This window comes from Citrobacter sp. Cpo065, from assembly GCF_030332805.1.
Taxonomy (GTDB): domain Bacteria; phylum Pseudomonadota; class Gammaproteobacteria; order Enterobacterales; family Enterobacteriaceae; genus Citrobacter; species Citrobacter portucalensis.
Genome location: NZ_JAOWHC010000029.1, coordinates 173015 through 230685, shown reverse-complemented (window position 1 = coordinate 230685; position 57671 = coordinate 173015). Strand labels below are relative to the sequence as shown.

At 53.2% G+C, this 57671-nt stretch carries 54 protein-coding genes and 1 tRNA gene (2 of these 55 running past the window's edge); 33 read left to right on the top strand and 22 right to left on the bottom strand.

All coding sequences use genetic code 11. The features are described 5' to 3' along the window. A protein-coding gene (torR, locus tag OGY68_RS07130; protein WP_020996565.1) for a two-component system response regulator TorR crosses the window boundary here: on the top strand, positions 1 to 579 show its 3' portion. 114 nt of this gene lie to the left of the window's left edge; only the last 579 of its 693 coding nucleotides appear in the window; its start codon lies off the left edge, out of view; it ends in the stop codon at positions 577 to 579. Here the strand turns inward: torR and torT are convergent. Then, entirely contained in the window at positions 552 to 1583 is a 1032-nt protein-coding gene (torT, locus tag OGY68_RS07125; protein WP_057068622.1) for a TMAO reductase system periplasmic protein TorT, read from the bottom strand. The two genes, torR and torT, sit on opposite strands and share 28 nt — an antisense overlap. Before the next feature lie 82 nt (positions 1584 to 1665). Between torT and torS the strand changes: the two genes are divergently transcribed. Then, on the top strand, positions 1666 to 4431 hold the full coding sequence (torS, locus tag OGY68_RS07120) for a TMAO reductase system sensor histidine kinase/response regulator TorS (RefSeq protein WP_071941337.1): 2766 nt from the start codon (positions 1666 to 1668) through the stop codon (positions 4429 to 4431). 37 nt (positions 4432 to 4468) lie between these two features. Here torS and OGY68_RS07115 read toward each other — a convergent pair. After that, a tRNA-Arg gene (locus OGY68_RS07115) sits at positions 4469 to 4545 on the bottom strand. A gap of 39 nt (positions 4546 to 4584) precedes the next feature. After that, complete coding sequence (locus OGY68_RS07110; RefSeq protein WP_003831122.1) at positions 4585 to 4764, bottom strand: hypothetical protein; 180 nt, start codon at positions 4762 to 4764, stop codon at positions 4585 to 4587. 34 nt (positions 4765 to 4798) lie between these two features. Between OGY68_RS07110 and fimW the strand changes: the two genes are divergently transcribed. The 3 genes from fimW (at position 4799) to fimZ (ending at position 7720) form a co-directional block, all read left to right on the top strand. Beyond that, complete coding sequence (gene fimW / locus OGY68_RS07105) at positions 4799 to 5392, top strand: fimbria biosynthesis transcriptional regulator FimW (RefSeq protein WP_008784010.1); 594 nt, start codon at positions 4799 to 4801, stop codon at positions 5390 to 5392. 386 nt (positions 5393 to 5778) lie between these two features. Then, positions 5779 to 6501, top strand: a complete 723-nt coding sequence (gene fimY, locus OGY68_RS07100) for a fimbria biosynthesis regulator FimY (RefSeq protein WP_032942589.1) — start codon at positions 5779 to 5781, stop codon at positions 6499 to 6501. A 586-nt stretch (positions 6502 to 7087) separates the two neighbouring features. After that, entirely contained in the window at positions 7088 to 7720 is a 633-nt protein-coding gene (fimZ, locus tag OGY68_RS07095) for a fimbria biosynthesis transcriptional regulator FimZ (RefSeq protein ID WP_003831119.1), read from the top strand. A gap of 49 nt (positions 7721 to 7769) precedes the next feature. Here fimZ and sfmF read toward each other — a convergent pair whose 3' ends face one another. The 6 genes from sfmF to fimA form a co-directional block, all read right to left on the bottom strand. Further along, a complete protein-coding gene (gene sfmF / locus OGY68_RS07090; RefSeq protein ID WP_187392937.1) occupies positions 7770 to 8264 on the bottom strand; it encodes a fimbria assembly protein in 495 nt (164 codons plus the stop codon). Between the two features lie 34 nt (positions 8265 to 8298). Next, a complete protein-coding gene (fimH, locus tag OGY68_RS07085) occupies positions 8299 to 9306 on the bottom strand; it encodes a type 1 fimbria D-mannose specific adhesin FimH (RefSeq protein ID WP_048214757.1) in 1008 nt (335 codons plus the stop codon). Positions 9307 to 9310: 4 nt separating this feature from the next. After that, positions 9311 to 11932, bottom strand: coding sequence for a fimbrial biogenesis usher protein (locus tag OGY68_RS07080; protein WP_057067808.1), 2622 nt, complete (start codon positions 11930 to 11932; stop codon positions 9311 to 9313). Between the two features lie 7 nt (positions 11933 to 11939). Continuing rightward, positions 11940 to 12632 carry a type 1 fimbria chaperone FimC gene (fimC, locus tag OGY68_RS07075; protein ID WP_008784004.1) on the bottom strand — a complete coding sequence of 231 codons (693 nt, stop codon included), beginning with the start codon at positions 12630 to 12632 and terminating at the stop codon, positions 11940 to 11942. 41 nt (positions 12633 to 12673) lie between these two features. Then, positions 12674 to 13207 (bottom strand): type 1 fimbrial protein subunit FimI, encoded by a 534-nt coding sequence (gene fimI, locus OGY68_RS07070; RefSeq protein WP_057067806.1) that lies wholly within the window; start codon positions 13205 to 13207, stop codon positions 12674 to 12676. Between the two features lie 77 nt (positions 13208 to 13284). After that, a complete protein-coding gene (fimA, locus tag OGY68_RS07065) occupies positions 13285 to 13839 on the bottom strand; it encodes a type 1 fimbrial major subunit FimA (RefSeq protein WP_032934356.1) in 555 nt (184 codons plus the stop codon). Positions 13840 to 14414: 575 nt separating this feature from the next. Here fimA and folD point away from each other — a divergent pair. The 3 genes from folD (at position 14415) to OGY68_RS07050 (ending at position 16145) form a co-directional block, all read left to right on the top strand. Beyond that, complete coding sequence (gene folD / locus OGY68_RS07060) at positions 14415 to 15281, top strand: bifunctional methylenetetrahydrofolate dehydrogenase/methenyltetrahydrofolate cyclohydrolase FolD (RefSeq protein WP_003831112.1); 867 nt, start codon at positions 14415 to 14417, stop codon at positions 15279 to 15281. A 1-nt stretch (position 15282) separates the two neighbouring features. Further along, on the top strand, positions 15283 to 15495 hold the full coding sequence (gene ybcJ, locus OGY68_RS07055; RefSeq protein WP_003831111.1) for a ribosome-associated protein YbcJ: 213 nt from the start codon (positions 15283 to 15285) through the stop codon (positions 15493 to 15495). 125 nt (positions 15496 to 15620) lie between these two features. Continuing rightward, positions 15621 to 16145, top strand: coding sequence for a metal-dependent hydrolase (locus OGY68_RS07050; RefSeq protein ID WP_057067804.1), 525 nt, complete (start codon positions 15621 to 15623; stop codon positions 16143 to 16145). A 77-nt stretch (positions 16146 to 16222) separates the two neighbouring features. On the opposite strand, the gene cysS is transcribed toward OGY68_RS07050, so the two are convergent. Continuing rightward, positions 16223 to 17608 (bottom strand): cysteine--tRNA ligase, encoded by a 1386-nt coding sequence (cysS, locus tag OGY68_RS07045; RefSeq protein WP_003831109.1) that lies wholly within the window; start codon positions 17606 to 17608, stop codon positions 16223 to 16225. Positions 17609 to 17781: 173 nt separating this feature from the next. On the opposite strand from cysS, the gene ppiB reads away from it, so the two are divergent. From ppiB to mnmH, 5 genes are all read left to right on the top strand, one after another. Further along, complete coding sequence (ppiB, locus tag OGY68_RS07040; protein ID WP_003021875.1) at positions 17782 to 18276, top strand: peptidylprolyl isomerase B; 495 nt, start codon at positions 17782 to 17784, stop codon at positions 18274 to 18276. A gap of 2 nt (positions 18277 to 18278) precedes the next feature. After that, positions 18279 to 19001 (top strand): UDP-2,3-diacylglucosamine diphosphatase, encoded by a 723-nt coding sequence (gene lpxH, locus OGY68_RS07035; protein ID WP_057067799.1) that lies wholly within the window; start codon positions 18279 to 18281, stop codon positions 18999 to 19001. A gap of 238 nt (positions 19002 to 19239) precedes the next feature. After that, entirely contained in the window at positions 19240 to 19749 is a 510-nt protein-coding gene (gene purE, locus OGY68_RS07030; protein ID WP_008784000.1) for a 5-(carboxyamino)imidazole ribonucleotide mutase, read from the top strand. After that, a complete protein-coding gene (purK, locus tag OGY68_RS07025) occupies positions 19746 to 20813 on the top strand; it encodes a 5-(carboxyamino)imidazole ribonucleotide synthase (protein ID WP_008783999.1) in 1068 nt (355 codons plus the stop codon). The genes purE and purK overlap by 4 nt, the downstream gene beginning before the upstream one ends. Positions 20814 to 20909: 96 nt before the next feature. Beyond that, positions 20910 to 21995: a tRNA 2-selenouridine(34) synthase MnmH gene (gene mnmH, locus OGY68_RS07020; protein WP_057067797.1), complete on the top strand. Its 1086-nt coding sequence runs from the start codon at positions 20910 to 20912 to the stop codon at positions 21993 to 21995. On the opposite strand, the gene OGY68_RS07015 is transcribed toward mnmH, so the two are convergent. The 6 genes from OGY68_RS07015 to ybbA form a co-directional block, all read right to left on the bottom strand. Next, a complete protein-coding gene (locus OGY68_RS07015; protein ID WP_003831085.1) occupies positions 21996 to 22655 on the bottom strand; it encodes a methionine ABC transporter permease in 660 nt (219 codons plus the stop codon). Next, positions 22648 to 23664 carry a virulence-associated ABC transporter ATP-binding protein SfbB gene (gene sfbB / locus OGY68_RS07010; RefSeq protein ID WP_286616909.1) on the bottom strand — a complete coding sequence of 339 codons (1017 nt, stop codon included), beginning with the start codon at positions 23662 to 23664 and terminating at the stop codon, positions 22648 to 22650. Before sfbB ends, OGY68_RS07015 begins: the two co-directional genes overlap by 8 nt. A gap of 63 nt (positions 23665 to 23727) precedes the next feature. Continuing rightward, complete coding sequence (locus tag OGY68_RS07005) at positions 23728 to 24558, bottom strand: MetQ/NlpA family ABC transporter substrate-binding protein (protein WP_057067793.1); 831 nt, start codon at positions 24556 to 24558, stop codon at positions 23728 to 23730. A 261-nt stretch (positions 24559 to 24819) separates the two neighbouring features. Further along, entirely contained in the window at positions 24820 to 25953 is a 1134-nt protein-coding gene (locus tag OGY68_RS07000) for a porin (RefSeq protein WP_048214766.1), read from the bottom strand. Positions 25954 to 26139: 186 nt separating this feature from the next. Next, positions 26140 to 28554 carry a putative ABC transporter permease subunit YbbP gene (gene ybbP, locus OGY68_RS06995; RefSeq protein WP_057067792.1) on the bottom strand — a complete coding sequence of 805 codons (2415 nt, stop codon included), beginning with the start codon at positions 28552 to 28554 and terminating at the stop codon, positions 26140 to 26142. Next, positions 28551 to 29237, bottom strand: coding sequence for a putative ABC transporter ATP-binding protein YbbA (gene ybbA, locus OGY68_RS06990; protein ID WP_008783992.1), 687 nt, complete (start codon positions 29235 to 29237; stop codon positions 28551 to 28553). The genes ybbP and ybbA overlap by 4 nt, the downstream gene beginning before the upstream one ends. On the opposite strand from ybbA, the gene tesA reads away from it, so the two are divergent. From tesA to OGY68_RS06975, 3 genes are all read left to right on the top strand, one after another. Beyond that, positions 29208 to 29822 carry a multifunctional acyl-CoA thioesterase I/protease I/lysophospholipase L1 gene (gene tesA, locus OGY68_RS06985; RefSeq protein ID WP_043015448.1) on the top strand — a complete coding sequence of 205 codons (615 nt, stop codon included), beginning with the start codon at positions 29208 to 29210 and terminating at the stop codon, positions 29820 to 29822. The genes ybbA and tesA overlap by 30 nt on opposite strands. A 163-nt stretch (positions 29823 to 29985) precedes the next feature. Further along, entirely contained in the window at positions 29986 to 30756 is a 771-nt protein-coding gene (locus OGY68_RS06980; RefSeq protein WP_044699402.1) for an SDR family oxidoreductase, read from the top strand. Positions 30757 to 30814: 58 nt separating this feature from the next. After that, positions 30815 to 31669 (top strand): co-chaperone YbbN, encoded by an 855-nt coding sequence (locus tag OGY68_RS06975; RefSeq protein WP_032942575.1) that lies wholly within the window; start codon positions 30815 to 30817, stop codon positions 31667 to 31669. A gap of 105 nt (positions 31670 to 31774) precedes the next feature. Here OGY68_RS06975 and fetB read toward each other — a convergent pair whose 3' ends face one another. Together fetB and fetA are read right to left on the bottom strand one after the other, a co-directional pair. Continuing rightward, on the bottom strand, positions 31775 to 32554 hold the full coding sequence (gene fetB, locus OGY68_RS06970; RefSeq protein WP_008783989.1) for an iron efflux ABC transporter permease subunit FetB: 780 nt from the start codon (positions 32552 to 32554) through the stop codon (positions 31775 to 31777). Beyond that, a complete protein-coding gene (gene fetA, locus OGY68_RS06965; RefSeq protein ID WP_057067790.1) occupies positions 32541 to 33218 on the bottom strand; it encodes an iron efflux ABC transporter ATP-binding subunit FetA in 678 nt (225 codons plus the stop codon). Before fetA ends, fetB begins: the two co-directional genes overlap by 14 nt. 133 nt (positions 33219 to 33351) lie before the next feature. Here fetA and OGY68_RS06960 point away from each other — a divergent pair, with 133 nt between their 5' ends. Genes OGY68_RS06960 through OGY68_RS06945 form a run of 4 tightly spaced genes read left to right on the top strand, consistent with a single transcriptional unit; the run spans position 33352 to position 37574 of the window. Next, positions 33352 to 34269, top strand: a complete 918-nt coding sequence (locus OGY68_RS06960) for an SPFH domain-containing protein (RefSeq protein ID WP_003831073.1) — start codon at positions 33352 to 33354, stop codon at positions 34267 to 34269. Beyond that, entirely contained in the window at positions 34266 to 34724 is a 459-nt protein-coding gene (locus tag OGY68_RS06955) for an NfeD family protein (protein ID WP_032942572.1), read from the top strand. The genes OGY68_RS06960 and OGY68_RS06955 overlap by 4 nt, the downstream gene beginning before the upstream one ends. Before the next feature lie 19 nt (positions 34725 to 34743). Continuing rightward, a complete protein-coding gene (locus OGY68_RS06950) occupies positions 34744 to 36888 on the top strand; it encodes a PA5441 family protein (RefSeq protein ID WP_057067788.1) in 2145 nt (714 codons plus the stop codon). Next, on the top strand, positions 36858 to 37574 hold the full coding sequence (locus OGY68_RS06945) for a DUF3142 domain-containing protein (protein ID WP_057067786.1): 717 nt from the start codon (positions 36858 to 36860) through the stop codon (positions 37572 to 37574). The genes OGY68_RS06950 and OGY68_RS06945 overlap by 31 nt, the downstream gene beginning before the upstream one ends. Here OGY68_RS06945 and cueR read toward each other — a convergent pair. After that, positions 37571 to 37981 carry a Cu(I)-responsive transcriptional regulator gene (gene cueR, locus OGY68_RS06940; protein ID WP_008783984.1) on the bottom strand — a complete coding sequence of 137 codons (411 nt, stop codon included), beginning with the start codon at positions 37979 to 37981 and terminating at the stop codon, positions 37571 to 37573. The genes OGY68_RS06945 and cueR overlap by 4 nt on opposite strands. 290 nt (positions 37982 to 38271) lie before the next feature. Between cueR and OGY68_RS06935 the strand changes: the two genes are divergently transcribed. From OGY68_RS06935 to ybaK, 10 genes are all read left to right on the top strand, one after another. Then, entirely contained in the window at positions 38272 to 40416 is a 2145-nt protein-coding gene (locus OGY68_RS06935; protein ID WP_057067784.1) for a TonB-dependent receptor plug domain-containing protein, read from the top strand. A 2-nt stretch (positions 40417 to 40418) separates the two neighbouring features. Continuing rightward, positions 40419 to 41243, top strand: coding sequence for a heme/hemin ABC transporter substrate-binding protein (locus OGY68_RS06930; protein WP_057067782.1), 825 nt, complete (start codon positions 40419 to 40421; stop codon positions 41241 to 41243). Positions 41244 to 41261: 18 nt separating this feature from the next. Beyond that, positions 41262 to 42599 carry a heme anaerobic degradation radical SAM methyltransferase ChuW/HutW gene (gene hutW, locus OGY68_RS06925; RefSeq protein WP_218659498.1) on the top strand — a complete coding sequence of 446 codons (1338 nt, stop codon included), beginning with the start codon at positions 41262 to 41264 and terminating at the stop codon, positions 42597 to 42599. A gap of 12 nt (positions 42600 to 42611) precedes the next feature. After that, positions 42612 to 43106: a heme utilization cystosolic carrier protein HutX gene (hutX, locus tag OGY68_RS06920; protein WP_032942563.1), complete on the top strand. Its 495-nt coding sequence runs from the start codon at positions 42612 to 42614 to the stop codon at positions 43104 to 43106. Next, positions 43106 to 43729, top strand: a complete 624-nt coding sequence (gene chuY, locus OGY68_RS06915) for an anaerobilin reductase (protein WP_057067778.1) — start codon at positions 43106 to 43108, stop codon at positions 43727 to 43729. The genes hutX and chuY overlap by 1 nt, the downstream gene beginning before the upstream one ends. A 51-nt stretch (positions 43730 to 43780) precedes the next feature. Further along, on the top strand, positions 43781 to 44773 hold the full coding sequence (locus OGY68_RS06910; RefSeq protein ID WP_048235958.1) for a FecCD family ABC transporter permease: 993 nt from the start codon (positions 43781 to 43783) through the stop codon (positions 44771 to 44773). Next, positions 44770 to 45540: a heme ABC transporter ATP-binding protein gene (locus tag OGY68_RS06905; RefSeq protein WP_032942558.1), complete on the top strand. Its 771-nt coding sequence runs from the start codon at positions 44770 to 44772 to the stop codon at positions 45538 to 45540. Before OGY68_RS06910 ends, OGY68_RS06905 begins: the two co-directional genes overlap by 4 nt. A 147-nt stretch (positions 45541 to 45687) precedes the next feature. Then, on the top strand, positions 45688 to 48189 hold the full coding sequence (gene copA, locus OGY68_RS06900; protein ID WP_057067776.1) for a copper-exporting P-type ATPase CopA: 2502 nt from the start codon (positions 45688 to 45690) through the stop codon (positions 48187 to 48189). 153 nt (positions 48190 to 48342) lie between these two features. Beyond that, on the top strand, positions 48343 to 49137 hold the full coding sequence (locus OGY68_RS06895) for a TraB/GumN family protein (protein WP_003831057.1): 795 nt from the start codon (positions 48343 to 48345) through the stop codon (positions 49135 to 49137). A 201-nt stretch (positions 49138 to 49338) separates the two neighbouring features. Continuing rightward, positions 49339 to 49818 carry a Cys-tRNA(Pro)/Cys-tRNA(Cys) deacylase YbaK gene (gene ybaK / locus OGY68_RS06890; protein ID WP_003831056.1) on the top strand — a complete coding sequence of 160 codons (480 nt, stop codon included), beginning with the start codon at positions 49339 to 49341 and terminating at the stop codon, positions 49816 to 49818. A 107-nt stretch (positions 49819 to 49925) separates the two neighbouring features. On the opposite strand, the gene ushA is transcribed toward ybaK, so the two are convergent. Continuing rightward, positions 49926 to 51578 (bottom strand): bifunctional UDP-sugar hydrolase/5'-nucleotidase UshA, encoded by a 1653-nt coding sequence (gene ushA, locus OGY68_RS06885; RefSeq protein ID WP_057067773.1) that lies wholly within the window; start codon positions 51576 to 51578, stop codon positions 49926 to 49928. A 174-nt stretch (positions 51579 to 51752) separates the two neighbouring features. Between ushA and fsr the strand changes: the two genes are divergently transcribed. Together fsr and ybaL are read left to right on the top strand one after the other, a co-directional pair. Further along, on the top strand, positions 51753 to 52973 hold the full coding sequence (gene fsr / locus OGY68_RS06880; RefSeq protein WP_003021788.1) for a fosmidomycin MFS transporter: 1221 nt from the start codon (positions 51753 to 51755) through the stop codon (positions 52971 to 52973). 225 nt (positions 52974 to 53198) lie between these two features. Continuing rightward, on the top strand, positions 53199 to 54878 hold the full coding sequence (ybaL, locus tag OGY68_RS06875; protein WP_003021783.1) for a YbaL family putative K(+) efflux transporter: 1680 nt from the start codon (positions 53199 to 53201) through the stop codon (positions 54876 to 54878). A gap of 45 nt (positions 54879 to 54923) precedes the next feature. Here the strand turns inward: ybaL and gsk are convergent, their stop codons facing one another. Next, complete coding sequence (gsk, locus tag OGY68_RS06870) at positions 54924 to 56228, bottom strand: inosine/guanosine kinase (RefSeq protein ID WP_003021781.1); 1305 nt, start codon at positions 56226 to 56228, stop codon at positions 54924 to 54926. 152 nt (positions 56229 to 56380) lie between these two features. Here gsk and aes point away from each other — a divergent pair, with 152 nt between their 5' ends. Further along, positions 56381 to 57340 carry an acetyl esterase gene (gene aes / locus OGY68_RS06865; RefSeq protein WP_003831053.1) on the top strand — a complete coding sequence of 320 codons (960 nt, stop codon included), beginning with the start codon at positions 56381 to 56383 and terminating at the stop codon, positions 57338 to 57340. Here aes and hemH read toward each other — a convergent pair. Beyond that, a protein-coding gene (hemH, locus tag OGY68_RS06860; protein ID WP_003831052.1) for a ferrochelatase crosses the window boundary here: on the bottom strand, positions 57337 to 57671 show its 3' portion. Its footprint extends 628 nt past the window's final position; only the last 335 of its 963 coding nucleotides appear in the window; its start codon lies off the right edge, out of view; the stop codon is at positions 57337 to 57339. The two genes, aes and hemH, sit on opposite strands and share 4 nt — an antisense overlap.

Sequence of the window (57671 nt, the reverse complement as noted above, 5' to 3'; positions counted from 1 at the left end):
CGTGAAATCATGTCACAACATCCTGTCGATCTCATTCTGTTGGATATCAACCTCCCGGACGAAAATGGCTTAATGCTGACCCGCGCCCTGCGCGAACGCTCAACGGTGGGGATCATTCTGGTGACAGGTCGTAGCGATCAAATTGACCGGATCGTTGGCCTGGAAATGGGCGCTGATGATTATGTCACCAAGCCGCTGGAGCTACGTGAACTGGTGGTTCGGGTTAAAAATTTGCTCTGGCGTATCGATCTTGCCCGCCAGGCACAGCCGGAGACCAAAGATAACTGCTATCAGTTTGCCGGATACTGTCTGAATGTCTCCCGGCATACCCTGGAGCTGGGCGATGAGACGATCAAACTCACCCGCGCCGAGTATGAAATGCTCGTCGCCTTTGTCACCAATCCGGGGGAAATTCTCAGCCGCGAACGTTTACTGCGTATGCTTTCGGCACGACGGGTAGACAATCCAGACTTACGCACCGTAGATGTACTGATCCGCCGTTTGCGCCACAAGCTACGGGCTGATTTACTGGTGACACAGCACGGCGAAGGTTATTTTTTAGCGGCCGACGTGTACTGATACAGATAAACCGGACGGAACCCGCCAGGAGACAGCGAGCGTTGAACATGCTGGCTGTCGGCATTTTTAGGGGTGAGCACCAGGATCGGCGGACTGATATTTTCCGGTACCGGTTGCCCTTGTAGCACCCTGATCGCCTGTTGAATCGCCAGTTCACCTTGCCAGACCATCTGATCGCTGGCAGCCATAATGATTCTTTCGCGTTTAAGTCCGCGATACACCTGATGCGACAGGTAAAAAGAGACCACGGTTAGCGGCGTCCCCGGATTCCGCTTCTCTCCCATCGCCGCTTCCGCAGCAATTGCCGTACCGGCAACCACATCGACATCCGGGTGACGCTCAAGCATCTCCTGCAACAGGTTGCGCTGAACTTCAATATCATTATCCCCCAACGCCACATCCACGATGTTCACCTGACTACCGGCAATCGCCTGACGGAATCCTGCCACCATTTCGCGGCTGCCTCCGGCGTCATCAGGTCCTGGCAATAGCAGAACCTTTAACGGTTTTCCGCCGCTCCACTTGACCAGATAGCGGCCCGGCTGATACCCCATCTGGAACCACGGAACACCGACCCGTGCTTTCACCGTCGGATCGTCTATCGCATTCACTACCTCAATGACCGGCAACGCGCCTACCTGCGCGGAAAGATCCGGGAAAGTCGTCGTGCTGCTACCCAGCAATATGGCATCTGCTCCCCATTGCTGGCACTGGGCGATTTGTGTTTTTTGCGTGGAGAACTGACGATACCCTCCCGCCTCTAACACCTTCAGACTTACTCCGTATTTTCTCGCCGCCTCAAGCATGCCGTAATTCACGGAAAGCCAATAGGAGTCTTTCAGGCTGGGATACAGCGCGCAAAGTTTCCAGACTTTGTTTGCAGTAACGTCCGATTGCACCTCCGGGACTGCCTGCTGCGTATCCTGCCAGCGCAGCAATGCGGACCCGGCCGCATAACTCAAACCGGGAAAAAGCGTGATTAACAGGAAAACCAATACGCGCATGATAGCCTCAACATTGATAAGGCTTTATCCTAGTTGCTTTCCTCTTTTGGACTCAACCTTTTTAATCTGTGGCGACCAGACAGTGAATTTATCTCTGACCAAACGACTGTGGATAGGCTTTGCGCTGATGGCGGCACTGACTCTCATCAGTACGCTGACAGGCTGGTATAACCTGCGTTTTGTCAGCCAGGTTGAGCAGGCCAATACCCAGGCGCTAATTCCAACCATGGATATGGCACGCCAGCTCAGCGAAGCCAGCGCCTGGGAACTGTTTTCCGCACAAAATCTGACCACCGCAGACAATGAAAATATGTGGCTGGCTCAGGGGAGAATGCTAACCGCCCAGAGTCTGAAAATAACCACATTACTCAAAACCCTTCGTGAACAGGGCTTTGATACTTCTGCCATTGAACAGCAGGAGAAAGAAATCGCCCGGTCGTTAAGCCATCAGGGGGAGATGGTTGGCGAACGCCTGAAATTACGTGCTCAACAGCAACAACTCAGCCAGCAAATTATTGAGGCCACCGCTGACGTTGCCGAAATGGCACGCGGTCAGGCCAGTAATGCCGCCACGTCGGCGGGAGCGACACAGGCCAGCATTTATGATTTGATTGAGAGCCATCAGGGGCAGGCCGCTGAACACGCGCTGGACAGGCTCATCGATATCGATCTGGAATATTATAACCAGATGAATGAACTGCGCCTGAGTGCGCTACGCGTGCAGCAAATGGTGATGAATCTGGGGAATAACCAGGCGCAGAATAACCTGGCTGCGCTGGAAAACCAGTTGAATGCCGCCGTCAGAGTACTTCAGCGCCGACAAATACGTATTGAAGATCCCGTGGTGCGCACTCAGGTGGCCAACACCGTCAATACGATTAGCCGTTATGTTGAGCTGCTGTCCCTGTATCGCCAGGATAATGACATCACGACCCAATTGCAGATCTTATCGCAGAATAATATCGAGCAATTTACCCGTTTCAGTAGCGAAGTCAGCCAGTTGGTGGAAATCATCGGCCAGCGTAATCAAAGCGGACTGGCACATCTCAAACAGGCCAGCCAGCGCGGGCAACACTTGCTGCTGCTGTTAGGTGGCGTGTCATTATGTTTGCTGATTCTTATACTTTGGCGTGTGGTTTATCGCTCAGTCACTCGACCACTGGCACAGCAAACCCAGGCGTTACAGCGTCTGCTTGAGGGGGATATTGACTCCCCATTCCCGGAAACCGCAGGCGTTCGTGAACTGGATACCATCGGGCGGTTGATGGATGCCTTTCGCGGCAGTGTTCACGCCCTCAATAGCCATCGCGAACATCTGGCTGCACAGGTTAAAGCTCGCACCGCCGAGCTGCGTTCTATGGTATCTGAACACCGACAAGCCCGTGCAGAAGCTGAAAAAGCTAACCAGGCAAAATCGGCGTTTCTTGCCGCCATGAGCCATGAAATACGCACCCCGCTGTATGGTATCCTCGGCACTGCGCAGTTACTCTCAGACAATCCCTCCCTGGCACAGCATCGGGAAAATCTACGCGCAATCACCGACTCGGGCGAGTCTTTGCTGACCATCCTCAACGATATCCTGGACTATTCCGCCATCGAAGCCGGTGGAAAAAATGTGGCGATAGGCGATGAGCCTTTTGAACCCAAACCCTTGCTGGAAAGTACGCTTCAACTCATGAACAGCCGTGTTGCTGGTCGCCCTGTCGTGCTGGTTGCGGATTTTGCCGATGACGTTCCCGCTTCCCTGCGTGGTGATCCGCGCCGCATCCGGCAAATCATTACTAATTTATTAAACAACGCACTACGCTTTACCGATCGGGGACGCATCATCCTGCGTAGCCGATGTGAGGGCAAAAACTGGTACATCGAGGTTGAAGATACAGGATGTGGAATTGACCCTGCCCGCCAGCACGATATTTTTCAGCCGTTTGTTCAGGTAAGCAGTAAACGAGGTGGAACCGGACTCGGACTAACCATCAGCGCCAGTCTTGCCCAGGCAATGCAGGGAGAGCTGAGCGTCACCAGCACACCCGGCGTCGGGAGTTGTTTCCAGCTGCGTCTGCCATTGCGGGCAACCACGATGCCCATCATGAAACCCGCACAACGCTCCATATCTTTACAGGGCTTACGCTTATTGCTTATCGAGGATAATCCTCTTACACAACGTATCAGTACTGAAATGCTCATCCTCAATGGCGCACAGGTTACTGCTGCCAGCAGTGCCGCTGAGGCGCTAAAAATATTGCAGGAAGATACACGCTACGATGCAGCTCTGGTTGATTTCGATCTTCCTGATATCGACGGGATCACGCTGGCACAGCAGTTAGCCCACGACTATCCGGCACTTAGCTTGATCGGCTTTAGCGCGCACGTCATCGACGAAACGCTAAGCCAAAGAACCAGCACCCTGTTCCTTGGCATTATTCAAAAACCAGTCCCCCGGGATGAACTCAGTCGACTTATTACGCATTATCTGCACGGTAGTGCGACTCTCCCGCTTGCATCAGAAAATGACAACAAACGGTTAGATTTTCAGCAATTGGCTGGAGATATCCAGGTTATGGGGTGGCAAAAGGTGCACGAATGGTTAGCGCTCTTTAAGCAACACACTCTTCCTGTATTAGATGAGATTGACGCTGCCCGCGCAGCACATGACGACGAGCGGATAAAACGTCTGACGCATCAGCTAAAAAGCAGCTGCGCCAGCATGGGAATGCGCTCAGCCAGCACGATGTGTGCAGCACTTGAACAGCAGCCGTTGGGTGATTTTTCACTCAGAGAGGAGATCCAACAAAGTCTTTATGAGGTAGAACGTTGGCTGGAAAAAGAAAAACCGTCCCGCGCGTAACGGTACGTTGAAGCTGAGCATAGGGACTAACTTTAAATGGTACGCCCTGTAGGATTCGAACCTACGACCTACGGCTTAGAAGGCCGTTGCTCTATCCAACTGAGCTAAGGGCGCATTGCGAAGTGATTACTTCATGCAGATGAAACGCGTGAATTATACGGTCAGCGCCTGCTGAGTCAATGCCTTTTGTTTCAGTTGCTGGCGAAGTGAACGAATGTTGATTTTTTCTGCTTGTTCAAGGGTATCCAGGAAATCGCCTGGTAACAACTCAGCCCACGAAACGCCAGATTTAGGGATACATGTATTTAGAATATTTATGATTTTGCTTAACATTCCCTTACCCCTCCAGCGGTTCAGGAACTCTTTAATGTTAAGTATCGCCATCAAGGAAGAAAACAGTCACTTCGAACATGGACTAAAAATTATCATCTCCCATTTGGCAAATCAGTGGCATCAGGAGATTTGCTTTTTGCCTGTCGAGGATATTGATCGCGCTGACATCGCGTTTATTTCCCTGGATGAAGATTGGCTCAGCGCCGATTGCTATCAGATTCCGGTCCATACCCGCCGCCAACACCGGGTTGTCATCTGCAACAGAAACGATAAAGATAAGCTGATGTTCCGGCCCTGCCTGTACATGTTGCCACTGATCTATCGGGAAGATGACGTTGAGGAAATGACTAAAAAATTAGTCCTCATCCTGCAAAAACGTGCGCTGCGCAACAACGTGCCCGCAACTATCTGCCATTACTGCACCACTCGCAACTTTTCTATCGAAGAACGTCAGTTCTTAATGTTTCTCGCCAGCGGCTATACCTTAGCCGAAACGGCTCACTTGCTCTCGGTAAGCGAAATTCAGGCTAAAGCCACCCGTCGCAGCATTATGAAAAAGCTGCATGTGAAAAACGATCAGCAATTCTTAAGATACATCCGGGCGCATCTGAACTTTCTACAAAATTAGGTGGCATCTCTCTGCCTGATTTTTTATTGAGAAAAATCTCATCACCAATTAAGTATCGGCACCTACTGTACCTATCTCCATGCTGCCAGAATAATCCTGGCTTACTATTTCCGGGGTAACAGAAAGACACACCCGGTAATATTTTATCTAATCCCATAGAGAGGTTGAACTGGATAAAACGACTTTTTGGGAATTGAGTAAGACATCAGAAAACTTCCGGCAGATTATTCTGATGGGATACGCAATTGCCAGTCTGATGATTGCTGAAGCATTGAAACCCAACAGCACAAGGAAGCTCGCCTTTACGCTGGAGAAAATTTGGGTCAGGGATGTTTATAGCCAGCAATTTATCCAGACCTGCCGCAACAGAAATGGAATGGAAAAGGATGCACAGCGCAAAACGCCGGGATCGACATCGCCGTATACGAAACACTAACTGTACCTGGCAATATCCTCACTACACATCACAGGTATTTGACCAACTTGAGTATCTGACGCAAAAACTCGAATACACATTACCGAGTGACACTATATCTCAGGCGATTATTACGACAGATTACTATCTGGCCTATGCGCTGGGTCGACATTTATTTTCAGGAGCACGTACCGCGATCTTCCAGACCATTGAATCGGCCAAAATCAGCCTGCGAGAGTCGGTAATTAGTCAGTTAGTGGTTGATATGGAAGGTTTAACAATCTCTTATTTTGATGTTCTGGAGTATCTGCGCCAGCTAATTAAACCGCGGAATAACATCCAAATCTTCATATTACTTTCCCGCCACGATGAAGACCTAATCCCTTTTATTTCTCTGTCCGGTCCATTTTATATCTTGTCACGTAGCCTGCGCCTCCCGGAGATGCGCCGCGCTTTATTGTCGCCAGTCCTTAACTATATTCACTCCAGGCACATAAACCAGCTCGATTGGGAGATGGTGGAATTACTCTTACAAGGTAACTCCTTAAAAGAGATTGCTTTGTTACAAGCTCGCCCCTACCACCGTATCATCTATCGCCTGAACCAGCTGATTGCGCGTCTGGGCTTAGCAAACCGGCAGCGTTTTTTGCACCTGATACATCGCCTCAGCGTTACCTCTGCTCATTTAATTTAACACCCTAACCCTATGTGCCATAAGATTTTTTAGGAAATTACTTATTTTTATATGAGATAAAAGATCTAAATTTCACAACTATTTAATATTTACAACTATTCCTGGTATTATGCTAACTTCCACCACCCCAGTAAACCATACTGATTCTGTGCATATCAGCACAAATAGCGTCATTCCCACCTTAACAAATCCTAAACAATTAGTTTATTGTATTGTTTTTACCATTTAAAAATTTTTTTCAGTCTGCCATAATTCAAACAGCAGTAAAATAATGCCAATAGTCATTAACACATCTGGATCTTTTAGAACATCCTAACTGACATTAACAACCTGAATGTTGTAAGCCTTTTCCGAAAGAACAGAGCAGGTATAATCCCCATAGTTTTCTGATTAATTGTTAGTTTTCCCAGTGTGAAATGGATTTTCCACAAATTCATTGTTCTGTAGAAGAGCAACCGAATAAACAAGGATGAAATAATATTTATTCGACTCTCCCTCAGAACAACCCTTGGCTATTTGACAATATTATAACGCCTGATGTTTTATAAAATTATCAAGATACGCATACAGTTTGAGGCATACAACAATGAAACCAGCATCCGTTATCATTATGGACGAACACCCTATTGTCAGAATGTCGATAGAAGTACTACTTGAAAAAAACAGTAATATCCAGGTTGTGTTGAAGACCGATGACAGCCGTACGGCAATAGAGCACCTGCGCACTTACCCTGTCGATCTTGTCATTCTGGATATTGAACTACCTGGTTCAGATGGATTTACATTACTCAAGAGAATAAAGTCTCTGCAGGAGAATACTCGGGTGCTGTTTCTCTCCTCCAAATCGGAGTCTTTTTATGCCGGGCGTGCTATCCGGGCCGGTGCAAATGGTTTTGTCAGTAAACGAAAGGATTTGAATGATATCTACAATGCGGTAAAAATGATTTTATCGGGATATTCTTTTTTCCCTTCAGACACCCTTAACTTCATTAACAATATAAATATGAAAAAAGGTGTATTGAATGACATGCCGCTCTCTAATCGCGAAGTTACGGTTTTGCGTTATCTGGCAAATGGCCTTTCTAATAAGGAAATTGCTGAGCAGCTGTTACTCAGCAATAAAACGATTAGTGCTCACAAAGCTAACATCTACGCCAAACTCGGCTTACATACTATCGTTGAGCTGATCGATTACGCAAAAATGCATGAATTAATGTAATAGCACTCCCGGCGAGACTTCGTTCGGGAGCGTTTTATCCGCGCATTGATTAGTTATAGTTAATCATAAATGTGGCATCGGCCCTGGCGAGGCCTGGCTGAACCCCGTCTGCTAACGCGATATAGTTGGCGAAAAAGGTCAGCGTGGCATTGCCGTTCTCATCAATCCCTACGGTTTGGCTGGCCTGCTCGAGCGGTAATCGCGTACGGTCACTGTCATGCAGTTCGATCGCCACCTTTTGCGCCATCACCGCGTCATCAAGCGCCAGCAACGTCGTACCGGGGGCCGGAGTACCAGAAAACGTTATTGACGCGGATCCCGGTGGGCAGCCTTCCAGCTTCAGCGTAAACGCGACTGGTTGGGTAGTATCCCCGCTGGTCTGTAACTGCTTTGTTGGCCAGGTGCCCAATTCAACCGACTTATTGCTGTCGCTGGCAATCACCGCACAGGTAAAGTCCACCACGTTTCCGCGCAGTTCAATATTGATTTCGCCCAGCGATGAGGCCGCATGGCACAACGAGCTGAATGTCAGTATGGGCAGCATCACCAGAAGCGCCCATGAAGTTGGCGTTTGCTTGTTAGTCATAATCTACTCGCAGATAGCCACGGGCAGTAAAAGGCCCTTCAGTAGGTTTATTCCCCGTCACGCTGACCGGCCATGTCCGAATACTCACGTTTGCCGCGGCGTTATCATCCAGTTGAAATGGGATCGTGCTGGACAGATTATTGGGCGTCAGCGGTCTACCGGTTTTGTCGGCGACAATGAACCCTAAGTCAGGATTGTCCGATACCATCATTTGCCCGGAGGCTTTCTCGGCCTCTACCCGCATGGTTAAGTAGGCCTGTGCGGCGACGTTGGTGCATTTTATCGCCACCGTTTTGGTCTGCGGATTAATGCCTTCGGGACGGTTTCCTGCCCCCGCCTTGCTGAACAACGATGCGCCAATATCGCCAAAATCAAACTCGACAATCTGCCCTGCGTTCACCTCACAGTTTTGTGGAACCTCCACCTTACCGCTGTAGCTGATGGTATAAACCGGCGTGCTTAGCGCATCTCCGGTACTGGTCGTGACATAGACTCTGAACATGGTCTGGCGCGGGATCGGCACCATGTTAATAAACGAGCGGATCACTTTGAGTTTAAACACCAGGTTTGAATCCTGTACGCCAAAAGGCTTCTGCTTCGAAACGTTCGAGTCAACGCCCATACGGATATAATTTCGCGGAGGATAAAACAACCCGGCATAGCTGTCGGTGATGCTCATGGCCCCCAGCAGGTAGTCATTGAGCTTCAGATACTGAAAACCACCCTCGGTACTTTGAACCGGAAGTTCAGTGACATAGCTTCGATAGGTGTAATTCACCGTTGTCCCAGCCGGACAGGTGGCATTAACGCCAACCCAGCCCGATTTTTCCGGTAACGTCACCACCTGCCCCGGCTGATTATTGCTGCTGTTAAAGACGTTCGACAGATCGTAAAAAACATCCGTTGGTGTGCCATTCGAGTTTTGGCAGACCGTCGCCCAGGACGAATGAGCCATCAGCAGTAAAGCGCTTCCCAGTAACAAACCTGTTTGTCGTTTCATCGTATTATTCCTGTCGTGCCGTTGGAGATTCGCACGTCACGTTCGTGAGCGTCACCGCCTGTTTCAGACTCTCCTCAGGCAAGGCATAGTGCGCCACGCAGCGAGCGTTAGCGCTTTCCCCCCATTGGATCAGCAATTCGCCTTTTAGCGGTAAGCCGCTCAGGTAGATTTGTCCGTCTTCGCCCACCATACTGGTCACGCCGCTGGTGTTTTCACGCACAACGGATCCAAATGGCACAGGTTTACCTGCATATTTCGCGGTTATCAGCGCCCGCACGCCGATACGTGTATCAAACGCTGCTCGCACCAATGCCCCTTGCGTTGGCACGACGCTGCTAACGTTATTTTCCACATCGGTATTGTTGTTCATTGAATTGGTATCTAACGCGACGCGGTTATAGCGATAAACGGTGGCATACGGCATCACCGCGTATCCGCGCCAGTCGGTTTGCACGCCGGTCTGGTTTTCTATCCGCACACCCTGCGCGCCAGGTGCTTTAACCAGCACATTGGTGTCCCCCAGCGGCTGACTGAGGGTAATACCGTCCGCATGCCCCACCACGCCGCCGGAGAGCTGCCAGTTATAGTCATGTTGATCGCGATCGTAGTTGTATCCCACGCCCAGCGTGCCATAAGCCGCCTGCCAGTTGGCGCTGGCGTTTCCGCTGTAACCGTTGGTGCTGCTGTGCCCCTGATTCACGCTATAGCTCAGGTTGCGTCCATCCAGTAACGTACCGCCGATCCCGCTCTGCCAGCTGTTTTGTCCGTTGCTGTTGCGGTTGGCATTAAAAGTGGCGTAGGTGCGATCGAGCGCGTTATCACGCGAGTAGCGCCGTCCGCTTAGCAGGCTGAACGGCACTGACATATTGAATGCCAGAATACGGTCGGTGTCGGAGATGCCTACCGATTCATTCCACGACCAGGAGAGTGAATAGCTAATTCCCTGCCAGCCGCTGGCATAGCCCACCTGATACCAGGTATTGGTGTCTGAGGTATTCCAGTACGTTTGCTGACTCCCCGAAACATACAGCGAGCCGTAGTCTCCCAGGTTCTGCGAAATGTTAATCTGGAAGCGGCCCTTTTTGCTGTAACTCAGGTTGTGGTAACTCTTCACATCGGGCACGTCGTGGCGATTGCCTTCGCTGTCGTATTCATACTCATACCCTTCCATGCTGCGATACGCGACATCGTCGAGGGTATAGAAACCGCGCGTTGAGTAGCGATATCCCAACAGTTGGAAGTTTGTACCAAAGTTGTTCAGCGATTTTGCATACAGAAAACGCAAAGACTGCCCCTGATGCGTACTGTCATCCGCCAATTGACTGCGCGCATGGGTTAAATCCACAGAAACCGCCCCCCAGTCCCCCAGGTTTCGGCCGGTGCCTAAAACTACCGCGGTGTAACGTGAGGCCAGCTGCGTACCGCCATAAGCGGTGTAGCCTTCTGGTAACCCGGCAATTAATGTTCCCTGGAAAAAGAACGGTGAAGATTGCTGGCTATTGCCGCTGCGAAAATCCCCGGCAACCACGTCGTATTTGAAACGCCCTTCTCGTTGTAACAAGGGAACCGTGGAGTACGGCACCGTATAGCGCTGCTGGCTGCCGTCCTTTTCGTCCACCGTCACCTCAAGGTCACCGCTGGATGACGTCGGGTTGAGATCGGTTATCGAAAAAGCGCCCGGTGACACATAGCTTTGATAAATCACATAGCCATTCTGACGAATGGTCAGTTTCGCTGCGGTACGCGCAATGCCGCGAACGGTTGGCGCGTAGCCCTGTAAGCTGTCGGGATACATACTGTCTGAGGAATAGAGCCGCGCCCCGCGAAATCCGACGCTGTCAAAAACGTCGTTGCCGGTGTTGCTGTCGCCCATCACCAGTTCACCCTTCAGCGGGATAATCGCGCGCTGAAGCCATGTACCGATATTTTTCCAGCTTTGTGAGTGGTATCCGTCACCTTTGGAATAGCTCCATGCGCCGTTATTTCTCAAGCGCCAGGGGCCATAGTTCAGGCCACTGAGCATACTTAAGAAATAGCTGTCAGTGTCACTGCCGCGGCTGCCGGTAAAGCTGTAGTTGACCAGCGCAGCCGGGATCCCTTCATCCCACTCCTCCGGCGGAATATAGCCACGCGCGCTGTTTAACATTGACGCCTGCGGCAGGCTGACATTCAAGCGCAGGGTAGAAAAATCAAATGCAATCTCACTGCCTGGAATCGCCTCAGGTAGATTGATGCAGGTATCGTTCGGATCCTTACTGAGTGCCGGAAATGCGGTGATATTGACGCCAAGGCGCTTCACCCAGTCGAGTCCAAAACACGGCATCAGCCCACCAGACTTCTCCCCGGCTTTTCCCGCGCTGGTCGTAAAACGAATATCCTGAGTGGCAACAAACTCATCGTTGCGCCAGATATCCACGCGATAAACGCCTTCAGGCTGATGATTGCCTTTTTCAAAACGTGATAAATCCGCCACGGTTGCCGTATCCGCAGATAAAAAGGCCGGATTAAAATAGCTTTCCCCATGGCTTAAAGAGGGAAAGAGCGCCGCCAGCGTGGACAACGCCACCCCCGCCAGCGGTGGCGTAACCCCCGGTAACAGGCCAGGAAAATACGTTGTCTTATTCATCGTTATCTCAACGCACGCTAACCGTTTGGGCCGGGGTCACGGCGCCATAATCATTGACCGTCTGGAACGTGACGTTGCCCTGAACGCCCGTTGGTAGCAGGACCTGCGCATCACTTTTCGGCGCGACCATCACGTTATCAACCTTCGTTTTCCCCACGTTGAGATTGACCAAGGTGACGTAATACGCTGACGGATTATTGATTTTCAGGTGGTTGCCGGTACGGGAGAATTTCAGCATCCCGGGCGCATCTTCCGGAATTTGCGGCAGATTATTCGGACGGACAAAAAGCTTGATGCGGGACAGAATCGCCAGTTGCAGAACGTTTTTACCCTCAAGGCTGTTTTTATTGACTGACGGAATGGCTTTCACATTCATCCAGAACAGCGATTCACGGTCTTTGGGCAGCGGAACACCTGCATAGATGATACGCAGCGTGTTTTCGCTTTTGGGTTCGCTGACGAACAGCGGAGGCGTAACCACAAACGATTTTTCTTTAACGCCTGCGCTATTCTCGATCCATGAATTGACCAGGTAACGTTCTTTGGTATCACTATTGCTAATAGACAGGGACGTTTGTTTGGCATCGGCTGGATAAATAACGCGGGTGGCACCTAATGCAATGCCTCCGGCAGCCTGAACACTGGCAGCAGAAAATAAGGCCAGTAAAAGGATAAAACCTGATTTTAGATAATTAAACATAGCTACAAATACCTTTGGTGTGATTATCGTTGGGAAATTAATCAGGGATAAACCAACGTAAACCACACGTCTGAACGAAGCGTTCCCGGCGTTATATTTTCCGAGACAGCCCGATAACGAGCAGTGAAATGAAACGTCATCTCTTGCGTTATAATCGGCGCATAATGAAGCGGCAGCGCATTCGGAATAATTTGCTGTTGGCGCTCATCAAATAACGCCAGACCGATCCCCGAAGCCGCAGACGCATCACCACTGGCAAGAAAAACCTGCGGATCTTCTGCTGGTGTCACACCTGCAAACGCAATCCCAACGTGGTCATAAACATCGGAGCTGCATGACGTTAAGCGCAGTGAAAACGGCACGCTGGTAGAGGCAAAGCTTCCCGTCCCGGAGAAAGCATTGGTGCGATACCGCCCCATTTGCACCCGCAAATTTTGGCTGTCGGTAGCGACCGTACAGGCACCATTGACGAGCTGCCCCCGTAAGTGAAGGCGACCACTTTCCAGTATTACCGTATGTGCAAACACAGGCAGTACGCACAGCATTCCCGCCAGCGCCACGCCTTTCCCTATCATCTGCCGCATCCTTCATCATCCCCGGAAATTGCCTCATCCAGTGAGGCGAACGTCATCCTTGCGCAAATCAGAACGGCTTATTCGTACTTCATGATGAACGTCGCGTCGGCATTTGCCTGACCCGGCGTAGCGCTGGTGGCTGTGGCTTTGTAACGCGCAGAGAAACGCAGGGTGTTGGTCCCTTCTACCAGCGCCTGAGCGGTAGAGAAGGTAGCTCCATCCGGCTTCAGCGCGGTGGACGTATTGTCCAGGATCTCAATCCCGACACCGCTGGCAGTGGTACCGTTATCTGCAGAAGTGACAGCCAGCAGGTTGTTGTTGGTAATATCGGATTGACCAGAGAAAGCCACGGCTGCGGTTGCGGCAACTTTTGGGTCACAGTCGTTCAGCACGATGGAGAACGGAATTTGCGCCGTTGTATCGCCAACTGCGGTAAAACTGGCGGTACGATACTGGCCTAAGGTGACAACCTGATCGGATGACTGAGTACTGACTGCACAGGCTGCATTGACCAGTTCACCTTCAAAATGCACAGTACCGCCGCTAACGCTTACCGGATCGGCTGCAACCGCTGCACCTGCAACTAACATCAGGCTGGCAATAACAGAAGAGGTCATTAATTTACGTTTCATGGATTTCCCTTGAATTACACACATCCGGCTCCGGCATCCTGCGGGATCCGTTTGAATCATTATCGACATTAAATGTCAGGTTAATTATCTCTGCATCCTGTAAAGATATATATCGCAAGAGAATTAGCTAACCTTTTACCCCAACTCTCCTGAGTATTTGATTCACTAATTAATCTTCGCGAATATGACTATTCGTCACAGGGTTAAATTAAACATTTCAATTAATGAAAAATACCTGCAAATCCTTTTATTGACCCTGGCCAATTCTTATTGGGACCTAAGAAAAATCTGGGTGAATATTACTTAAATGCTCCCATAAAGGTACGTAACAGACTGGTTTATGGCGCATTACCCCTGAAAACACCAGGGTGATGCATTGTTTCATTCACGTTAATTTTAATTCGCATGCTCATTAATTACCTGGGAGACTTCAGCCTCTGTGCTGATCCGATTCTCTGACCATGACACCCGTTATCGCACGTAAAAACGCAAACGAAAACTGACAGCACGCCCCGCTTCTGACAAAATAGTGACATCCCCTTCGGTTTAACGTAACAGACGGAATTCTCTCTCTGATGGCAGCAAAGATTATTGACGGTAAAACGATTGCGCAGCAGGTGCGCTCTGAGGTTGCTCAAAAAGTTCAGGCGCGTTTAGCGGCTGGATTACGCGCCCCAGGCCTGGCTGTTGTGCTGGTAGGTAGCAACCCGGCTTCGCAGATTTATGTTGCGAGTAAACGCAAAGCCTGTGACGAAGTGGGGTTTGTCTCCCGCTCCTATGACCTGCCTGAAACCACCAGCGAGGCGGAGCTTCTTGAGCTGATCGATACGCTCAATGCAGATACCACCATCGACGGTATCCTGGTACAACTGCCTTTGCCGGCGGGTATCGACAACGTGAAAGTGCTGGAACGTATTGCGCCAGATAAAGACGTTGACGGTTTCCACCCGTATAACGTCGGTCGTCTGTGCCAGCGCGCGCCGCGCCTGCGCCCATGTACTCCGCGCGGTATTGTTACCCTGCTTGAGCGTTACAACATCGATACCTACGGTCTGAATGCCGTGGTCATTGGTGCCTCGAATATTGTCGGTCGCCCAATGAGTATGGAGCTACTGCTGGCTGGGTGCACCACCACCGTCACCCACCGATTCACCAAAGATCTGCGCCGCCACGTAGAAAATGCTGACCTGCTGATTGTTGCCGTCGGTAAACCGGGCTTTATTCCTGGTGAGTGGATCAAAGAAGGCGCGATTGTGATTGATGTCGGCATCAACCGTCTGGAGAATGGTAAGGTTGTTGGCGATGTGGTCTTTGACGATGCGGCCGCACGAGCGTCATATATCACGCCGGTCCCCGGCGGCGTAGGACCAATGACGGTCGCCACACTTATCGAAAACACGCTGCAGGCGTGTGTTGAATATCATGATGTAAAGGACGTTTAAGATGGCCACATTTTCACTGGGTAAACACCCACACGTTGAACTCTGCGATTTGCTGAAGCTGGAAGGCTGGAGCGAAAGTGGCGCCCAGGCAAAAATTGCTATTGGCGAAGGGTTAGTGAAGGTCGATGGCGTTGTTGAAACGCGTAAACGCTGCAAAATCGTTGCCGGACAGACCGTCAGCTTTGAAGGCCACAGCATTAACGTCGTGGCGTGACCCTAAGTGCCGGATGAGGTTAACACCGTATCCGGCCACTTCCCCCTCTCGTTTTCAGATAATGACTTCATCCCCACTTCACAGTGAACTGATAGCATGTTGTTTTTCCATACGAAGCGATCATCATGCCCACTATCGTTACCCACGCGGCCGTTCCGCTCTGTTTAGGGTTAGGTCTCGGACTTAAAGTCATCCCCCCACGATTACTGTTTGCTGGCATCGTTCTGGCCATGCTGCCAGATGCCGACGTGTTGTCATTTAAGTTCGGCGTCGCCTACGGCAATGTGTTTGGCCACCGGGGATTTACCCACTCACTGCTGTTCGCCTTCGTGGTACCGCTGCTCTGCGTCTTGATTGGCCGACGATGGTTTAAGGCGGGATTGATTCGCTGCTGGCTATTCCTGACGGTTTCACTGCTGTCGCACAGTCTGCTGGATTCTGTCACCACCGGCGGTAAAGGCGTCGGCTGGCTGTGGCCGTGGTCGGATGAGCGCTTCTTCGCGCCATGGCAGGTGATTAAAGTCGCCCCGTTTGCGTTATCACGCTACGCCACGCCGTACGGGCACCAGGTGATCATGTCGGAGTTGATGTGGGTATGGCTGCCGGGAATCGTAATGATGGGTGTGCTGTGGTGGTATCGGAAACATTAATCTGCCGGATGCGACGCGATGCGTCTTATCCGGCCTACACGGCCCGGTAAGCGTAAGCGCCACCGGGCATTACAGAGTTACTTACGACGCCAGGTGGTACCCTGCGGACCGTCTTCCAGCACGATGCCCATCTCGTTGAGACGGTCACGCGCGGCGTCAGCTGCCGCCCAGTCTTTCGCCTTACGTGCATCCAGACGTTGTTGGATTAACGCTTCAATTTCAGCAACTTCACCGTCATCTGCCTGCGCACCACTTTGCAAGAACGCTTCTGGATCCTGTTCCAGCAGGCCCAGTACGCTGGAAAGCTTACGCAGATGCGCAGCCATGCCGTTAGCCGCCGCCATATCTTCACCCTTCAGACGGTTAACCTCACGTGCCATATCAAACAGTACGGAGTAGGCTTCCGGGGTGTTGAAGTCATCGTCCATCGCTTCAATAAAGCGCGCTTCAAAGGCTTCGCCACCGGCTGGCGCAACGGATTTGTCGGTGCCACGCAGCGCGGTATACAGACGCTCCAGCGCAGAACGCGCCTGCTTGAGGTTCTCTTCGCTGTAGTTTAACTGGCTACGGTAATGACCGGACATCAGGAAGTAACGGATAGTTTCGGCATCGTAGTATTTCAGCACGTCGCGAACGGTAAAGAAGTTGCCCAGCGATTTGGACATTTTCTCGCGGTCAACCATCACCATCCCGGAATGCATCCAGTAATTAACGTACTCACCGTCATGCGCACAGGTGGACTGAGCAATTTCGTTTTCATGGTGCGGGAACATCAGGTCCGAACCGCCGCCGTGAATATCGAAATGGTTGCCCAGCTGTTTGCAGTTCATCGCCGAACATTCGATGTGCCAGCCCGGACGGCCCGCGCCCCACGGAGACGGCCAGCTCGGCTCGCCTTCTTTGGACATTTTCCACAGCACGAAGTCCATCGGGTTGCGTTTCACATCAACCACGTCAACGCGTGCGCCTGCCTGCAGCTGATCCAGATCCTGGCGCGACAGCTGGCCGTAGTTCGGGTCAGTCGGCACGTCGAACATCACGTCGCCGTTATCAGCAACGTAAGCGTGACCTTTGGCAATCAGTTGTTCAGTGATTTCGATAATTTCAGCGATATGGTGCGTAGCACGCGGCTCCAGATCCGGGCGCAGAATATTCAGCGCATCGAAATCGCTGTGCATTTCCGCGATCATTCTGTCGACCAACGCCACAAAGCTTTCGCCGTTTTCATTCGCGCGCTTGATGATTTTGTCATCGATATCGGTAATGTTGCGCACATACTTCAGCTTATAGCCGAGGAAGCGCAGATAACGCGCAACGACGTCGAAAGAAACGAAGGTACGTCCGTGGCCAATATGACAGAGATCGTAAACGGTAATACCACACACGTACATGCCGACTTCCCCGGCATGAATAGGTTTGAATTCCTCTTTTTGGCGCGTCAGTGTATTAAAGATTTTTAACATCGAAGATTCCGTGTAGACGTGTGTGGATAGTAAAGTCTGTATAATACCCATAATTTAGACCGGAAGCAGCACACTTTGCGAGGTGATCGCAGCTTGCGGTTATGCTATAACACACCCCTAACTCTGACCCTTGACGGGGTCGAAGCACCAATCTATCGGAACAGGATGCAAAAATGGTTACTTTCCACACTAATCACGGCGATATCGTAATCAAAACGTTTGATGATAAAGCGCCTGAAACAGTTAAAAACTTCCTGGACTACTGCCGCGAAGGTTTTTACAACAACACCATTTTCCACCGTGTTATTAACGGTTTCATGATCCAGGGCGGCGGTTTCGAGCCAGGCATGAAGCAAAAAGCCACGAAAGAAGCGATCAAAAACGAAGCGAACAACGGTCTGAAAAATACCCGTGGTACGCTGGCGATGGCGCGTACTCAGGCTCCGCACTCCGCAACCGCACAGTTCTTCATCAACGTTGCAGACAACGACTTCCTGAACTTCTCCGGCGAAAGCATGCAGGGTTGGGGTTACTGCGTGTTCGCTGAAGTTGTTGAAGGCATGGACGTGGTTGATAAAATCAAAGGCGTTTCCACTGGTCGCAGCGGTATGCATCAGGATGTGCCAAAAGAAGACGTTATCATCGAAAACGTGACCGTCAGCGAGTAATCGTGGCGACACTGTTTATTGCAGATCTTCACCTCTGCACAGAAGAACCGGCGATCACCGCCGGTTTTCTGCGTTTTTTAGCCGATGATGCGCGAAAGGCCGATGCGCTATACATTCTTGGCGACCTGTTTGAAGCCTGGATTGGTGACGACGATCCTAATCCGCTGCATCGTGAAATGGCCGCGGCGATAAAATCACTGACTGATTCCGGCGTTCCCTGCTTTTTTATTCACGGCAACCGTGATTTTCTGCTCGGTAAACGTTTTGCCCGTGCGAGCGGCATGACCTTGCTTCCCGAAGAAAAAGTGCTCAACCTGTATGGCCGCAAGGTGCTGATCATGCATGGCGACACCTTATGCACCGACGACGCAGGCTATCAGGCATTTCGCGCCAAAGTGCATCAACCCTGGTTACAGAAGCTGTTCCTCGCTCTGCCGCTGTTCGTTCGCCAGCGAATCGCTGCGAAAATGCGTGCCAACAGCAAAGCAGCCAACCACACCAAATCGCTGGAAATCATGGATGTGAATCAGCAGGCCGTGATTAGCGAGATGGAAAAACATCAGGTTCAGTGGTTAATTCACGGCCATACCCACCGCCCTGCCGTCCACGAACTTACGGCCAATGAGCAACCCGCTTTCCGCGTGGTATTAGGCGCATGGCACACCGAAGGTTCGATGATCAAAGTCACCCCTGACGACGTTGAACTGATCGCTTTCCCGTTTTAATTCTGCAGATACCCAGTTCCTCTTTACACAAAACTATTCGAGTTGCATCGAGGCGGCAAATTTGTGAGTCCCCTGGAGCTTACAAAAGTAAGTGACTGGGGTGAGCAGATGCAGCCAACAAAGAGGCAGCTTGAAGAGTGAAGTGCAAAGCGCGCAATCGTTTTCCTTGGCGGTGAATTATGCTATTCTCTGTGGCCTCAAAAGTCGAGTGTAGTGCACCACAGGAGTTTTCAGACGCATGTCTTCCCGCAATAATCCGGCGCGTGTCGCCATCGTGATGGGGTCCAAAAGCGACTGGGCTACCATGCAGTTCGCCGCCGAAATCTTCGAAATCCTGGACGTTCCGCATCATGTTGAAGTCGTCTCCGCCCACCGCACCCCAGACAAACTGTTTAGCTTCGCCGAAAGCGCTGAAGAGAACGGTTATCAGGTGATTATTGCCGGAGCCGGTGGCGCAGCACATTTGCCTGGCATGATTGCGGCGAAAACGCTGGTGCCTGTCCTCGGCGTCCCGGTGCAAAGCGCAGCGCTGAGCGGCGTAGATAGCCTCTACTCTATCGTTCAAATGCCGCGCGGTATTCCGGTCGGCACGCTGGCTATCGGCAAAGCGGGCGCGGCAAATGCGGCCCTGCTGGCAGCACAAATTCTGGCTACACACGATAAAGAACTGCATCAGCGTCTGCATGACTGGCGCAAAGCGCAAACCGATGAGGTGCTGGAGAACCCGGACCCGCGAGGTGTCGCATGAAGCAGGTCTGCGTACTTGGCAACGGACAGCTAGGGCGCATGCTGCGCCAGGCCGGTGAGCCACTGGGCATAGCGGTCTGGCCCGTCGGGCTGGACGCTGAACCGGCTGCGGTCCCTTTTCAGCAAAGCGTGATCACCGCTGAGATTGAGCGCTGGCCGGAAACGGCACTCACCCGCGAACTGGCACGCCACCCGGCGTTTGTTAACCGCGACGTCTTCCCGATTATTGCCGACCGTCTGACGCAAAAGCAGCTTTTTGACAAGCTCGGTCTGGCGACCGCGCCGTGGCAGCTGCTGGCAGATAAAAGCGAATGGTCTGCGGTATTCGACAAACTTGGCGAGCTGGCGATCGTGAAACGTCGCGTCGGCGGCTACGATGGACGTGGACAGTGGCGCTTGCGCGCAAATGAAACTGAGCAACTGCCGGACGACTGCTACGGCGAGTGCATCGTCGAGCGGGGAATCAACTTCTCCGGTGAAGTCTCCCTGGTTGGCGCTCGTGCGCACGACGGCAGCACCGTTTTCTATCCGCTGACCCATAACCTCCATCAGGACGGTATTCTGCGCACCAGCGTGGTATTCCCACAGGCTAACGCCAGACAGCAGGAACAGGCTGAAGCAATGCTCTCTGCCATCATGCAGGAGCTGGGCTATGTCGGCGTGATGGCGATGGAGTGTTTCATCACCCCGGAAGGTCTGCTGATTAACGAACTGGCTCCGCGCGTGCACAACAGTGGCCACTGGACGCAAAACGGCGCCAGCATCAGCCAGTTTGAGTTGCATCTACGTGCCATTACCAACCTGCCATTACCGACGCCGGTGGTGAACCACCCTTCGGTGATGGTAAACCTGATTGGTAGCGACCTGAACTACGACTGGCTGAAGCTGCCGCTGGTGCATCTGCACTGGTATGACAAAGAGGTGCGTGAAGGGCGTAAGGTGGGTCATCTGAACCTGAGCGACAGCGATACCGCGCGCCTTAGCGCAACGCTGGAAGCGCTTATCCCCCTGCTGCCGCCGGAATATGCCAGCGGTATTATCTGGGCGCAGTCAAAACTGAAATAAGCCAATAATGCCGGGGAGTTGATTTTATCCTTCCCCGGCCCCTCCTCTGGCGCGTAAAATCCCCTCCATTGCTGTTTTGTATTTTCAGGATCAAACATGAACGATGGAACGGACTACCGCGCAATTTTGCTTGCCGGTACGCCTTTAATCGATGTACGCGCCCCCGTGGAATTTCAGCAGGGCGCAATGCCGGGCGCAATCAACCTTCCCTTAATGAACGATGACGAACGTGCCGCCGTTGGGACCTGTTATAAACGTCAGGGACCCGAAGCCGCCCTCGCGCTCGGCCATCAACTGGTCTCGGGTGAGACCCGCCAACAGAGAATGCGGGCCTGGCAGGACGCCTGCCGTCAAAATCCTGCAGGCTATTTATGCTGCGCGCGCGGCGGTCAGCGTTCGCATATTGTGCAGCAGTGGCTGCATGAGTCCGGTATTGACTATCCGCTGATTAAAGGCGGTTACAAAGCCCTGCGCCAGGCAGTGATACAGCTGACTGAAGAATTAGTGCAAAAGCCGATCGTCTTAATTGGCGGCTGTACCGGGAACGGTAAAACGCAGCTGGTGCAACAGCAGCCAAACGGTGTGGATCTCGAAGGCCTGGCGCACCATCGCGGCTCCTCGTTTGGGCGCACCGTTGAACCTCAATTGAGTCAGGCGAGTTTTGAAAACCTGCTGGCGGTTGAAATGCTCAAAACCGATAGCCGTCAGGATTTACGTCTGTGGGTACTGGAAGATGAAGGCCGCATGATCGGGGCTAATCATCTGCCAGAATGCCTGCGCGAGCGCATGACCCAGGCATCAATTGCGGTGGTGGACGATCCTTTTGAGCGTCGTCTGGAGCGACTACGCGAAGAGTATTTCGTGAAGATGCACCACGATTTTACCCACGCTTATGGCGAGAGCCAGGGCTGGCAGGAGTACAGCGAGTATCTGCACCACGGCCTGTTTGCTATCCGCCGTCGTCTGGGTTTACAACGTTTTGCCGAGCTGACCACCCTGCTCGACGAGGCTCTGCGCGAACAGCAGGCAACGGGCAGCACCGACGCCCATATGGGCTGGCTGGTGCCGTTGCTCAATGAGTATTACGACCCGATGTATCGTTATCAGCTGGAAAAGAAAGCCGCGAAAATCGTCTTTCGCGGCACATGGCAGGACGTTGCCGAGTGGCTTAACGCACAGTGATCAGTGTCTGTCGCGCTTATCTGCGCGTTTTGCCAGCCAGTCACCCAGCACCTGAACGACCTGCACCAGAATAATCAGCGCCACCACGGTGACGATCATGACCTGGGTTTCGTAGCGGTAATAACCAAAGCGAATCGCCAGGTCGCCGACTCCACCGCCGCCAACGATCCCGGCCATCGCGGAGTAACCGATCAGACTCACCAGCGTTATCGTCAACCCACGCAGCAGACCCGCGCTCGCTTCAGGTAACAGAACAGTGCAGATGATGCGCATCGGGCTGGCGCCAAACGCTTCCGCCGCTTCAATAATCCCTTTATCGACTTCACGTAGCGCGCTATCAACCAGACGGGCATAGAAGGCGATTGCCGCCACTGAGAGCGGGACCGACGCCGCAATCGGGCCAATGGTATTCCCGAGCAAAAACTGGGTTAGCGGCAGCAGCAGAACCAGCAGGATCACAAACGGCACCGAACGAATGATATTCACCAGCACGGAGCTGAGCAGATACACAAAACGGTTTTGCCAGAATAAATGCCGGTCGGTGACGAAAATCAGAAAACCGAGCGGCAGACCACCAATAATTGCCAGCACCGTAGAGATGCTCAGCATCTGGAAAGTTTCATTAAACGCCAGCGTCAAATCCGGCAATAAATCATCCACGAATCACCTCCACCTGTGCAGTACGTTGACGAATATGTTCCACGGCGACTTCCACCGCAGAAGGGTTATGCGGCGCGATCAGTTGCACCACCAGAATCCCCAGCGCACGTTCGCCAATATATTCAATTTTGCCGTGCAGAATGTTCACCGCCACGCCAAATTTAACCGCGACTTCTGACAACACCGGCTGTTCCGCCGAATCGCCGATGAACAGAATTTTTAGCAACTGACCAGGCAGATGCTGGCGCAGACGCTCGGGCAGCGTCAAATTGAGGGTATGCAACACCAGCTGCTGCGTGAACGCGTGCTGCGGGTGAGCAAAAACGTCAAACACCTCACCAGACTCCACCACCTTGCCGCCGGACATTACCGCCACGCGATCGCAAATCGATTTGATCACGTTCATCTCGTGAGTGATCAGCACGATCGTGATCCCCAACTGTTGGTTGATCTGCTTAAGCAACGCCAGAATCGTGGCTGAGGTTTCGAGATCTAAGGCGGAAGTAGGTTCATCACACAGCAACACATCCGGATGATTGGCAATCGCGCGGGCAATACCCACACGCTGCTTTTGCCCACCGCTGAGCTGAACCGGAAAGCGGTTCGCCTTGTCTGACAACCCCACCAGCGCCAGGATTTCGCTCACGCGCGGACCAATTTTACTGCGCTCCCATCCGGCAGCCTTCAGACTAAAGGCGACGTTTTGCGCCACGGTACGGGTATGCATCAGGTTAAAATGTTGAAAAATCATACCGATACGCTGACGGGCTTTACGTAGATGCCCCCCTTCCAGCGCGGAAATTTCTACGCCGTTCACCTTCACGCTTCCCTGGCTCGGACGCGTTAAGGCGTTCAGGGTGCGCAGCAGCGTACTTTTCCCCGCGCCGCTGGTCCCGACAATGCCAAATATCTCACCTGCGCCAATGCGCAAGCTAACGTCATCAACCGCCCGGGTTGATGGTCCACGGCCTGCGCTAAAATCCACGCAAACTTTCTCAATCTCAATCATAGCCACCTCAGAAATGCGAAAAGGGCAGTCGTCGCTGCCCCTGTTAACCCTTGTGCGCAGCGATTATTGGGCTGACGACATCCATTCCGGTTTCTGGAAGGCGCTGTAGATATTTTGCGGATCGTCGATCACCGCGCGATACGCCGGAGATTTCACCGCCTCAACAATATCTTTCGCGAACGGTTTATCCGCATCTTCACTGCGTACCGCGATGATATTTTTCAGATTTTCGTCCAGGTGTTCCTGCTTGATGGCGCTGGAGAGATCCATTTTTGCCGCCACGGCAAAGTTACCGTTGACCAGCGCACCGGTCACACCGTCCAGCGTACGCGGCAGCTGTGCCGCTTCCAGCGGTTTAAACACCAGCCCTTTGGGATTGCTGGCGATATCGCGCTCGGAGGCTTTAGTTGGATCAATATTGTCTTTGATGGTGATAAGGCCAATAGACTGCAGGAAACGCAGACCGCGAGCCAGGTTGGTGGGATCGTTGGAAAGCGTGATCACATCCCCTTTTTTCAACTCATCCAGGTTTTTGATTTTATGTGAGTAAAACCCCATCCCGGCCGTCGGGACCACAATCAGCTTGCTCAGCTTCAGGCCTTTATCGGCGGTGAATTTGTCAAAATAGAGCGAATGCTGGAACAGGTTAGCATCAATGCTACCGTTGGAGAGCGCCATGTTTGGCTGCACGTAATCGCTGAATTCGCGCACCACTACCTTATAGCCTTTCTCTTTCAGCGTGGGGGCAATGGCCTGTTTCACCATATCACCGTATGGCCCAGGCGCGACGCCAAACACGATTGTGTGCGGGTCACTGTTCGCATGAGCAAACTGTAATCCACAGGCCAGTAACAGCGCCCCGGTCGCGACGCGTAAACTCTGACGCAATCCCATATTCTCTCCATTTTAACGTTGTGGTGTCATGTCTCACGCCGTTCTTGCGACGTTGTTCTTGTTGGCCCGTTAACAGGCTGATTGTTAACATGACACAGATCACAACCTGCTGTCCTTGAAATTATTTCATGATGTTGCAGAGTATGTTTTTAAATGAAAGAAGGTATGAAAAAGCCGGATGTCGGCACAAGTGCCTTATCCGGTCTACAACAGCTTTCTTAGGCCCGATAAGCGCAAGCGTATCGGGCGGCAGGCGTTCGATTAGAAGTCGTAACGCAGACGAACCAGGTTCATGTCACCCAGATTGTCGGTGCTGGAGGTAAAGACGTGTTCGTAGTCAACACGGAAACCGTAATCCAGCTGGAAGCTGATCCCCACGCCGTTGTCGGTACGCAGATAGTTACGGCCATTCACGTACTCAATACGGTCGCCCATAAAGTACGGCTGAACGGATTTCAGCGCATATTGACCCACCGGGAAGGTGTAACCGGCGAAGTATTCCAGACCCCAGGCGTCACCGGCAAAGTAGTCGTTAACAGAGACTTTTTTGGTGGTCATGAAGTTTTGATACCAACCGCCGCCCATCGAGAAGGTCCAGTTGTCCGGTTTCCAGCTCAGCGCGGTACCGACGATGTTTTGATCGTAGGTTTTGCTGGTGTTGCCACGCATTTCCGCGCGAGTGTAGTTCCACGCCGTACCCCAGGTCAGGTCATCGGTAATGTGATAATCCACACCCAGTGAGCCGCCGCCTTTACGCTTGTAGCGCAGACCGTTGTTCGGGTTGTAATCATCACTGAACAGATAAGAGGCGTAGAGATCGACATCGCCAACCGTTTTCTTATACTTCAGTGATTTACGCGTACGATAGGAACCGTCATAGTCGCCATTGATACCGTTACCAGGCGCCTGACCGATCATGTCGTAGTCCCAGATATCCGTTTTCGCACCAACTACATCATAGTAAATGCTGTTTTGTTGACCGAAGGTCAGCGTACCCCAGGTTGCACTCTTCAGACCGGTGTACAACATACGACGCGTGGTATCGTTGGCACCGTCAGCGTAGTGGTTATCCCAGTTGAACATCGCCGGGAAGTTAACGCCCAGCTCGTAGTAGCTCACCCAACTGATATCATCAAACAGATAGTAGTCAGCGGCGAAGCGGAAACGTGTACCGCCATCGAAGCCATTACGTTTGTAGCCATTCTTACCATCGTCACCGGCCATATTCTGGAACTGCGGACGAATACTGCCGCCGACGGTGAAGTTAAGACGGCTCAGCGGGTTGCCCGCCTGCGGATCTTGTTTCAGGACCGTGATTTCCGCCTGTGAAGCGAAAGTCGTTAATGCCACTGCTGCGCCGATCGATACCGCCAGCGCTGTTTTTTTTATAGTCATTATTTATACCTTGATAGATAGCCTGCCAATTATTCAGCACACAAATATTAACGTTTATTAATACTCTCGTGTTGTTGGGTTTTTATTGTTCTGTGCTGTTAAATATCAAGGAGTTATCAATTTGTGCTACATAGAAAAAAAGACGCACCGATTTTAAAACCGGTGCGTAATCATCACTAATATGAATTAACTACTGAACTGACGGAACAGCGCTTTACCTTTTAGCAGACGTGAACCGAGCCATCCGCCGCATAAAGAGAGCAGCAATGCTCCACTAAATGGTAATACTACCCACAGTCGCCAGTCTGGCTCCCACGGGAAATCAAACACTTTGGTTTGCAGTACCGCCAACGCTGTTTCCGCACCGATGGCCGCCACCAGTCCGGCAACCATCCCGAGCATGGCGAACTCGCACCACAGCGTGGTACGCAGCAGCTTCTTACCTGCTCCCAGCGTGCGCCAGACCACCAACTCCTGATGACGCTGACGCATCCCGACCTGGACCTGCGCCAATAGCAGCAGCATGCCACAGGCGGTGACCAGTACCACCATCACCTCCAGTGCGCGGCTCACCTGATCCAGCACCTGGCTCACCTGTTTGAGGATGGCGCCAATATCCAGCAGGCTGATGGTCGGGAATTCGCGGTTAAGCTGCGTTAGCATGCCGTTGCCGTTCTCCCAGCGAAAGCTGGTTAACCAGCTTTGCGGCTGAGCATCCAGCGCGCCGGAGGGGAAGATAAAGAAGAAGTTGGGCCGCAGGCTTTCCCAGTCCACTTTGCGCAGACTGCTGACCGTGGCGCTGAAATCCTGGGTATCGCCCATAAAAGTCACCCGATCGCCGAGTTTGACGTTCAGCCGTTTCGCTAACCCCTCTTCCATCGATACTTCGCCCGCTTTTGGCGGCCAGCTTCCGGCGGTTATCGGGTTATGATCCGGTCGGGTATCCTGCCAGGTCAGGTTAAGCTCGCGGTTCAGCGCCTCATCCTGATTGCCTTCGGTCGGCTTCTCATTGATAGCCGTCAGACGCGCCCGCACAATCGGATAGAACGATTCCGGGATCACCTGATGCTCGGACAGGAAAGCCTTCAGCGGAACCACCTGCTCGGTGGCAATGTTGATCAGGAAATAGTTCGGACTTTCCGGCGGCATTTGCTGCTGCCAGCGGTCGAGCAGATCGCCGCGCAGCACCAGTAACAACGCCAGCAGCATAAAGGAAAGCGAAAATGCCGATAGCTGGCTGAGCGTTGACCACGGCTGGCGTAACAGTCGACTGACCGCCAAACGCAGCGGCAGTGAGGAGAGCGTCAGACCACGCAGCACGTTGAGCAGCATCCAGCCGAGCACCCCGCACAACAGCGCCAGTACCACCGCACCAGCCAGTACCGCCCACAGCAGTGGACTTCCGCCCATCAGTCCAGCAAGCAGTGCAATCACGACTATCACGACCACCGGCAAATAAAACTTCAGGGGCCAGACGTTTGCCACCACGTCACGGCGCAGCACCCGCAGCGGCTGCGTTGCCAGCAGCAGGCGGTAAGGGCGCAACCCCACCAATAGCGAAATCACCGTCATGGTGCCTAGTGCCCATAACCACGGACAGGGGCTGGCAGGCGGTAGTTCTCCAGGCAGAACCGGCTTGAGCAGCAGCACCAGCACGCGCTCGAATAACAGTCCGAATAGTCCGCCGGTCACGCCAGACAGCGCCAGCACCATCAGCCATTGACCAACAATCAGCCTGCGCAGTTGCGCTCTGCCCGCACCGAGCGTTTTCAGAATAGCCACCAGATCGTAACGGCTGCGGCAATAATGGCTCATAGCCACGGCAACCGCGGCGACCGCTAGCAACAGCGTTAACAGCGCCGACAGCAGCAAGAACTGTTGCGAACGCTCAAGTGATTTCCCCAGCGCCCCTTCATCCTGCTCCAGCCCATACCAGCGCTGTTCAGGCTTTAACTGTGGCAGCAGCCACTTTTCATAGGCTTCCAGTTGCGATGGCGTCCCGCCAAATTTATAGCGCCAGGTCACGCGGCTTCCCGGCTGGACCGCCGCCGTTTTTTCGACATCCGCCATGTTCATCATCAGACGCGGTGCTATCTGGAACGGATTAAAACCAGAGTCCGGCTCCTGCACCACCTCCCCGGCAATGCTCAGCGTGGCATCGCCAACGTCGATGGAATCACCGACTTTTAAGTTGAGTAGCGCCATCAGACGTGGGGCCAGCAGCACCGAGCCCGGCTGCGGTTTCAGTCCCGGCGGGTTGGTTTGCAGTGTGCCGTACATCGGATACACATCATCTACCGCTTTGACGTTCGCCAGCTGCGGCGTATCCCGGGCAAAAGTCATGGTGGCAAAGGTGAGCTGTTCGCCCACCTTCAGGCCACGCTGTCGCGCCTCGTCAATCCACGCTTTCGGCACGGTACGCGAACTTTGTAGCGACCGATCGCCCGCCATAAACTCACGGCTTTGCTGGCTCAGCCCTTTTTCCATACGATCGCTGATATTGCCCAGCGCCAGCACACAGGCTACCGCCAGGCTCAGTGCCAGCCAGACAATCAGTAGTGAAGGCGAGCGCCATTCGCGCCAGAACCAGCGTGCAATCATGCCTCCTCCTGCAACTGTCCATTCACCAGACGTAAGCGCCTGTCGCAACGCGCCGCCAACTGCGGGTCATGCGTCACCAGAATCAGGGTGGTGCCGTGTTCCCGGTTCAGAGAAAACAACAGGTCGGCTATTTTGTCTCCGGTCTGGCGATCGAGGTTGCCCGTTGGTTCATCGGCAAACAGCACGTCAGGGCGACCGTTAAACGCTCGCGCCAGCGCCACGCGCTGCTGCTCCCCGCCGGAAAGCTGGGCCGGAAGATGATCGAGACGTTTTCCCAGCCCAAGTTGCTCGAGCAGCGTTTTTGCCCCGTCGCGGCTTTTTCCGCTATTTTCGCCGCGCAACAGCGCGGGCAGTTCGACGTTTTCCAGCGCGTTGAGGGTCGGAATTAACATGAATGACTGGAAGACAAAACCCACGTGTCGCGCCCGCAGCTGCGCCCGGGCTTCTTCGTCCATGGTGTGCAGCGCCTGCCCCACCAGGCTGACTTCACCGCTGGTGCCATCGTCAAGCCCGGCGAGAATCGCCAGCAGCGTGGATTTCCCCGATCCCGACTCGCCAATCAACGCAATGGTCTCGGCGCGTTTGACAACCAGTTCAACTCCGGTAAGGATGGATAGCTCATGATCACCCTGACCGACGGATTTCTTAAGATGATGAACTTCAACAATGTTTTCCGCTGGCATTGGCCTTTCCTGTTCCTGGTCCTGTTAACTTTCCGCGCCGCCGCAGCGGACACGTTATTAATTCTGGGTGACAGCCTGAGCGCCGGATACCGAATGTCCGCCAGCGCCGCGTGGCCTGCGCTGCTTAATGATAAATGGCAAACCAAAACGCCGGTGGTGAATGCCAGCATTAGCGGCGACACCTCGCAGCAAGGTCTGGCCCGTCTGCCTGCATTACTCAAGCAGCACCAGCCGCGCTGGGTGCTGGTCGAACTTGGCGGCAACGACGGCCTGCGCGGCTTCGCGCCTGCGCAAACCGAACAAACCCTGCGAACAATTTTGCAGGACGTGAAAGCGGCAAATGCCGAACCACTGCTGATGCAAATTCGTCTGCCGGCAAACTACGGTCGCCGTTATAATGAAACCTTTAGCGCGATTTATCCAAAGCTCGCCAAAGAGTTTGATATCCCTCTGCTGCCATTTTTCATGGAAGAGGTTTATCTGAAACCCCAGTGGATGCAGGATGATGGTATTCATCCTAACCGTGACGCCCAGCCGTTTATCGCCGACTGGATGGCGCAACATCTCACCCCTTTTCTATCCTAAATAATTCGAGTTGTATGAAGGCGGCAAGTGAGAGAGTTCCCAGGAGCATAGATAACTATGTGACTGGGGTGAGCGAGCGTAGCCAACGCGCAGACAACTTGAAGTATGACGGATATAGTAAATCACGACTCGTAATTCAACGGAGATCCTGACAGGTAAAGTTATGCAAAAATCGGTCTTAATAACAGGATGTTCCAGCGGAATCGGCCTGGAAAGCGCGCTTGAGCTAAAGCGCCAGGGTTTTCAAATTCTGGCAGGCTGTCGCAAACCTGACGATGTCGCGCGTATGAACAGCATGGGATTCACTGGCGTGTTGCTGGATCTGGATTCACCCGAAAGCGTGGATCGTGCCGCCGATGAAGTGATCGCCCTGACCGATAATCGTTTATATGGGATCTTTAACAACGCCGGATACGGTGTCTATGGTCCACTGCCCACCATCAGCCGTGAACAGATGGAACAGCAGTTTTCCGCCAACTTCTTTGGCGCACATCAGCTTACCATGCGCCTGTTGCCTGCCATGTTACCCCACGGCGAAGGGCGCATTGTGATGACCTCCTCGGTGATGGGATTGATCTCAACGCCGGGACGCGGCGCCTATGCCGCCAGCAAATATGCACTGGAAGCCTGGTCCGACGCACTGCGTATGGAACTGCGCCACAGCGGGATTAAGATCAGCCTGATTGAACCTGGCCCCATCCGTACCCGCTTTACCGAAAACGTCAACCAGACCCAGAGCGATGCTCCCGTTGAAAATCCCGGCATTGCCGCGCGTTTTACGCTGGGACCAGAAGCGGTTGTCGCCAAAGTGCGTCATGCGTTTGAGAGCGATAAACCAAAGCTACGTTATCCGGTTACGCTGGTGACCTGGGCAGTGATGCTGCTTAAACGCCTGTTGCCAGGCCGCATAATGGACAAAATTTTACAGGGTTGAGTTGAAGCTCGCGCGTCAGCCCCCATGTAACAAGAAATCGACAAAAGAGAGTAACTCCATGTCCACACAGAATATTGTTAACATTAACGAATCGAACCTACAGCAGACCCTCGAACAGTCGATGACCACGCCGGTCCTGTTCTATTTTTGGTCTGAGCGCAGCCAGCATTGTCTGCAATTAACGCCGGTACTGGAGAACCTTGCCGCCCAGTATAACGGTCAGTTTATTCTCGCTAAGCTGGACTGCGACGCCGAGCAGATGATCGCCTCCCAGTTTGGTCTGCGCGCGATCCCTACGGTTTATCTGTTCCAGAACGGCCAGCCGGTAGATGGATTCCAGGGTCCGCAACCGGAAGAGGTTATTCGCGCGCTGCTGGAGAAAGTGCTGCCGAGCGAAGAAGAGCTGAAAGCACGCCAGGCTATCGAATTCATCGAAGCCGGTAATCACGCGGATGCGCTGCCGCTGCTGAAAGAAGCCTGGCAGATCTCCAACCAGAGCAGCGAAATCGGTCTGCTGCTGGCGGAAACGCAAATCGCCCTGAACCGTTCTGACGAAGCCGAAGCGGTGCTGAAAACCATTCCGTTGCAGGATCAGGACACCCGCTATCAAGGGCTTATCGCACAGATCGAATTACTGAAGCAGGCCGCTGATACACCGGAAATCCAACAGTTGCAGCAGCAGGTCGCCAGCAATCCACAGGATGCGGCGCTGGCAACGCAGTTGGCTATTCAATTGCACCAGGTCGGACGTAACGAGGAATCGCTGGAATTACTGTTCAGCCACCTGAAGAAAGATCTTACGGCTGCCGATGGTCAGGCACGTAAGACTTTCCAGGAGATCCTTGCCGCACTGGGTACCGGTGATGCGCTGGCCTCGAAGTATCGCCGCCAGCTGTACGCGCTGTTGTACTAATTGGTTCATCATGCCCGATGGCGCTACGCTTATCGGGCTTACAAACACAACCAACACCTCATTCCCGTCGGCCGGATATGGCGGTAGCCGCCATACGGCATCACATCACGGTTTCTTTAATGGCGTTACCACTAATTGGTGACGTGAGTTATAGAATTTTCGATAGGTTAAGTAGCAGGCGATAATGGTCGACAGGCTGGCGGTTGATAGCAGCATAAACGTCACCATAATCTGATACTTAATTGCTTTTACCGGGTCAATACCTGCAAAGATCAGTCCTGACATCATTCCCGGTAAACTCACCAGTCCTACGGTCTTCGCTGAATCAATCGTCGGGATCAGCGAGGCGCGAATGCTGTCGCGAATAAGCGGTGCAGAAGCCACCTTCGGCGTTGCGCCGAGGCTGAGTTTTTCCTGAATTTGCTGCTGCTCGCTGTTAAACCGCTGCCCCAAATTGTTGTAACACAGCCCCACCGCCACCATCGCATTGCCTGCAATCATGCCGGAGATCGGGATGACCTGCATCGGCGTGAACTCGATAGAGCCTGAAAGAACCAGCACCGAAAGCGTTAGCCCCGCTCCCACCGTAATAGCAATAAACGACGAGAGAAAAGCTTTATCAATATATTTACTGCGTTTTTGCGCGTTATAGGCCGCGTTAAAGCAGATAAACAGCACCATCAATAAGGTCAGAATGCTATGGTTGACGCCGAAAATATATTTCAGCACGTAGCCCACGATAATAAGCTGAACCACTGCCCGGCAAACGCTCCAGAGAATATCTTTTTCCAGCGCCAGCTTTTCTTTGTTGCTGATCAGTATCGCGACCACCACCAGCATCATCGCTAACGCCAGGGATTCATTGGTAATATTATGCTCGTTCATTACTTACTTCCTGCATTTCACCGGCGTGCGGTTGAAGGGTTATGACGTTATCCGCATGATCAATTTCATCTTTGTCATGCGTCACCCACAGCACAGCAATATTCTTATCGCGAACATAGTGGTGAATTAATTCGTTCACATTACGCTTGTTGGATTCATCCAGCGCGCTGGTGATTTCATCAAGCAGCAGAATTTTCGGCAGAAACTGCAAATTACGAATTAACGAGACGCGCTGCTTTTCGCCGCCGGATAGCTCATTGATATTTTTTTTGAGGATCGTCTCGGGTAACTCAAAGCGGGCCAGATCGGCCAGAAACACATCCGGATCCGGGCGTTTGTCGCGAATTTGCCAGGGGAAAATGAGATTGTCGTAAACGGTGTCACCAAACAAAGCGGGCGTTTGCGCGCAATAAGAGACCTGCTGGCGATAAGCTTCAGGCTTAAGCGTTGATATCTCCTTACCCTCAAAAAGGATTTCACCAGAACTCGGGCTAATTAACGACGCGACTATCTTGAGTAACGTACTTTTACCGCAGCCGGACTGGCCGGTAATCAGCTTAAATTCTCCGGCGTGGAGATCAAAACAGATGTTATTAAGAACCTGCGTCGCCCCTGCCTGCCATGCGACATTTTTTAACTGAAGCAGAATGCTGCTTTCTTCCATTACCAATCCCTTTTTACATCTTTCGTGCAGATAGTCTATCCCTGTAATTTATTATAGGGGAGCCCACCTTGATAAATCGGGTATAATTTGACTAATGAGGCAGTAAAGGACAGCACAACAGGAGGTTTCATCAATGCTCATTTTTATTCCTATTCTTATTTTTGTCGCGCTGGTGATCGTCGGCGCAGGCGTCAAAATCGTCCCGCAGGGATATCAGTGGACGGTAGAGCGTTTTGGCCGTTACACCAAAACCCTGCAACCGGGTTTAAGCCTTGTTGTACCGTTCATGGACCGCATTGGTCGTAAGATCAATATGATGGAACAGGTGCTTGATATCCCCTCTCAGGAAGTCATCTCCAAAGATAACGCCAACGTCTCGATTGATGCTGTGTGCTTTATTCAGGTGATCGACGCGCCGAAAGCCGCGTATGAAGTCAGCAACCTGGAACTGGCGATCATCAACCTGACCATGACCAACATTCGTACTGTTCTCGGCTCGATGGAGCTCGATGAAATGCTCTCCCAGCGTGACAACATCAACACGCGCCTGCTGCATATTGTTGATGAGGCCACCAATCCCTGGGGCATCAAAATCACCCGTATTGAGATTCGTGACGTGCGTCCACCGGCGGAACTGATTGACGCCATGAACGCGCAGATGAAAGCCGAACGTACCAAGCGCGCCTACATTCTGGAAGCCGAAGGGATCCGCCAGGCGGAAATCGTCAAGGCCGAAGGTGAGAAGCAGTCGAAAATCCTCATCGCGGAAGGTGAACGTCAGTCCGCATTTTTACAGGCTGAAGCGCGTGAACGTTCCGCAGAAGCAGAAGCCCGCGCAACACAGATGGTTTCTGAGGCCATTGCCGCCGGGGATATTCAGGCCGTGAACTACTTCGTGGCACAGAAATACACCGAAGCGCTGCAGCATATCGGCTCGTCGAATAACAGCAAAGTGGTGATGATGCCGCTGGATGCCAGCAGCCTGATGGGCTCCATTGCCGGGATCGCCGAACTGGTTAAGGACAGCGCCAGCGAGCGGAAAAAATCATGATAGCGATGATTCTGGTGCACCCGCATATTTTCTGGCTCAGCCTCGGTGGTCTGTTACTGGCCGCCGAGATGCTGGGCGGTAACGGTTATCTGCTGTGGAGCGGCGTGGCAGCGGTGATTACCGGTCTGGTCGTCTGGCTCGTTCCGCTAGACTGGGCGTGGCAGGGGGCGATGTTCGCCGCCCTCACCCTGCTGGCGGCCTGGCTGTGGTGGAAGTGGCTGGCAAGACGCGTTCAGGAGCAGCAGCCGGCCGACAGCCATCTTAATCAACGTGGACAACAGTTAGTTGGCCGTCGATTTACTCTGGAAACTAACCTGGTCAATGGTCGCGGACATATGCGCGTCGGCGACAGTTCCTGGCCCGTTAGCGCCCGTGACGATTTGAGCGCCGGAACGCAGGTTGAAGTCATTGCCGTTGAGGGAATAACCCTGATTATAAAAGCGGTATCACACTAAAAAGACAGGAAATAAGACTATGGTCAGGAAGACACCCCTTGCCTTTGCCCTTTGCACATTGCTGACCGCCACCCCGCTGGCATTCGCTTCGTTCGATATGGAAGACTGCAAATGGAGCGACGACAGCTGCCTGCTGAAGGGAACGCCGACCTTTAACCCTGAAAACGACAGCCGCGACAACCTGCTGCGGCTGCTGAGCCAGGAAAAATCATTTGTTCTGCCCGTGCAGTCGATGCCCGCAGACATCACTCGCTCCCGAGATTTCTATTTTGCCTATCACCCGCAATGGGATGAGGCTGCCCCGCAAACAGCGGCAGCTCAGGCATCCGCCGCGGACAGTCCTCTCTCCCGACAGATGGCCGAGCTGAACATTAGCGCCGACGAAATAAACATCAATGACGCTGAGCTAGAGAACCGTCATGTTTCGAATAATACCGGGAGCGTTAGCGCCTTTTTTGCCGCGCTGTTGGCCGATTCTACATTAACAGCGGAACAGCGTCAGGCTTTAGCCCAGGCGCGTACAGGACTGCTTTCTGGGGCAACCCGCGAGCAAATTGAGTCTTCTCTTGCCACCTTCCCGGCAGATTCTCAAGCTCTGCCCTATAAAAGCTATCTGGCAGCAGCCGCCAGTTTCTATGCCGGTGATTATGCCAGTGCCGAACGGGATTTCACTCAGCTTGCTACAAGCGACCGTCCGTGGTTAGCAGAGACCGCGCAATACATGCTGATGCGCACGGCGTTGAACAAGAGCAGTCAGAACAGCGTGGGCGAGTACGGCGATTTTGATATTGCGAAAATTAACCGCGAGGATGCCACTCAGGCTCAAGAGTTGGCGCAGACCTATCTGCAGCGTTTTCCCCAAGGACTCTACGCTGACTCTTCACGAGGCATGTTGCGTCGCATCAACTGGTATTTACAGTCATGGCCGCAGCTGGCCGGGTTGTATGAACAGGCTTTGCAGCAGTCGGCAGACGCACGGCAACTGCGCGAAAATGTCATCGAATACGATAATGTCTATGGCATGGCGTTCTACGACCAGTCCGTCGTTGAGTCCTTCCCCGACGCGCCGCGAGTCAGCTATATCGAACTACTACGCGCGCTGCGCCTGGATAACAATAACAAACCGACGCTGACGCAGGCACAGCTCGACGCCAGCAAACCGGTGTTTGAACAGAGCCAAAAACTGCCGCTATGGCGCGATCTGCAACTGAATCTGTGGCTGGCAACGGGCAACTACGCGGCAATTATTCAGGCAGTTACGCCAGCGCAGAAACTTGCCGCTCACGATACCCTCGCCTTCAGCGAACAGGTGCTGTACGGCGAAGCGTTGATGGGCCAGAAAAAATGGGCCGAGGCGCGCAATTTCTGGCAGCAGTTGTTAAAACTCAGCCAGGATAACGAACAGCAGCAATATGTACAGGCTAAGCTTGCCGCCACGCTGGTGTATAGCGGCGACGTGGCAGCGGTTTTCGCACCGAATAGCGCGGTGACCAACCTGCGCTTTCGTTCGCAGGTACTGAAAACGCAGGCCACACCAGAACTGCTGCGCCAGCAGGCCGTTCATGGCCCGAATAACGAAGAGCGTACCATTGCGTTGCATACGCTGCTGGTGCGGGATCTAACAGAGAATCGTTTTGGCGACTGGCTTACTGACAGAAAGCTGGCCAGCGCGATTACATCACCGGTCATTGGCGAAGCGTTTGATGACGTTAACCTGAGCATATTCGACTGGAATGGCGACACGGCGCAGGCGGGTTATACGTGCCGCAGCCTCAATGAAACGGTAACGGTATTGAGCAAAAAAGCGGATGATGCTCACGCGCTGAACTGCCTTGGCGAATTCTTCCGCACCACGCAAACACATGTCGACCTGTGGAAAAGCAGCGCTGGCAACGACGTGCTTGAATCAGCTATCTCGCGCAAGAAACCGTTCGGCCAGTTCGACAGACAGAGCTACTACCAGCAGGTAATCACCTCACCCACCGCGGAAGTCGAAGATAAGAGCTTCGCGCTGTATCGCGCCATCATGTGCTATGCGCCATCAGGCGCTAACGAATGTGGCGGAGAAGACGTGGACAAATTGCAGCGTAAGGGCTGGTTCACCCAACTGAAAACGCAGTATCCGGGAAGCCCGTGGGCGCAAAAACTCAAATATTACTGGTAACCGCACTGCTTCTCGGCCAGGCACAGGCGGCGGATATCGTCGCCGCCCGTGAACATTCAGCCTTCTGGCTGTGGTCTGGGGTGAAAGCCAGTGACGAGCTGAAAGACGCGCAAACGGTTTATCTGCACCAGGGCGAGGTACTGGTTCGTTCCGGTAACGTGGTGTTCCAGCGCCTCGGACTGCCGGTCAGTCGTCTGTCTTTTCCCTCAATCTGGCTGACCGTACGCTTTACAACCCTCGACGTACCGGAAGAGATCCCGGTGCGTATCATACGGTTGATGCAGCGCTGGCAGACCGCCGGGAATAACGTCGTCGGCCTGCAGGTTGATTTTGACGCAGCGACCCATCAACTGACCGACTACGCCCGCTTTCTGCAGCAACTGCGCCAACAGCTCCCGGCCGAGTTTGCGCTAGGGGTAACCGGACTACTGGATTGGGCAAAAACGGGCGACGTCGCTACGCTGAACGCGTTGGCGGTCGATGAACTGGTGGTGCAAAGCTATCAGGGGCGTCGCACGGTGACGAATTATCAGGCGTATCTACCCGCGCTGAGCCGCCTGCGCATTCCATTTAAGCTGGGACTGGTGCAAAACGGTAGCCGAGATCCACTGGCTGAAGCGCAGCTTGAGAAATCTCCGTGGTACCGCGGCACGGTGGTGTTTATGCTTAATCCTTCTCGCCGTTAAGCCTTCGCTTTGTGATGGCAGCAGCCGGAGAGATTATCCATAATCGGACATTCAGCGCTGTCATCACCCGGGCAACTGTCCGCCAGCGCCAGTAAATGCAAGCGCATGGCCTGCAGCTCACTGATATGCCGCTCAATATCCGCCACCTTTTCCAGGGTGCGCTTTTTCACATCCGCGCTGTGACGCGCCGGATCGTTAAACAGGTTTACCAGCTCGCCGCACTCTTCCAGATTAAATCCAACCTGCCGCGCCTGACGCAGCAACGTCAGTTCATTCAGATGCTGTTGGTTGTAAGTGCGATAGCCATTGTCACTACGCAGCGGCGGCGTCACCAGTCCTTTCTCTTCATAAAAGCGAATGGCTTTGCTGGTTAAACCGGTTTTTTTCGCAACATCGCTAATATTCACATTTCCCCCGCGGTGCTTGTTGGTGCTGAGCCATATTATAGCCCAGATTGCCGTAATCATTTACCCGAGAAATCTGCACATTATAAGCCAACAAAGAGATGAATAAATCCTTTCTATTCACATTGTTATACCCGATACAGATCACATTTCAGTATTTATTGACCGTACAAAATTGACTCAAATCAAAAGATATATTGGTTATGCATCTTTCATATTGAACAAAGGGAAACATTTTTATATACAAATGCGAATGATAATGATGATCATTTACATTTAATAAAGGTTCTCTTATGTTGCCACGGATTAACCAAAGGCCATTTATTCTTTCAGCCCTGACATTATGCATGTCCGGCGCTGCTTCTGCAGCTACCTCTACAACACACGCTTCAGCGCCCGACGATGATACGGTGATCGTCACGGCTAACCGCTCTGAAAGTAGTCTCTGGGATAGCCCGGCAACTATTCAGGTTATCGATCGCCAGACGCTGCAAAACTCCACCAGCGTTTCTATTGCTGATGATTTACAAGATATTCCCGGCGTCGAAGTCACCGATAACGCCCTCGCTGGCCGGAAACAAATTCGTATCCGTGGCGAAGCCTCTTCGCGGGTGCTGATTTTGATCGACGGCCAGGTCGTCAGCTACCAGCGCGCCGGGCAAAACTACGGGGCCGGTTTGCTGATTGACGAATCCGCGCTGGAACGGATTGAAGTAGTAAAAGGCCCCTACTCTGTCCTTTACGGTTCGCAGGCGATTGGCGGTGTCGTAAACTTTATTACCAAAAAAGGCGGCGATAAGCCTCTCGGCGGCAGCGTTAAGGCCGTTTATAACTCCGCAACGGCAGGATGGGAAGAATCAGCAGCAGCCTGGGGCAGCATCGGAAACTTTGACTACCGCATCAATGGCAGCTATTCCGACCAGGGGGACCGCGATACACCTGACGGGAGATTGCCCGACACCAATTTCCGTAATAACGGCCAGGGCGTGTGGCTTGGCTACAATTTCGATCGCCATAAAATCGGACTCTCCCTCGATCGTTACAAACTGTCTACTCAAACCTGGTTTGACGATCCAGAGGGCCAGTTCGACGACTTTAGCGTCAAAATACCTAAGCTGGAACGCGAGAAAATCGGTCTTTTCTACGACTACGCGGCTGGCGGGGATTACCTGAGGAAAATCCATGTTGACGCATACACCCAGACAATAGAGCGCAAATTTGAAAACCGGGTCAAAACGACTCAGGTAATCCCCAGCCCGGCGATTAAAGCGCTGACGATAAACAATCAAACCAATACCAACGACAAACAGTATACCCAGGGGGTAACGCTGCAGGGCAATTTCTCCCTTCCCGCGAACAACGAGCTGGTGATTGGCACTCAATATCAGCATGACAAAATCAAACAGGACACAGACGGCAGTACGCGCCAGACCGCAGCTACCGGCTTCTTCGATACGCAAACCCGCACCCTGTCATACAACGAAGCGGAGCAAAGCAACACCTCATTGTTCGCGCAAAACGACTGGCGCTTTGCCGATGACTGGACCTGGACCGTAGGCGCACGCCAGTACTGGCTGTCTTCGAAGCTCAATCGCAACGATACGCAAACCCTGCAAAGCAGCGGCAGCACCTGGCATTCCACCGGGGGAAATTCAGTACACGATGATGAACTGGTGACCTCAACCAGCCTACGCTATTCCGGTTTTAAAGATCTTGAACTCCGGGCAGCATATGCCCAGGGCTATGTTTTCCCCACGTTGACTCAGTTGTTTATGCAGACGTCCGCAGGCGGAAGCGTGACCTACGGCAACCCAAACCTGAAGGCGGAACACTCGAATAACTATGAGCTGGGCGCACGGTATAAAGGGAATATGTGGCTGATTGACGGCGCCATTTATTACTCCGAAGCCAAAGACTATATCGCCAGCCTGGCCTGTTCAGGCCAACCCGTTTGCAGCGGTAATACCACCTCTTCACGGGGCGGCTATTACTACTACGAAAACATCGATCGGGCCAAAACCTGGGGCATGGAACTCACCGCAGAATACAACGGCTGGGCGGTTTCACCTTACCTGAGCGGTAATCTCATTCGCCGTCAGTACGAAGGCAATACCCTAAAAACCTGGGATACCGGCGAACCCACGCTGACCGGGCGTGTCGGCCTGAAACATACCTGGTTGATGAATGTCGCTAACGTGACGTCCGATGCCTTTATCCGCGCGGCGTCCAGCGCTAAAGATAATACCGGCACCACGGAAATCAACTACCCAGGCTGGGCCACACTTAACCTCGCATTCAACACCGAGTTCGGTCCGCAGGACCAGTATCAGGTCAACCTCGCGCTCAACAACCTGACCGATAAGCGTTACAGAACCGCACATGAATCTATTCCAGATGCTGGTTTCAATGCCGCCGTTGGCTTTGCGTGGAATTTCTGACGATGAAAAAACTCATGATTGGCTTACTGAGCCTCGCCTGCGTTTTCAGTGCCCAGTCCGCCGACCGCCTGGTGGTGGCGGGCGGCTCGCTTAGTGAACTGGTATACGCCATGGGCGTCGGCAACCGGGTGGTTGGCGTTGATGAAACCACCTCGTATCCGCCCGAAACTGCCGCACTCCCGCATATCGGCTACTGGAAGCAGTTAAGCAGCGAGGGCATTTTGTCGCTCCATCCGGACAGCTTTATCACCTGGCAGGATGCAGGTCCCCAAATCGTGTTGGATCAGTTGCGGGCGCAAAAGGTTAACGTCGTGACGTTGCCGCGCGTACCGGCCACCGTCGAACAGATGTACGCCAACATTCGAGAACTGGCTACAACACTGCACATTCCTGACCAAGGTGAGGCGCTAGTCAATCGCCTGCAGCAACGTCTGGAGCGTATTAAGCACAGCGTGGCGGCGAAAAACGCGCCGGTCAAAGCCATGTTCATTCTCTCTGCTGGCGGCAGCGCACCTCAGATCGCTGGAAAAGGCAGCGTTGCCGATGCCATTATGACCCTCGCAGGCGCACAAAATGTCGCCACCCATGCGCAGTATAAAAGCTACAGCGCGGAGTCACTGATCGCCGCCAACCCGGAGGTGATCGTGGTGACGTCGCAAATGGTCGATGGCGGTCCGGCTCGCCTGAGCGCGATTGCCGGTATTACCCACACTGCGGCCTGGAAAAACCAGCGCATTGTGGCGGTAGACCAGGCGCTGATTCTGGGAATGGGACCACGCGTCGCCGATGCGGTTGAAGCCCTGCACCAGCAATTCTGGCCTCACTAACTGGATTTATTAAGAAGAATGAAAACTGAACATTCGCTGGATCTCACCGCGCATTTTGCGCTCGAGGGAAGTCAGCCATTTAAGGATCGCCGCGCCACGATGCCCTGGCGTGGGGCGATCCCGGTTGCCAAAGAGCTATTGTCACAGACCTGGCAGGAGGTCATCAACCAGCCAACCCCACCGCGTAAACGGCTGGTGTACTTGCATATTCCTTTTTGTGCAACACATTGTACTTTCTGCGGTTTTTATCAAAACCGATTTGAAGAAGACAACTGCGCCCGCTACACCAACGCGCTGTTGCGCGAAATAGAGATGGAAGCTGATAGCGCATTACATCAGTCAGCCCCCATTCACGCCGTCTATTTTGGCGGCGGTACGCCTTCTGCGCTGTCTGCACAGGACCTGGCCAGAATCATTACCGCGCTGCGTGACAAGCTACCGTTGGCGCCGGACTGCGAAATCACCATTGAGGGACGGGTGCTCAATTTTGACGATGCGCGAATTGATGCCTGCCTTGACGCTGGCGCCAATAGATTTTCAATCGGTATTCAGTCTTTTAACAGCCGAATCCGCAAGAAAATGGCGCGTACTTCGGACGGCCCGACCGCGACGGCCTTTATGCAGGGACTGGTAAAACGAGATCGTGCCGCCGTGGTGTGCGATCTGCTGTTTGGTCTGCCAGGACAAGACGCAAAACTGTGGGGCGAGGATCTGGCGATTGCCCGCGACATCGGCCTCGACGGCGTAGATCTTTATGCGCTGAATCTGATCCCTAATACACCGCTTGGCAAAGCGGTTGAAACCGGGCGCACAACCGTTCCCTCTCCCGCCGAACGCCGCGATCTCTATCTTCAGGGCTGCGATTTCATGGACAGCGCGGGCTGGCGCTGCATCAGCAACAGCCACTGGGCGCGTACCACACGGGAACGCAATCTGTACAACCTGCTGATTAAACAGGGTGCAGACTGTCTGGCATTCGGCTCTGGCGCAGGAGGGTCAGTCAATGGCTATTCCTGGATGGTCGAGCGCAACCTGAATACATGGCATGAATCTATCGCCGCCGGAAAAAAACCGCTAATGATGATGATGCGCACCGCCGAGCGTGGTTTCCAGTGGCGACACACTCTCCAGGCCGGTATTGAGACGGCCCGCATTCCGCTGGATGAGCTGACGCCTCATGCACAAAAACTGGCCCCGCTACTGACCCAATGGCATCACGCAGGGCTGACGCGAGATGCCAGCACCTGTGTACGCCTGACCAATGAAGGGCGTTTTTGGGCGAGCAATATTTTGCAGTCTCTTGATGAACTGATTCAGGAACTTAACGCGCCGCGCATTGCGGTAGAGCAACCATAAAAGGAGTGAATAATGAGCCATGTCTCTTTACAGGATTTTTTGAAAACTGAGCCGGACGGTACGCTGGAAGCTATCGCAGCCCAGTACAACACTACATTGCTGGAGGTGGTGAAAAACCTCCCTTCCCCAACGCTGGTTTCCGGCAGTCAATTTGATACCGTCTGGGAAACCGTCTGCGAATGGGGCAAAGTCACCACCCTGGTCCATACTGCTGATGTCATTCTGGAATTCACCGGTGAATTACCTTCCGGATTCCACCGCCACGGTTACTTCAACCTGCGCGGCAAAAAAGGCATGACCGGTCATATCAAGGCAGAAAACTGCACGCATATTGCCCTGATTGAACGCAAATTTATGGGAATGGACACTGCGTCCATTCTCTTCTTCAACCAGGCGGGTAGCGCTATGTTCAAAATTTTCCTCGGTCGCGATGAGCATCGACAGCTGCTGGCCGAACAGGTCAGCGCCTTTCACACGTTGTCTTCATCTTTAAAGGAACATGCCTGATGGCTCCATGGCTTATTTTTGGTGCAGGTGGAAGCGGCGTCGGCGCGAAAACGCTGAAGCTCGCACTGGCGGAGCATCGTCCGGTGATTGCTGTCGTTCGCAATCCCCAGGTTGCTGCCGGGCTGCAGGAAAAAGGTGTGCAGGTTTTTATTGGCGACGCCTGCGACAGCCAGGTCACCGCCTGCGCCTGTCGCGCAGCAGGTCAGCATGCCACGGTAATCTCCTCCATGGGCGGTGCCCAGGATTATCTGGCGCACAGAACCGTCATTGATGAAGCAGAAAAAGCTGAGATCAAACGCATGATTCTGGTTACCTCTCTGGGCTGTGGCGACAGTTGGCCCTTTTTGTCCCCACGCGCCAGGGCCGCATTTGGCCAGGCCGTACGGGAAAAATCGTTGGCTGAAAGCTGGCTACAAACCAGTCTACTGGACTACGCCATTCTCCGCCCCGGCGGTTTGCTGAATGGTGAAGCCACAGGTCTGGCGCAACGCATACAGGCCGAGGAGTGTCATGGCTTTGTGATGCGCGCGGATGTTGCCAGGCACATTCACGAACTGGCCACGGCGCCGACACTCAATAACCAGATTTACAGTTTAGTTGAGCCGGGACTGAAACCCGCGTAAACCCCTCGCGGCGCGGAAACTTCGCGCCGCAAAGACGTTATGGAGCGTTGCGTGCTTAAGGACTCGCTTTCTTCCGTCAGCATTCTGACGGGCCTTTCTCTCTTGCTGGTCGCTCTGATGCTGTTCGGTGCCAGCCAGGGGGCGTTGAACATTAGCTTCAGCGCCCTGTTCAACGACGAATACCGAGATATCTGGTTGAACATCCGCCTGCCCCGCGTACTGCTGGCCGTTTTGGTCGGTGCTGCGCTGGCTACGGCAGGGGTCATTATGCAGGGACTTTTTCGCAATCCAATGGCCGATCCCGGCCTGCTTGGCGTCAGCAGCGGCTCCGCGCTGATGGTCGGCATCGCGATAGTTATCCCATTTTCATTCCCCGTAGTGCTGGTGTTGTATGAGCAGATGATTTTTGCCGTCGCGGGCAGCATGGTGGTCTGCACGATTATTTTCCTGATAAGTCAGCGTCATAACCACGGCGGAATGATGCAACTACTGTTAGCAGGTATCGCTATCAATGCTCTGTGCGGTTCGGCTATTGGTGTGCTGAGCTATGTGGGCGACGAACAGCAGCTACGTCAACTTACGCTGTGGATGATGGGGAATCTCGGCCAGGCCCAGTGGCCAACGCTGCTGGTTGCCAGCACGTTTGTTCTTCCAGCCATTGCAGTCACCGTCTGTATGGCGGGAACGCTTAATTTGCTGCAGTTGGGTGATGAAGAGGCGCATTACCTCGGCGTAAACGTCAAACGTAAGCGCCAGCAGTTACTGTTGCTCAGCTCGCTCCTGGTTGGCGCTGCCGTTTCCGTCAGCGGCGTGATTGGCTTTATTGGCCTGGTGATCCCGCATCTGATCAGAATGACTACCGGCGCCGATCATCGCTGGTTGATTCCTTGCTCTACGTTGGCCGGTGCCTGTTTACTTCTGATTGCCGACACGCTGGCCCGCACACTTGTTCAGCCTGCCGAAATGCCCGTTGGTCTGTTAACCAGCCTGATCGGTGGACCGTATTTCCTGTGGTTAATACTGCGTAGCCGGAGGATGTCATGATCGTCGCTGAAAATCTGGTCTACCACATTCAGGGCAGACGACTGACCGATGACGTTTCCCTGACGCTACCTGATGGAGAAATCATCGCGATTCTTGGCCCGAATGGGGCCGGAAAATCGACGCTGCTTCGCCAGCTTACGGGCTATCTGCAGCCCCACAGCGGGCGTTGTAGCTTGTTTGGCAAGCCGCTGAACGAGTGGTCAATCACCGAGCTGGCAAAAACCCGTGCTGTGATGCGCCAGAACAGTCATATGGCCTTCCCGTTTAGCGTGCAGGAGGTCATCCGCATGGGCAGGCATCCGTATCGTACGCGCAACACGGGCGATGAAACGGAGCACATCATGACGTTGTGTGACTGCCAGGCGCTGGCCGCGCGCGATTACCGGCACTTGTCGGGAGGAGAACAACAGCGGGTACAGCTGGCGCGTCTGCTGGTTCAACTTTGGGAGCCCGAACCCAGGCCAAAATGGTTGTTTCTCGATGAACCCACCTCCGCCCTGGATATTCACCACCAACAGCATCTTTTTCGTCTGCTGCGTCGTCTGGTAGGTGAACGACAGTTCAGCGTCTGCTGCGTCCTGCACGATCTCAACCTTGCGGCGCGCTATGCTGACCGCGTTGTATTGATGGAACGCGGCAGGATAGTTGATAACGGTCGTCCGCAGGATGTTCTGCAGCAATCGTCACTAAATGCACTGTACGGCGCCGATCTCACGGTGATGAATGAACCGCAGCATCGAACGCCGCTTATCGTTCTCAATCAATAACAGACCGGGAACGTGCTGACCTGACGTTCCCGTTTTTCTTCCTTTACGCCCTTTTTGCACCTTTTCTAAAAACTCCCTTGACCTTCCCCTAGATGGAAGGTTTAACCTTTATCACAGTCAGTTAATCCTGCAATAAAGGAGTTGGTTATGTCTCAAACAATCGATCTAACCCTGGACGGCTTGTCCTGTGGTCACTGCGTAAAACGCGTTAAAGAAAGTCTGGAGCAACGCCCGGACGTTGAGCAAGCGGATGTCACTGTGACTGAAGCGCACATCACCGGGAGCGCCAGTGCTGAAGCGCTGATTGAAACCATCAAACAAGCCGGTTACGGCGCGGAGTTAAGCCACCCAAAGGCTAAACCGCTGACGGAGTCATCAATCCCGTCGGAAGCACTGGCAGCGGTCCCTTCCGAGCTTCCGGCAGCTACGGCTGATGATGACAGCCAACAGTTGCTGTTAAACGGCATGAGCTGCGCCAGCTGTGTTATCCGCGTACAAGATGCTCTGCAAAGCGTACCGGGTGTCACGCAGGCACGGGTAAACCTGGCGGAACGTACTGCGCTGGTAATGGGCAGTGCGTCCGCCGACCAGTTAGTGAAAGCGGTGGAAAAAGCGGGCTACGGCGCAGAAGCCATTGAAGATGATGTTAAGCGCCGCGAGCGTCAGCAAGAAACCGCCGTAGCAACCATGAAACGTTTTCGCTGGCAGGCGGCCGTCGCGCTGCTGTTGGGTATCCCTGTCATGGTATGGGGAATGATTGGCGAAAACATGATGGTCACTGACGACAACCGCAGCCTGTGGCTGACGATTGGTCTGGCAACGCTTGCCGTGATGGTTTTCGCGGGCGGTCATTTTTACCGCAATGCGTGGAAAAGCCTGATGAACGGCACCGCGACCATGGATACGCTGGTGGCGCTGGGTACAGGGGTGGCATGGCTTTATTCTATGAGCGTCAACCTCTGGCCGCAATGGTTCCCGATGGAAGCGCGACACCTCTATTATGAAGCCAGTGCGATGATTATCGGTCTGATTAACCTCGGGCACATGCTGGAAGCGCGGGCTCGCCAGCGTTCGTCCAAAGCACTGGAAAAATTACTCGATCTGACGCCGCCGACCGCGCGTGTTGTTACCGACGAAGGTGAAAAGAACGTGCCGCTGGCAGACGTTCAGGCGGGAATGTTGCTGCGCCTGACCACCGGTGACCGCGTTCCGGTAGATGGCGAAATCACTCAGGGAGAAGCCTGGCTGGATGAAGCCATGCTGACCGGAGAGCCTATTCCGCAACAAAAAGGCGAAGGCGATAGCGTCCACGCCGGTACGGTCGTACAGGACGGCAGCGTGCTGTTCCGCGCCAGTGCCGTTGGCAGCCATACCACGCTGTCACGCATTATTCGTATGGTGCGCCAGGCGCAAAGCAGTAAACCGGAGATTGGTAAACTAGCCGACCGTATCTCCTCAGTGTTCGTTCCGGTCGTCGTCGTCATTGCGCTGGTGAGTGCGGCAATCTGGTATTTCTTCGGGCCGGCACCACAAATTGTTTATACGCTGGTGATTGCCACTACCGTACTGATTATTGCCTGCCCTTGTGCGCTGGGCCTGGCTACACCAATGTCGATTATTTCCGGTGTGGGTCGTGCTGCTGAGTTTGGGGTTCTGGTACGTGATGCCGATGCGCTTCAGCGCGCCAGTACGCTTGATACCGTCGTATTTGATAAAACCGGGACATTGACTGAAGGTAAACCGCAGGTTGTCGCCATCAAAACGTTTGGCAACACCGATGAAGCACTGGCAATTCGTCTGGCAGCAGCCCTTGAACAGGGGTCCAGCCACCCGCTGGCCAGAGCGATACTGGACAAAGCCGGTGATGTTACGCTGCCACAGGTCAATGGTTTCCGTACGCTGCGCGGTTTAGGCGTAAGCGGTGAAACGGAAGGTCATACGCTGCTGCTGGGCAACCAGGCGCTGCTCAATGAGCAACAGGTAGATACCACTGAAATGGAAGCTGAAATCACCGCTCAGGCATCCCAGGGTTCAACCCCGGTCCTGTTGGCGATTGATGGTAAAGCGGCGGCTCTGTTAGCGGTGCGTGATCCGCTGCGTAGCGACAGCGTGGCAGCACTTCAGCGTCTGCACCGCAACGGGTATCGTCTGGTGATGCTTACCGGTGACAACCCGACCACGGCTAACGCTATTGCCAAAGAAGCCGGTATTGATGAGGTGATTGCCGGTGTTCTGCCGGACGGTAAAGCCGAGGCGATTAAACGTCTGCAAAGCCAGGGGCGTCAGGTTGCCATGGTGGGTGACGGTATCAACGATGCACCTGCGCTGGCTCAGGCCGATGTAGGGATTGCCATGGGTGGCGGCAGCGATGTGGCGATTGAAACCGCCGCGATTACGCTGATGCGCCATAGCCTGATGGGCGTCGCGGATGCACTGTCTATCTCCCGGGCAACCTTGCGTAATATGAAGCAGAACCTGGTCGGCGCGTTTATTTATAACAGCATCGGTATTCCCGTTGCCGCGGGGATCCTGTGGCCGTTCACCGGAACACTGCTGAATCCGGTCGTTGCCGGGGCGGCGATGGCGCTCTCCTCCATTACTGTGGTGAGCAACGCTAACCGACTGCTGCGCTTCAAACCGAAAGAGTAACCCTCTACCGCATGGCGCTCACGCTTATCCGGCCTACAAAGTGCAGGTAACATTGTAGGCTGGATAAGACGATTTCGCGTCGCCATCCGGCGATTCTCGCATTGCACCTTCCTGGACCACGCGCTAGCATGAAAGTCTACTTAGGGAGGTCGTATGGATCTGTTATACCGGGTAAAAACATTTTTCACCGCGCTACGCGGCAACCACTATACCTGGCCTGCCATCGACATTTCATTGCCCGGCAACCGCCATTTTCATCTGATTGGCAGTATTCACATGGGCAGTCGCGATATGGCTCCTCTGCCTGCCAAATTACTCAAAAAACTCAACCATGCCGACGCGCTGATTGTCGAAGCGGATGTTTCCGGTGACGACGCGCCGTTTGCTAACCTTCCTACATTTGCCGCACTCGAAGAACGTATCAGCCCGGAGCAGTTAGAAAACCTGCGTAAAGTCACCAACGAACTGGGTATTTCCCCATCGCTGTTATCTACTCAGCCGTTGTGGCAAATCGCCATGGTATTACAGGCGACACAGGCACAGCAGTTGGGTCTACGGGCAGAATACGGGATTGATTACCAATTGCTGAAAGCGGCAAAACAAGCGCATAAACCCGTTATCGAGTTGGAAGGCGCATCCAGTCAAATAGAGCTGTTATGTCAGTTGCCTGATAATGGACTGGCTCTGTTGGACGATACTCTGACGCACTGGCATACCAATGCCAGATTGTTGCAACAAATGATGGGCTGGTGGCTTAAAACACCGCCACGCAATAGCGAACTGACGCTTCCCAATACCTTTAGCCAGTCGTTGTATGACGTATTGATGCATCAACGCAACACAGCCTGGCGCGATCGGCTCAGGGCGATGCCTGCTGGTCATTACGTCGTGGCCGTTGGCGCGTTGCATCTGTACGGAGAGGGAAATTTGCCGGAGATGTTACGGTAAAAAAAATGGCCAATATTTCTATTGGCCCGTCAAAGAGGAATTTCATCATTATTATGATCCCAATGCTTAAAGCATCGGTGTAGTTCGATTGTCGCTCAAAGTCATCATCCTGCCAATACTATTGCGCAAGATGGTACTATTTTTTAGACAGACATCAGGCGTATGCTTGAGTCGTATTTTGTCTGGTCCAGGAAAATTGCTATGACACCCGCCGTTAAATTACTCGAAAAAAACAAAATTTCTTTCCAGATCCACACCTACGATCACGATCCGTCCGAGACGAACTTTGGTGATGAAGTGGTGCGCAAGTTAGGTCTGAATGCGGACCAGGTCTACAAAACGCTGCTGGTTGCCGTGAATGGCGATATGAAGCATCTGGCAGTTGCGGTCACGCCTGTAGCCGGTCAACTGGATCTCAAAAAGGTCGCTAAGGCTCTGGGGGCTAAAAAGGTCGATATGGCCGATCCAATGGTTGCGCAACGAACCACCGGTTATCTGGTGGGGGGGATCAGCCCATTAGGACAGAAAAAGAGATTGCCAACGCTCATTGATGCCCCTGCCCAGACGTTTGACACCATTTATGTTTCCGGCGGCAAACGCGGGCTGGATATCGAACTGGCAGCGGGCGATCTGGCGAAAATTCTGGATGCGAAATTCGCCGACATCGCACGCCGCGATTAAGCGGTTATAGAATGATTGCCTGATGGCGCGCAGCTTTAAGGCCTACAAATCGCACTGACCTGTAGGCCGGATAAGGTGCCCGCACCGCCATCCGGCACTCCGCCCTGTTACTGCCAGGTAACTTCCCCCTTCGGCTCATACACACTGGCATCCAGCGGTGAGTTCTTCTGCACGAACTCTTTCAGCACTTCTGCATCAATAAACCCGGTATTCACATAGCCTGGTTTGTTATCAATTCGCGGATAGCCATCGCCGCCGGTTGCGTTGAAGCTTAGCGTTGCCATACGATAGTTTTTGGCTGGGTCAACGGGTTCGCCTTTGATTTTCAAATCGTTAAGCTTGCCGTCTTTCGCCACAAAGCTGACGTTGGCAAACTGTGGATAGGCCCCGGAGTCCGGCTTCATTTGCGCCACGGCGGTCAGATAGTCAATCACCTCTTTCCCGCTCATGTCGGCATACACCACGATGTTTCCGAACGGCTGTACTTTCAGCACGCTCTTATAAGTGATATCGCCGCCTTCGATGGAATCACGGATGCCACCGCCGCTCATCACGCCAAAATCAGCGCTGGTTCGCGCCATTTGCGCAGCCAGCAGCAAATGTCCCATGTTGGTCTGCACGAAACGGACTTTGCTTCGGTCGCCTTCGAGGCGCGCATTGACGCTACCTATTTTCACGTCGAGCTGCGCTTTACCTTTATTCTGGAACGGCGTCAGCAACGAAAGCATTTGCTGATTTTCAGCTATTTCCGGGGTGTAGAGTACGCGCTCACTTTTACCGTTGTCCCAGGTCACTTTTTTCTTCAGGTTGACGGGAATGAGCTGGTAGTTGACCATTTTCATTTCGCCGTTACGGAACTCAAAGTCCGCCCGGCCCACATATTTCCCCCACTCGTGCGCCTGCACAATCCAGATCCCATTTTGCTTGTCTGGCGCACACGGCGTACCTGGTACGTAATCAACCTGCTTCTTGTTCTCTGAAGCCATACACACCGGATCCTGCGAGTGACCACCTACAATCATCGCCAGCGATCCCGCCGGCAGGCTACGCGCCATTTCGACATCGCCAGGGGCATTCGAGCCGTGGTTGCCGTTGTCATAATGTCCCATATGGGTGGTCGCGATAATGATGTCTGGCTTTTCACCCATATTCAGTTCCTGGATAACCAGTTTGGCTTCATCAGCAGGTTTACGGAACTCAATATCGGTAAAGAACTCGGGGTTGCCTATTTTTGCCGTATCGTCGGTGGTTAAACCGAGTACGGCAATTTTTAAATCCTGCCGCTTAAAGATGGCCCACGGCTTAAACAAACGCTCGCCGGTGCTTTTCTGATAGATATTGGCCGAGAGAAACGGGAATTTGGACCATTTTTCCTGCTGGCGCAGTACGGTCATGGGATTATCAAACTCGTGGTTTCCGACCGCCATCGCGTCATAGCCAATCAGGTTCATCCCACGAAAATCAGGTTCCGCATCCTGCAGATCGGACTCCGGTACACCGGTATTAATGTCGCCACCGGAAAGCAGCAGTACGCTGCCCCCTTCCTCTGCCACCTCTTTACGAATACCGTCCACCAGCGTTTTTTGCGCCGCCAGTCCGTATTCTCCGTATTCGCTGCGCCAGAAGTGACCGTGATGATCGTTGGTATGCAGAATGGTAATTTTGTAGGTTTTATCTTTTTCGTACGCTTGTGCAGGCTGACCTGCCAGCGTAAATGCGGCTAATAACGCCAGCGCCACGCCCCGTTTTAAAAACTTCATATTTCTCTCCCTGAGCCAAAATCAACGACTGAAATTACAATGATATGAAATAATAGTCGAAAATGTTTTCAGAAATGAGACTTCCTTCAAACACCTTCCGCAGGTATGTTAGTCAGGTAATAATAACAAAATAGATTACCCTCATAATCGCAACCCAAACAGAAGTGACTTTCTATGGCAATAAGTGAACCAACCCAGCCTGTGGCTGGCGCGTCAGCGTCGGTTGCTAAAGCACGCACCTCATTTGGCATTTTAGGAGCGATCAGCCTCTCCCATCTGCTAAACGATATGATTCAGTCGCTGATCCTGGCGATTTATCCGCTATTGCAGTCAGAGTTCTCGCTAACGTTCATGCAGATCGGGATGATCACCCTAACCTTCCAGCTTGCTTCCTCGCTGCTGCAACCGGTGGTGGGTTACTGGACGGACAAATACCCGATGCCGTGGTCGCTGCCCATTGGGATGTGCTTCACGCTGAGTGGGCTTGTTTTGCTGGCCATGGCCGGTAGTTTCCATATGGTGCTGCTCGCCGCGGCGCTGGTTGGCACCGGCTCTTCGGTATTTCATCCGGAATCGTCCCGCGTGGCGCGCATGGCCTCCGGCGGTCGTCACGGCCTGGCGCAGTCAATTTTCCAGGTTGGCGGCAACTTCGGCAGCTCTCTGGGACCCTTGCTGGCAGCTGTCATCATCGCGCCATATGGTAAGGGTAATGTGGCCTGGTTTGTTCTGGCTGCGTTATTAGCGATTGTCGTCCTGGCACAAATCAGCCGTTGGTATGCCGCGCAGCATCGGATGAGTAAAGGAAAACCGAAAGTTGCCATCGTAAATCCGTTACCGCGCAATAAAGTGGTGCTGGCGGTAAGCATCCTGCTGGTGCTGATTTTCTCCAAATACTTCTATATGGCGAGCATCAGCAGCTATTACACCTTTTATCTGATGCAAAAATTCGGATTATCGGTACAAAACGCCCAGTTTCACCTGTTTGCCTTCCTGTTTGCCGTCGCGGCCGGGACGGTGATTGGCGGACCATTAGGCGATAAAATTGGCAGAAAATATGTTATTTGGGGGTCTATCCTCGGCGTTGCGCCATTTACCCTCGTTTTACCCTACGCAACGCTGGAATGGACCGGAATTTTAACCGTGATCATTGGTTTTATCCTCGCATCGGCGTTTTCTGCTATTTTGGTGTACGCGCAGGAGCTGCTTCCTGGGCGTATCGGCATGGTTTCTGGGCTATTTTTCGGTTTTGCCTTCGGCATGGGCGGCTTGGGAGCCGCGGTGCTAGGGCTGATTGCCGACCATACCAGCATCGATTTGGTCTACAAAATATGTGCTTTCCTGCCACTTCTGGGGATACTGACCATATTCTTACCTGATAACCGACACAAAGCCTGATTTTCTGACGGCCAAAAGTAAATTTTGGCCGTCATTACTTGCAGTAGCCATCAGCCTTTACCTCTCACATATCACCGTACTTTTCCGATCCGTGCTTTTTTACGCTTAAAATCCCGTTTTCTTCAAAATTCAATAATTATTCATAAACATAAACATTAAAATTGTCATAAACTATTACTCGTAGTTTGGGTTTTCAGGATCATCACAGCAACCAAAGGAGACGGAATGCATCACGCCACCCCGCTTATCACCACCATTGTCGGCGGCCTTGTGCTCGCTTTTATATTAGGCATGATTGCCAATAAACTGCGTATTTCTCCTCTGGTGGGATATCTGTTAGCGGGCGTTCTGGCCGGTCCATTTACACCTGGTTTTGTTGCTGATACTAAGCTCGCGCCTGAGCTGGCCGAGCTTGGCGTTATTCTGCTGATGTTTGGCGTGGGGCTGCACTTTTCATTGAAGGATTTGATGGCGGTAAAGTCTATCGCCATTCCCGGCGCGATTGCCCAGATAGCAGTGGCAACGCTGCTGGGTATGGCGCTTTCAGCCGTATTAGGCTGGTCGCTGATGGTGGGGATCGTGTTTGGTCTGTGTCTTTCAACCGCCAGTACCGTGGTGCTACTGCGCGCGCTTGAAGAACGACAGCTCATTGACAGCCAGCGCGGGCAAATTGCCATTGGCTGGTTGATTGTCGAAGATCTGATGATGGTGCTGACGCTGGTTCTCCTGCCAGCCGTCGCCGGGATGCTGGAAAAAGAAGACGTCGGCTTCGCCTCGCTGGCCGTCGATATGGGCATTACCATCGGTAAGGTGGTGGCGTTTATCGCGATTATGATGCTGGTGGGTCGTCGCCTGGTACCGTGGATTATGGCCCGCAGCGCCGCAACCGGTTCACGCGAACTGTTTACCCTCTCAGTCCTCGCCCTCGCCTTAGGTATCGCCTTTGGCGCAGTAGAGCTGTTCGATGTCTCCTTTGCGCTGGGCGCGTTCTTCGCCGGTATGGTGCTGAATGAATCTGAACTAAGCCACCGTGCGGCGCATGATACTCTGCCGCTGCGCGATGCGTTCGCCGTGCTGTTCTTCGTTTCCGTCGGGATGCTGTTCGATCCGTTAGTTCTGATCCAGCAGCCGTTGGCGGTACTGGGCACGCTGGCGATTATCATCTTTGGTAAATCCCTTGCCGCCTATTTCCTGGTGCGCCTGTTTGGTCACTCCCAACGCACGGCGCTCACCATTGCCACCAGCCTGGCGCAGATTGGTGAATTTGCCTTTATCCTGGCGGGTCTGGGAATGGCGTTGAACCTGCTGCCGCAGGCCGGACAGAATCTGGTGCTGGCGGGGGCAATCCTGTCCATCATGCTCAACCCGGTGCTGTTTGCGGTGTTAGAAAAATACCTCGCCAAAACAGAAACGCTGGAGGAGCAGACACTGGAAGAGGCTATCGAAGAAGAGAAGCAAATTCCGGTGGATATCTGCAATCATGCCTTGCTGGTTGGCTTTGGTCGCGTCGGCAGCCTGCTGGGTGAGAAATTGATGGCTGCAGGGATCCCGCTGGTGGTGATCGAAACCTCGCGTACCCGGGTGGATGAACTGCGCGAGCGTGGGATCCGCGCGGTACTGGGAAATGCCGCCAACGAAGAGATTATGAATCTGGCGCATCTGGATTGCGCGCGCTGGCTGCTGTTGACCATCCCCAATGGTTATGAAGCGGGTGAAATTGTCGCTTCCGCGCGTGAGAAATGCCCGTCGATTGAGATTATCGCCCGCGCGCATTATGACGATGAGGTGGAATATATTACCGAACGCGGCGCCAACCAGGTCGTCATGGGTGAGCGTGAAATCGCCCGCACCATGCTGGAGCTGATTGAAACGCCGCCTGCAGGTGAAGTTGCTACGGCCAGTTAATGTCCGTGCCGGATAGCGTTATCGCTTATCCGGCCTATGTAAGATTTAACGGTCCCAGTACGACTCTTCTAGACTGTCTTCACGTTCCGGCAAACCGCGCGTCAGGCGCGGTGAATGCTGGTTAAGCACCTGATAACTCACGCGATTAGCATACTTACACACCTGGGCTAACGACGAATAGGTCAGCCAGGTGAACTTGTGCTTGCTGGAGTTAGGCACGTTGCTGCGGTGATAGCTGTTGGCGGTAATATCATGCAGCAATGCCGCCAGCGCGCCGTCACCTGCGCCGTTGGTGTTCATTATCTTTTCAGGTCCGCCCATATACGGTGCGATGTGCGAATACACGCGCAGCGGATTGGTACAGTCTTTATGGCGCATGGCGCGGCTGAATTCGTACTGATTAAATTCGGCAATAGCACCAGGGAGCAGAGGATGCTGGGTTTTACGTTTCACTTCTTCTTCCGTAAAGCCCGCCATATACAGACCCGCCGGACCCGCCGTGCACAGCACCAGATCCACCCAATCCAGCGCCTTGTCAGACGCCAGCAGCGGGTCGTTCTCGCCGGTCAGCGCTTCAGCCTCTTCTTCATTCATCGCCAGAATAGAGACATGCTCTTTCAGGAATGCCTGCCACCACTGCGGGTTATCGGCAATGACGAATTTGGTGCCCAGGGTCAGAACCACCGGCACATTGTGCTTTTTGGCGTATTCAATCGCCTTCATGGTCGCTTCCGGCATCGGCTCACCCGGTTCGCAGCGCACCAGATAAGACGTCAGCACCAGCGCGGACGCTCCGGCAATCACCGATTCAGGGATGCTATCCGCCCGTAGCTTATTCATATGCCCAGGGCTGATTGCGAAGGTACGCTCACCTGACTCGCCAATCAGCGTAAAGCAGCGGCCAATCGGTCCGTTAACGCCTTGCAGGTAGTTCAGGTCGGTACGGCTGGAGGTATTGCATAAATAGCGGTACGCATAGCTGCCAATCTCGATATTGCTGCACATCACGCCCAGCAGCACCGAGCGGTCATCCGCCAGCACAGAGTAGTTGTGCATCGTGTTACCGATAGTACCGCCCGCAAACTGATGGGTGATCAAGTTTTCACGCACCAGTTCCTGGTAGAGCGCTTCTGCGACATCATCGGCAATCACCAGAGAATGCCCGGCGCTTAATCCATAACGTTTTACAAAGTCATCATCCACTTTGGCTTCAATATCCACCAGCGTCTGGTCGATGCCCACCACCCAGGCTGCGCTGGTTTCATTTTCTGGCTGAATTTGTTGCAGCAACGGATCGCGCGCGCTGACGGGAAAATAGTGTTTGGATTTGCGTTTACCGGGAAATTTCATGGTCGATTTTACGGGTGGTTAACTGAGCGATGCATGGTAGCACATTCCCTGCCACGCATGCGATGCGGCGCTAAGTTTCAATATCAGACGGTGAGATCGCAGTTTATACGGGATTAATTTCTACAATAACTCACCTTCACAAGGAGCGTTTTATGAAGCCGGAAAACAAGATCCCCGTACTCGACAGAATTTCGGATGAAATGAAAAGCGTGGTGAATTTTCATCGCGACGATCTGCCGCCGTGGCCCGCTGCAGATGACTTCGTGGCCCAGCGCCAACACTACATTCATGAACGGCAGTTGTGGAATGCCGATGCCCCAGAGATGAATACCCGCGAATGCGTTATTTCTACCGCATGCGGCCCCGTGGCCACACGTATTTACTCACCGCAGCCCCATAGTCTGGCAACGTTGTATTATCTGCACGGCGGCGGTTTTATTCTCGGTAATCTGGATACCCACGACCGTATTATGCGCTTGCTGGCGCGCTATACGCAGTGCACGGTAATTGGTATCGACTATTCACTTGCGCCGGAAGCCCGTTTCCCGCAAGCCATTGAAGAGATTGCCGCCGTCTGCCAGTATTTTCATCAGCACGCTGGCGACTATTCTCTTAATGTGAATCATATCGGTTTTGCGGGCGATTCCGCCGGAGCCATGCTGGCGCTTGCCAGTGCGCTGTGGCTGCGGGATAAACGCATTGTCTGCGGCAAGGTGGCTGGGGTGCTGTTGTGGTATGGGCTTTACGGCCTGCAGGATTCACTGAGTCGACGGCTGATGGGCGGAGCGTGGGATGGGTTAACCCGCGAGGACTTGCAGATGTACGAAAACGCGTACCTGCGTAGCGCTGACGATCGCGAGTCACCGTATTATTGCCTGTTTAATAACGATCTGACGCGTGACGTGCCACCGTGTTTTATCGCTGGCGCTGAGTTTGATCCGCTGATTGACGATAGCCGCTTACTATTCCAGACGTTGCAGGCGCATCAGCAGCCCTGCCAGTACAAAATGTACCCCGGTACGCTGCACGCCTTCCTGCACTATTCGCGAATGATGAAAACCGCCGACGATGCATTACGGGAAGGCGCTCGTTACTTCAGAGCCCAGCTTTAACGGTAAGCGTCGGTCAGTTTAACCATCATTTCGATATGTTCCGGTGCGGCATTAAGCGCCGGAATATACTCATATTGCTTACCGCCAGCTTCGAGGAAAATCTCCCGGTTTTGTACCGCTATCTCTTCCAGCGTTTCGAGGCAATCTGCCGAGAAGCCCGGACACATAACCTGGATATGTTGTGTCCCTTTCTCCGCCAGCATTTTTAACGTTTCGTCGGTATACGGCGTCAGCCACGGTTCGCGACCAAAGCGAGACTGGAAGGTCATCATTACTTTTTCTGGCGGCAGGCCAAGCGCTGAAACCAGCTCTCGGGTGGTATCGCGACAGC

What these genes read in the sequence shown, in the direction of transcription:
- torT (WP_057068622.1), bottom strand. Translation starts at nt 1,583, where the DNA reads ATGCGCGTATTGGTTTTCCTGTTAATCACGCTTTTTCCCGGTTTGAGT.
- OGY68_RS07110 (WP_003831122.1), bottom strand. Translation starts at nt 4,764, where the DNA reads ATGTTAAGCAAAATCATAAATATTCTAAATACATGTATCCCTAAATCT.
- fimW (WP_008784010.1), top strand. Translation starts at nt 4,799, where the DNA reads ATGTTAAGTATCGCCATCAAGGAAGAAAACAGTCACTTCGAACATGGA.
- fimY (WP_032942589.1), top strand. Translation starts at nt 5,779, where the DNA reads ATGCACAGCGCAAAACGCCGGGATCGACATCGCCGTATACGAAACACT.
- fimZ (WP_003831119.1), top strand. Translation starts at nt 7,088, where the DNA reads ATGAAACCAGCATCCGTTATCATTATGGACGAACACCCTATTGTCAGA.
- sfmF (WP_187392937.1), bottom strand. Translation starts at nt 8,264, where the DNA reads ATGCTGCCCATACTGACATTCAGCTCGTTGTGCCATGCGGCCTCATCG.
- fimH (WP_048214757.1), bottom strand. Translation starts at nt 9,306, where the DNA reads ATGAAACGACAAACAGGTTTGTTACTGGGAAGCGCTTTACTGCTGATG.
- OGY68_RS07080 (WP_057067808.1), bottom strand. Translation starts at nt 11,932, where the DNA reads ATGAATAAGACAACGTATTTTCCTGGCCTGTTACCGGGGGTTACGCCA.
- fimC (WP_008784004.1), bottom strand. Translation starts at nt 12,632, where the DNA reads ATGTTTAATTATCTAAAATCAGGTTTTATCCTTTTACTGGCCTTATTT.
- fimI (WP_057067806.1), bottom strand. Translation starts at nt 13,207, where the DNA reads ATGATAGGGAAAGGCGTGGCGCTGGCGGGAATGCTGTGCGTACTGCCT.
- fimA (WP_032934356.1), bottom strand. Translation starts at nt 13,839, where the DNA reads ATGAAACGTAAATTAATGACCTCTTCTGTTATTGCCAGCCTGATGTTA.
- folD (WP_003831112.1), top strand. Translation starts at nt 14,415, where the DNA reads ATGGCAGCAAAGATTATTGACGGTAAAACGATTGCGCAGCAGGTGCGC.
- ybcJ (WP_003831111.1), top strand. Translation starts at nt 15,283, where the DNA reads ATGGCCACATTTTCACTGGGTAAACACCCACACGTTGAACTCTGCGAT.
- OGY68_RS07050 (WP_057067804.1), top strand. Translation starts at nt 15,621, where the DNA reads ATGCCCACTATCGTTACCCACGCGGCCGTTCCGCTCTGTTTAGGGTTA.
- cysS (WP_003831109.1), bottom strand. Translation starts at nt 17,608, where the DNA reads ATGTTAAAAATCTTTAATACACTGACGCGCCAAAAAGAGGAATTCAAA.
- ppiB (WP_003021875.1), top strand. Translation starts at nt 17,782, where the DNA reads ATGGTTACTTTCCACACTAATCACGGCGATATCGTAATCAAAACGTTT.
- purE (WP_008784000.1), top strand. Translation starts at nt 19,240, where the DNA reads ATGTCTTCCCGCAATAATCCGGCGCGTGTCGCCATCGTGATGGGGTCC.
- purK (WP_008783999.1), top strand. Translation starts at nt 19,746, where the DNA reads ATGAAGCAGGTCTGCGTACTTGGCAACGGACAGCTAGGGCGCATGCTG.
- mnmH (WP_057067797.1), top strand. Translation starts at nt 20,910, where the DNA reads ATGAACGATGGAACGGACTACCGCGCAATTTTGCTTGCCGGTACGCCT.
- sfbB (WP_286616909.1), bottom strand. Translation starts at nt 23,664, where the DNA reads ATGATTGAGATTGAGAAAGTTTGCGTGGATTTTAGCGCAGGCCGTGGA.
- OGY68_RS07005 (WP_057067793.1), bottom strand. Translation starts at nt 24,558, where the DNA reads ATGGGATTGCGTCAGAGTTTACGCGTCGCGACCGGGGCGCTGTTACTG.
- OGY68_RS07000 (WP_048214766.1), bottom strand. Translation starts at nt 25,953, where the DNA reads ATGACTATAAAAAAAACAGCGCTGGCGGTATCGATCGGCGCAGCAGTG.
- ybbP (WP_057067792.1), bottom strand. Translation starts at nt 28,554, where the DNA reads ATGATTGCACGCTGGTTCTGGCGCGAATGGCGCTCGCCTTCACTACTG.
- tesA (WP_043015448.1), top strand. Translation starts at nt 29,208, where the DNA reads ATGAACTTCAACAATGTTTTCCGCTGGCATTGGCCTTTCCTGTTCCTG.
- ybbA (WP_008783992.1), bottom strand. Translation starts at nt 29,237, where the DNA reads ATGCCAGCGGAAAACATTGTTGAAGTTCATCATCTTAAGAAATCCGTC.
- OGY68_RS06980 (WP_044699402.1), top strand. Translation starts at nt 29,986, where the DNA reads ATGCAAAAATCGGTCTTAATAACAGGATGTTCCAGCGGAATCGGCCTG.
- OGY68_RS06975 (WP_032942575.1), top strand. Translation starts at nt 30,815, where the DNA reads ATGTCCACACAGAATATTGTTAACATTAACGAATCGAACCTACAGCAG.
- fetB (WP_008783989.1), bottom strand. Translation starts at nt 32,554, where the DNA reads ATGAACGAGCATAATATTACCAATGAATCCCTGGCGTTAGCGATGATG.
- fetA (WP_057067790.1), bottom strand. Translation starts at nt 33,218, where the DNA reads ATGGAAGAAAGCAGCATTCTGCTTCAGTTAAAAAATGTCGCATGGCAG.
- OGY68_RS06960 (WP_003831073.1), top strand. Translation starts at nt 33,352, where the DNA reads ATGCTCATTTTTATTCCTATTCTTATTTTTGTCGCGCTGGTGATCGTC.
- OGY68_RS06955 (WP_032942572.1), top strand. Translation starts at nt 34,266, where the DNA reads ATGATAGCGATGATTCTGGTGCACCCGCATATTTTCTGGCTCAGCCTC.
- OGY68_RS06950 (WP_057067788.1), top strand. Translation starts at nt 34,744, where the DNA reads ATGGTCAGGAAGACACCCCTTGCCTTTGCCCTTTGCACATTGCTGACC.
- OGY68_RS06935 (WP_057067784.1), top strand. Translation starts at nt 38,272, where the DNA reads ATGTTGCCACGGATTAACCAAAGGCCATTTATTCTTTCAGCCCTGACA.
- OGY68_RS06930 (WP_057067782.1), top strand. Translation starts at nt 40,419, where the DNA reads ATGAAAAAACTCATGATTGGCTTACTGAGCCTCGCCTGCGTTTTCAGT.
- hutW (WP_218659498.1), top strand. Translation starts at nt 41,262, where the DNA reads ATGAAAACTGAACATTCGCTGGATCTCACCGCGCATTTTGCGCTCGAG.
- hutX (WP_032942563.1), top strand. Translation starts at nt 42,612, where the DNA reads ATGAGCCATGTCTCTTTACAGGATTTTTTGAAAACTGAGCCGGACGGT.
- chuY (WP_057067778.1), top strand. Translation starts at nt 43,106, where the DNA reads ATGGCTCCATGGCTTATTTTTGGTGCAGGTGGAAGCGGCGTCGGCGCG.
- OGY68_RS06905 (WP_032942558.1), top strand. Translation starts at nt 44,770, where the DNA reads ATGATCGTCGCTGAAAATCTGGTCTACCACATTCAGGGCAGACGACTG.
- copA (WP_057067776.1), top strand. Translation starts at nt 45,688, where the DNA reads ATGTCTCAAACAATCGATCTAACCCTGGACGGCTTGTCCTGTGGTCAC.
- OGY68_RS06895 (WP_003831057.1), top strand. Translation starts at nt 48,343, where the DNA reads ATGGATCTGTTATACCGGGTAAAAACATTTTTCACCGCGCTACGCGGC.
- ybaK (WP_003831056.1), top strand. Translation starts at nt 49,339, where the DNA reads ATGACACCCGCCGTTAAATTACTCGAAAAAAACAAAATTTCTTTCCAG.
- ushA (WP_057067773.1), bottom strand. Translation starts at nt 51,578, where the DNA reads ATGAAGTTTTTAAAACGGGGCGTGGCGCTGGCGTTATTAGCCGCATTT.
- fsr (WP_003021788.1), top strand. Translation starts at nt 51,753, where the DNA reads ATGGCAATAAGTGAACCAACCCAGCCTGTGGCTGGCGCGTCAGCGTCG.
- ybaL (WP_003021783.1), top strand. Translation starts at nt 53,199, where the DNA reads ATGCATCACGCCACCCCGCTTATCACCACCATTGTCGGCGGCCTTGTG.
- gsk (WP_003021781.1), bottom strand. Translation starts at nt 56,228, where the DNA reads ATGAAATTTCCCGGTAAACGCAAATCCAAACACTATTTTCCCGTCAGC.
- aes (WP_003831053.1), top strand. Translation starts at nt 56,381, where the DNA reads ATGAAGCCGGAAAACAAGATCCCCGTACTCGACAGAATTTCGGATGAA.